Genomic DNA, 57671 nt, shown 5'->3' on the forward strand with positions numbered 1-57671 from the left:
AGCAAGTCCTAGAGTAAGGGCTGCAAGTACTCCAAAGATTGAAGAAGCTTCAGAACCTGTATTTGGCAATGTTTTCTTAGGTTCTTCAGGAGGAACGGTTCCTCCTGGCGGCGGAGTTTGTGGTTCTTCTGGTGTTGGTGGTGTCGGTGGAGTTTGTGGTTCTTCTGGTGTTGGTGGTGTCGGTGGTGTCGGTGGAGTTGTCGGTGGAGTTTGTGGTTCTTCTGGTGTTTGTGGTGTTGGCGGGAACACTACAACCTTGTTGGTAGGCTTTGGATTGTGGTTAAAGCTTACTTTAGCTGTATTAGGAACACCCTTAGCGAATTGTGCAAAATCTGTTCCTTCTTTGAAGTTAGTGTAAAGTACAAGACGTACGGTACTTCCCTTCAAGGCTTCAAGAACATCCTTGTCGCTGATTTCAAAAGTCACAAGATTGCTAGTTTCATCGTAAGTAACAGTAGCAACTGCTTCTAAATCTTTACCTACTAATTCACCGCGGTCATTTGAAACTTTAGACAATTTATCAATAGCTGCTTGAAGCTTGGTTTGAGCTTCTTTTAGTTTCTTGATTTCATTTTCAAGTTTCTCTTGTTGTTGTTTCTTATCAGCTGGTGCCAATTCTGCTTCTTTTTCAGCTGGCGCTTGAAGCTTAGCCAAGTTTTCTTCAGCTGCTTTCAACTCTGCTTCCAAGCTTGCAAGATCTTGACTTGGCTCACTAGTTGCAGGTTTCTTATCTTCTGTTTCAGAAGAATCAGATGTAGCTGGTGTTGTCGCTTCTGCTGGTTGAGCTGGTTGTGATGCTTTAGCCGCTTCCAACTTCGCTTTCAATTCAGCTACTTTAGCTTCCGCCGCCTTGAGTTCTTCCTTCTTACCAGTCTCTGTTGAAGTCTCTTCTGTTGACTTACCTGTCAAAGCTTTGAGTTCTTTCTCTGCCTGTTCAAGTTGGGCTTGAAGAGTTGCTTTGATCTTGTCAAACTGAGCGTTTTCAACTTTAAGAGCGATACGGTCTTTGTTGACTTTCAAGACTGAATTGATTTCATCCGTGATTGTGAAGCTAGTCAAGTCTGTCTTGATAAGACGACCGTATTGATCCTTCTTAGCATTTCCGTTTTCATCTACTGGATCTGTTGGAACCGGTGTAGTGATATCGAATCGGAAGGTATCAAAAGCGTTTGGCAAGCGGTATTCTCCACCAGGTTTAGATCCATCTTCTGGTCCAACAGACTTAGCTGGTTCACCTGGTGTTGGATCTGTTGGTTTTTCTGGGTCACGCGGTTTCACCGTTACTGGTTTCGTTTCCTTGTTACCAGATTGACTATTCGCATCCTTGAAGTTTACAGTTGCCTTGTTTGGTACCAATCGGTTCGTGTAAGCACTCAAATCACTATTAGCTTTGAGCTTAGCTGGGATATACAATTGGATTTCTTTGAAACCTTTCAATCGAGCGAAATCTTTCACTTTCACAGTGACTGTATTTCCTTCAACACTTGTTTCAAGGGCACCATTTGCATCACGTCCATCTACATAAGCTACTGGTGTATCAGCGATTGCCAAGACCGGTTCAAGTGTATCTGTGACTGTGAACTCTTTGTACTTATCAATATCTTTTGGCAAAGTGGTATTGACATTATACATGTATGGTGCGTCGTATTCCACATCCAAGTGGTCCAAGGTACGGTTAATCTTCTTAGAAATTTCTGGTTCTGGTTCTTTTGGAACAATTACCGGAACTTTATTCGAATCTTTGTGTAGCCCTGGTTTGTGTGGGAACTTCGCATCATAAGAAGCTGTATTTGGAACAGTGAATCCACGATCTGTTAGATATGGACTTAAATCAGCTCCCGCTTTAATCTTAGCGTCGAACGTTAATTCAACTGCTTGACCACCATTTGCTTTGACTTGGTCTTCTGTAAGCGTCAAGGTAATGGTTTGTCCCTCTACCTTGATTTGGCTAGCGTCAAGCGCTTGACCATTCAATTTAGCACTTGATGTTCCTGCGAACTCAAGAACGTCTACTAGGGTATCTGTGACTGAGAAGGCTGTCGCATCTTGCGCTACTGTTGTTTTCACGTTGTAAGTGAAGACTTGATCGCGTTTATCAAGAGTTTCAGCTTCTTTGCCGTTCACATCTTTCTTGATTTCTGGCTCTTCTGGAGTCGGTGGCGTTACTGGAACTTCATTTGAATCCTTAGTGAAGCCTGGTTTGTTTGGAAGATCTGCTCTGTAAGCTGCCTTGTTCGGAACTTTCACAGTCTTATCTTCTGATAGGTAAGCAGACAAGTTAGCGCCGGCTTTAATCTTAGCGTCGAACGTTAATTCAACTGCTTGACCACCATTTGCTTTCACTTGGTCTTCTGTAAGGGTCAAGGTAATCGTTTGGCCTTCTACCTTGATTTGACTTGCATCAAGAGCTTGACCATTCAAGGTCGCACTTGAAGTTCCTGCGAATTCAAGAACGTCTACGAGTGTATCTGTGACTGCGAAGGCTGTCGCATCTTGCGCTACACTTGTTTTCACGTTGTAAGTGAAGACTTGATCGCGTTTGTCAAGAGTTTCAGCTTCTTTGCCATTCACATCTTTCTTGATTTCTGGCTCTTCTGGAGTCGGTGGCGTTACTGGAACTTCATTTGAATCCTTAGTGAAGCCTGGTTTGTTTGGAAGATCTGCTCTGTAAGCTGCCTTGTTCGGAACTTTCACAGTCTTATCTTCTGATAGGTAAGCAGACAAGTTAGCGCCGGCTTTAATCTTAGCGTCGAATGTTAATTCAACTGCTTGACCACCATTTGCTTTGACTTGGTCTTCTGTAAGCGTCAAGGTAATGGTTTGTCCCTCTACCTTGATTTGGCTAGCGTCAAGCGCTTGACCATTCAATTTAGCACTTGAAGTTCCAGCGAACTCAAGAACGTCTACTAGGGTATCTGTGACTGAGAAGGCTGTCGCATCTTGCGCTACTGTTGTTTTCACGTTGTAAGTGAAGACTTCATCACGTTTCGCGAGCGTTTCTTCTGCCTTACCGTTAACATCTTTCTTGATCTCTGGCTCGTCTGGTGTTGGAGGCGTTACCGGGACTTCGTTAGAGTCCTTGTGCACTCCTGGTTTGTGTGGGAAGCTTGCGTCATAAGAAGCCTTATTCGGAATCTGTGTACGACCGTCTTCCTTCACATACGCAGACAAGTTAGCACCGGCTTTGATCTTCGCGTCGAATGTTAATTCAACTGCTTGACCGCCATTGGCTTTCACTTGGTCTTCTGTAAGGGTCAAGGTAATCGTTTGGCCTTCTACCTTGATTTGACTTGCATCAAGAGCTTGACCATTCAAGGTCGCACTTGAAGTTCCTGCGAATTCAAGAACGTCTACGAGTGTATCTGTGACTGCGAAGGCTGTCGCATCTTGCGCTACACTTGTTTTCACGTTGTAAGTGAAGACTTGATCGCGTTTGTCAAGAGTTTCAGCTTCTTTGCCATTCACATCTTTCTTGATTTCTGGCTCTTCTGGTGTTGGAGGCGTTACTGGAACTTCGTTCGAATCCTTGTGGTATTTTGGATTATGATCAATATCATAAGAAGCCTTATTCGGAATCTCTGTCTTACCATCTTTATTCACATAAGCGGATAAGTTGGCATTATCTCTAATCTTAGCCTTGAAATTCACTTCAATAGACTTACCAGCATCTGCTTTTACAGAAGCTTCTGTAAAGGCAACTTTGATCACTTGGCCAGAAAGTGTCACTGTCGCCTTCGATCCTGCATCCTCACCATCAAGTTTAACAGTAGCTGAAGCATTCTCACCAACAAATTCTAAAACTTCTTTCAACTCGTCTGTCATCTCAAACACAGTTGCGCTGGCAGGCATTGTTGTTTTCAAAGTATAAGTAAATTCTTCATTACGTTTTGCAAGATCGTAACGTTCTGCTCCGTTTACTTCCTTCTTAAGCTCTGGAGTAGTGGTTGGTGGTGGTGTAACTGTAACTGGTTTTGATTCTTTCTTAGAATCAGGATTATCATTAATGATGTAGCTAGCAGTATTTGGTACTACCGGCTTGTCTTTTGATTCATTTGGATAAGCCGCTAAGAGTGCATCAAAGGTAATGCCTTCCTTCACCTTAGCCTTAAATGAAACTTGTACAGCTTTACCAGCATATTGTTTCACTTGATCTTTTCCAAATGTGACCATCAAACGTTGACCTTCTGTTGTTACAGTGAGGTCTTGAACAGCTTGGCCATCAACAGTGACCGTTGCTTCTCCTTCAAATGCCAATTCTTTGACGATATCATCTGAAATGGTGAATGTATCTGCCACATGTGGAACCGTTGAGTCAATCGTATACGTGAAGACTTCTGATAACTTACCAAGATCTGCGTGTTCCTGACCATTCACTTTCTTAGTGATTGGTGGTGGAGTAACTGTAACCGGCTTGGTTTCTTTCTCACCTTGTTGGTCATTCTTGTTAGTGTATGTAATCTTAGCTTTGTTCTCAATAGATGGAACAGTTGAGCCTTTCTTCACTTTGGCATGAATCACGAGCTCTACTTCTTGGTTACCGTAGTCACCCGCATTCGCAAAATCCTTCATCGTTGCAGTCACGGTTTGACCTTGAACTGTTACATCGAAGAATTTCGCTGCAGCTCCCTTGATTTCAGCTTGACCTGGAGTCAAGTTCTCATCCAAGGTATCCGTTACAACGAAGGACTTGTACGTTGTAATATCATTTGGCAATTTCGCTTTGATATTATAAGTAAAGTCGGTTTCTGCACCGATTGTTGCCTCTGTCAATGTTTCGTTGATTTTCTTATCAACACCTGGTTCTGATGGAGGCGTTACGGTGACTGGTTTCGTTTCTTTTTCTCCGCTATGATCGTTCTTATCTGTGAAGCTGAACTTCGCAGTATTTGGAATGTTGATACGAGTCACTCCATCATTGATCTTAGCCGGAATAATCAATTCAACTTCTTGACCAGCAAGGTCTGTAGCGTTCGCAAAGTCCTTCATCGTTGCAGTCACGGTTTGACCCTCAACTGTTACATCGAAGAAGGCTGCAGCTGCTCCTTTGATAACTGGTTTGCTTGAAGTTTCATTGATAACTGACAAATCTCCTTCAAGTGTATCTGTAATCACAAATTTCTTGTAATCTGTAATATCGGTTGGAAGTTTTGTCTTGATGTTGTAGTTATACGCTTGACCTGTCGCGATATCTAAGTGATCAAGGGTTTCATTGATCTTCTTCGTTACAGGAGGTGGCGTTACAGTGACAGGTTTCGTTTCAACTTCTTTCTCTACATTATTCTCATTTGTAAAGGAAATAGAAGCCTTGTTTTCAATGGTTGTACCTGTCACACCATTTTTAACTTTTGCAGGAATGACTAGTTCAACAGTTGAGTATTTTGCAAGTTCACCAAACTGACCATCCTTCACCGTTGCCGTAATTTCTTGGCCATTGGTGTGGATATCAAAGAGGGCAGCTGCAGAACCTTTAATACTTACGTCACCTGCAAGTTCCAAATTAGCATCCAGTGTATCACGAATCACAAATTTCTTGTAATTAGCAACATCACTTGGCACAGCTGTTGTAATGTTGTAGTTGTATGGTTGTCCATCAAATGTTTGGAATGTATCCAAGTTTTCATTAATCTTCTTATCAATAGAAGGTTCTTTTGGTTTTGGTGGTGTAACCGTTACTTTATTCGATGTTTTCTTGATATCATTCAAGGCAACATCTGCCGTGTTAGGTACTTTAATTTGACCATCTTCCTTATATTTAGAAAGGTCAGCACCCGGACGAATCTTAGCCTTGAAGGTCAATTCAAGGTATTGAACATCTTTAGTTTTACGACGACTTACCTTACGTGAGATTTTTTTAAGTTGAGTTTTATCAAGAGTCAGTGAAACAGTTTGGCCTTCAACTTTTGTAGCAGTTTTCAACTCAGCATCATCATTTCCACCAAGTTTCACATTCAAGCTATCTGCCTGAACTTCCAACTCTGAAACAACTGTATCTGTAAGGCTAAATGTATCTGCAATACCTGGCCATGGAACACTTACCTTGTACTCGAAGAGTTCTCCTTCTGTCTTAAGATCTTCATGTTCCTTATCATTGACCTTCTTCGTAATTTCGGTATCAACTGGTGGTTTAACATAGACTGGGTTTGAGCGACGAATGGTACTTGGTTTGTCATCTGTTTTAGCATGTTTACTTGGATCAGGATTATTATCCTCACCATTCCACATGATATTACCCTGGTTCAGCAAACCGAATCCATCATTATCTTGAAGAAGGGCCATGAATTCTTTGCTTGCTTGGTTCTTACGGTATTCTTCTTTAAGACGAACGGTAATCGTCATTTTAGCTTTCTTAAGAACCAAGTAGTTGTACTTGCCATCTTTTGCCGGAACATCCGCTACAACGACGCTTTGTGAGTTGCCTCCAGCATCCTTTTGAGTTACCACACGAGTTGGCCAGCTTTGTCCATCTGGACCTTGAGCAGAATGGCTCACCACTTCCAAGCGGTAATCAAGTGGGTCTGTTAACATAACGTTCTTTTCAAATTCGTAAGGAACGTTATTGAAGTTGTAATCTACTGTATAAGTGAACTCTTCGTCTTTCTTGCTTAGTTGTGCAGAATAAGATGGTTTCTTAGTCAACTCTAACGGATCTGGAATGACACCAATATCGTTGCTAGCATCCGCATCTTTCACTGTCTTCGTTGCGCTTGGATAACAGTATTCCAATTTTTGGACTTCGACAGTCTCATTCTTACCACCGATTTTACGAGTAGTGAAATCTCCCGTTTTAAAGACCCCAGTCAATTCTGGAACTGTGATTGTTTCATTTTCTGGCTTGTAATCTGCCGGCGGATCCACTTCGTCATCTTCATTTGTCTCAGGAGCTCGAGCTTCCTTACTCAAGTCATAGTCAAATTTATTATCCCCAGGATTGAAGACACTATCTGGAACAGAGATGGTAACTTTGTCCCCTTCTTGAACAATCTTACCACGAATTTGTTTTGACGGATCTGTAACTTTTTCAACGACCGTTTTACCATTGATTCGAACAGCATCTACCTTATATCCTGGAGTAACTTCAAACTCACCTTTGATATCTTCCTTAATCAGAGCTGCTGCTACGGATTCCAAAATCTTTTGCGAGAATACATCAATATTATTTTGTTCATTAACATAGAAGGAAACATCCTTGCCATTAACTGTCTTGTTTGGCGAAGCCATTGATTGAAGGGCATCGTGGAAAATCCCTTGCACGGAACGATTGTCACCGATATTCAACGTTTTTCCAAATCCATTCAAATAAGCAGAACCATATTGGAAGTATGGGTCAGTGAACCCTTCTACACGCTCCCAGAAACCAATAACTACAGAACCTTCTGATCCAACAGCATTCTTAAGGGTATTTCCTGCCTCTTTTAATTCTTTTGCACGGCTGACAATATCTTGCGCTGCTTCAGGGAAATAGTTTTGACCAAGTCCCCATGCAGGTTGTAGCTTATATGTTCTGGCATAGCTTTTATCCATAACAACATTACCATCTGGAAGACGGTAACCATTGGCCACACCATCCGTTACGAGAAGGAATACTGTCTTACGACCATTTTTCATTTCTCCTTTTTTACTGTTATAAGCAGCAAGAGCATCCGTAATACCAGGAACCGTAGGAGTTCCTCCTCCAACAGTAATATTATCAATAAAGCTATGAATAGATTTTTGATCTGATGTCAAATCACTTGAACTAAACTGATAATGTTTACCCGTAATCCCCTCATTTGTATAGGTATCAATCGCTCCTGTGAAGTCTTCATTATCAAAATATCGAACCTGATCTAATCCTTGGTAAGCTGAAACGAAGACGCGGTCAGTCGTATCAGGATCCCCTGTACTCACTAAATGCGGGTCGGCTTCATTGTACTGTTCAGGTTTCACATAAGTGGTCAAACGCTTCAAAGCATTTTTAACACTTGGGATAGTTTTTTCAAACGACCCACTGGCATCCTGAAGGATGACCAAGTCGATTGGTTTACGCGGAACTGTCCACTGTGTGTTCTCTGTCTTCTTAATTTTACGATAACATCCATTTTGAATGATTTCTGTATCACCTACCCGAGTAACTCCACCTTCATCGGCAGATGCACCACGAACAAAGAATAGTCCAGCTAATCCTAAAGGCACAGACAGAAACAAAATCATAAACAGAATGGATACCTTTTTAATGAAATCTTTCATAGTTTTCTCTGAAATCCTATTTGATTCCTTATTCCTCCTTTTTTCTATTGCAGATATATTAATTCAGTAGCTCTTGTAACTCTTTCGAGAAATTTTCAGCAGTAGTGTGGTTTACCAATACATTCTTTACCTGTTGCTGTTTGGTTACAAGATACATACTAGGTATGGTTTGAACCTGTAAGAGATCGGCTGCCCCTTGATCCTCATCATAATAATACGGGAAAGTATATCCTTTTTCTTTGATATACTGATCAGCCTTCTCCTTTGTCTCTCTATTCGGATCGCTCATATTGAGTAGAACAAAATGAATTTGATCTCCATACTTTTCATACATCTGTTGAACAATAGGCAGTTGTTTCTGACAATGTGGACACCAACTAGCCCATTCGACAACTAACATAGGTTTATCATACAGTTCTGAACTAGCAACCAATTTACCGTCTCGAGTGGTCATTTTAAATTCTGGAAGTTGTTGACCTTTTAAACTCAAAGCCGTATTGTTCTCATCACTAGAAGTTGATTGCGAAACTGACGATGCGCCTATATCTCCATCCTTAGTGGGTCTGGTGTAATAAAGAAAACCCACCGTTAAACCTATGATGACCCCCACCGCTAAAAATGGTAGCCACCACTTGTCTTTTTGCATGTAATCTCCTTACTTATAATAGTAAAATACAACGAATAAGTCCTAATAAATAATATATTAATACAATTAGATAGAGGACGGGATTCATTCATTTCAAATGATATTTTACCATTTACTATTCATTTATACAAGCAATACGTTGTCAAATAGTAAACTTTTTAAAAAAGTAGAAAATCGCCATTAAATACGATCTTTATAAAGAAAATCTAAAGATAAACTTAATATCTCTTTCTGAGATTTGTCAGAATATTCCCATTCTGATGCATAATTGTAAGCTAGACAAAAAAACATAAATAGCCTATATTATCTATACTAAAAACTGTATCAAAATACATTTATAACTTAGCAAGCAAAAAAGATTGCCCATTCGGACAACCTCTTTTCTACTATTAATACAAATCTAGATAATTATCAACTTCCCATTGTGACACAAAGGTCGCATAGCTAGCCCACTCGATACGCTTGGCTTCAAGGAAGCTCGTATAGATGTGCTCACCTAGTGCAGCCTTGACCACTTCGTCTTCAGTCAAAGCTTTCAAAGCGTTGTGAAGAGTTGATGGAAGGTCTGTAATACCAGCTTCCTTACGCTCTTCTGCTGTCATGATGTAGATATTTTCTTCGATAGGAGCTGGTGCTTCGATTTTGTTTTCAATACCGTGCAAACCAACTTCCAACAGAACCGCCATAGCGATGTACGGGTTAGCCATTGGATCCACTGAACGCAACTCAAGACGAGTTCCCATACCACGTGAAGCTGGTACGCGCACAAGTGGCGAACGGTTACGACCAGCCCAAGCGATGTAAACCGGCGCTTCATAACCTGGAACCAAACGTTTGTAGGAGTTAACAGTTGGGTTCATGATGGCAGTATAGTTGTAAGCATGCTTGATCAAACCACCAAGGAAATGGTAAGCTATTTCTGACAACTGCATTCCTTTTGGATCATTTGGATCAAAGAAGGCATTGTTTCCTTCTGCATCAAACAAAGACATATTACAGTGCATACCTGAGCCAGCAATACCAAATTTTGGTTTCGCCATAAAGGTTGCGTAAAGACCATGTTTACGAGCAATAGTTTTAACAACGAGTTTAAAGATTTGAATCTTATCACAAGCGCGGAGCACTTCATCATACTTGAAGTCAATTTCATGTTGACCAACCGCAACCTCGTGGTGACTTGCTTCTACTTCAAATCCCATTTTGGTCAAGACATTCACAATCTCACGACGTGTATTGTCCGCAAGGTCAGTAGGCGCTAAGTCAAAGTAGCCACCTTTGTCATTTACTTCAAGTGTTGGATCACCATTTTCGTCTAGCTTAAATAGAAAGAATTCTGGCTCTGGTCCAAGGTTGAAGGATTTGAATCCTACTTCTTCCATATGGCGAAGAGCACGTTTCAAATTGCCACGAGGGTCACCTGCAAATGGTTTACCTTCTGTTGTATAGACATCACAGATCAAACCTGCAACACTTCCGTTTTCATCTCCCCAAGGGAAGACTGTCCATGTATCCAAGTCTGGGTACAAGTACATATCTGACTCATTGATACGTACAAAACCTTCAATAGAAGATCCATCAAACATTGCCTTGTTAGTCAAGACTTTGTCTAGTTGTTCATCTGTAGCAGGAATTTCGACGTTTTTCATCGTTCCCAAAATATCTGAGAACATGAGACGAATAAAGGTAACATTTTTTTCCTTGACTTCACGACGAATATCTGCAGCTGTGATTGGCATGGTTATTCTCCTTAATATATGACTACTTGCGGTTGCCTAACCGCGACCAAAAGGTGAATGTGCTGAAGCAAAGCGTCCCTGCTGGAGGAGTTCATTATGAAGTGCGCGACGCACCTCCGTCTGACTCACCACTTTCTTGGACTTCGCCTCACGTTCAGCATATTTTTTCTTAATGGCAGCGATATTGTAGCCTTCAGAGATATAATCTTTGATTTCAAGCAGACGATCCATATCATTCAACGAATACATGCGACGGTTCCCTTCGTTTCGATCAGGTTTAATCAACTCTTGATCTTCATAATAACGAATCTGACGCGCTGATAGATCGGTCAACTTCATCACACTACCGATAGGAAAAACAGCCATATTTCGGCGAAATTCTCTTTCCTTCATTTACAATTTCCTTCTTTCTGTCTATTATAGTCTAAAAAAATAAATACGTCAATCGATAATGTTATAAAATGTAACATTATTTTTCTTTTTTCTCTAAAAAGAGATGAATACGATCAATATCATAATTTACGAGAATTGCGACAAAAACTCCCATAAAAGTTTCCGATACACGCGCAAACACGTACAAAATTGTTTCACCGCTCGGTATTGAGAGGGTAATGATTAACATAGCTGCTACACCACCAATAACCCCCGATTTATTATTCATGGCCACATTTGTCATAATGGTTAACATAGTGCAGATTGGAACAACCACCAAGGTCACCCAAAAGGCTCCGTGAAATAAGGTATTTAAGAGAAAAAAGATAAGAGCATAGAAACCACCGATACTATTTCCTAGAATACGTGAAGTTCCAAAATGAACACTCTTATCAAAGCTTTCTCTCAAACTAAAGACTGCTGTCAAAGCCCCAATTTGAAGTCCCTTCCAACCAAAAAATCCAAAAATCAAGAGAACTAAAAAAACAGCAATTCCGGTTTTAAAGGTTCGTAGACCAAACTTGAACTGTGACTTGTCAAATTTATATTTTTTAAAATAACTCATAATCTCAACTTTCTACTTCCATTTTATCATAAATTAGTTGATTTTATGAGTAAAAATCAATAGGAAACGTTTTTAATTCAAATAACAAGAAAAAGAGAAAACTAAGTTCCTCTTTTAATCGAGTTTTCAGGCATTACTTGCTTTCGTCTTCTTTTCGTTTCAACTGACCAAGTCCTAAAACTCCCACTAAGGCAGCTAGTCCAAGATATGGCATGTAGCTTGAATCATTTGTTCCTGTTTTTGGAAGTGTAGTTATTTCTTTACCAACAGAAACAGGAATTGGTGTTGAAGGTTCTTCAACTTTTGGACTAGGAACTCTTGGTTCTTTTGGTGTCTCAGGTTTGTCAGGATCCTTTGGTTTTGGAGTTGGAATTGGTGTCGGTTTGTCTGGATCCTTTGGTTTTGGCGTTGGAATTGGTGTCGGTTTGTCTGGAGTTCTTGGTATTGGAGTTGTTGTACGTACTGTGTTAGATGCATAAGTAACCTTATTAACAGTATTTACATAAGTATTTTCAAATGTTCCAATAGCAATTCTGCGCATTTGAAGGTAGGTTTCAGCTTGGAATGGTGAATCCAAACTAATCTTTTGTAAGAATTCTTCCTTGAAACGAACAGTTACAATACCATTTGCAGCATCTGTTTCAGCAGTTGTTTGAGATGTTAGATCTGTACCTGCCTTAATCACTGAACCATCTTTCATTGTCAAGTTCAGAGAGCTGAATGTCTTGTAATTACCAGTATACTGATCACCAGCTTGGTCATAATCATCCACAAAGTTGTAATCTTCTAATTCCTCTGAATGATTTTGTGGAATGAGGCCACCAATCAGACGATAGTTAAATGTTTGATAAAATTGAATTGTTTTACCATCCAGATTTTCACTAGTTGGATCTAGACTTACTGTTACATCTTTTTTCGGTGTGATTTTCGGTACGTTGTTAACCACTACTTCTGTAGCATAGCCATTTCCGAAATCAATTTGATAGGCCTTATTTTCATACTTACCACCTGTCTTACCAAATTCAGACTTAACAGTCATCGGATCTGTAATGACTAATGATGTTCCAGTTGCTACATATTGCTTGTAAAATTCTTCTGGATTATCAGCAGAGAAGAGTTGGAAAGCACCCTTAACAGTAATGTTAGCTTTCTTCAACAAGTCTTGAACTTTCTTAGGAGCAGCTTCTAGACTGTCATATTTTTGAACGCTGACACCTGATACTTGATTTCCTTTTTCATCTGCAACCTTAATCAAATCAGGACGAACATCTAAAGCTTCTTCTGGATAATCATCTACATAGTAGAAGCCGTTTTGGATTGCTTCCTTAGAAGATTTATCACCCTTATATTGATCCAAATCCCATGTTAATTCGTAGTAGTTGGTTGAACCAGCTAAAACTTCTTTTCCATCGATATTAAGGCCTTCTTTATTCTTATTTACTTTCGTTGGCTTAATATAGTTGTTATTTGGATTATCAGGATCATTTGGTTTACCAGGAGTCGTTACACGAACAACATTTGACTTAATACCATAAGCATCATTGACTGTCAAAGTGAAGTTATTCGTATAAGTTGCCCCATCGTTCAATACTCGACCAACAACCGTTGGATGAAGAGTCTCAACAGGTTTAGTTAAGTCAGCATTGTATGTTGCCAATGTCTCATCAGTCGCCTTAAAAGTTACAGTATGACTGGCTTCATCATAAGTTGTATCAAAGCCTGTACTTGCAGCCTTAGTTGCATCCAAGTCAAACTTATAGCCAGTTGGAAGCGGATCTACCAATACAAATGAAGTAGTTTTTGGACGTCCAGCTGTCAAGGCTTCAGTTTTCAATTCAAACTTAACAATTGACTGTTTAGCAACCAATGTCCGGTCAATATCTACCCCATCCTCGTTTTTAATTTCTTTATTAATCTGAGGTTGTGCAAATAGACGATTGTAATGGTAGTGAACTGTTGGCACCGCTGGTGATGTTGGCAACTGCTTAGGAGTTGGTGCTACCGGTGGAGTTGGCATTGGATCATATGTTGGCTCTTCTGGTTTTGATGGCTCTGGTTGATCTGGAGTTTTTACCGGTGGAGTTGGCTCATTTTCGTAGCTTGGTGCTACTGGTGCTGGCTCCAATGGCTTCTCTGTCTCATATGTTGGCTCTTCTGGTTTTGATGGCTCTGGTTGATCTGGAGTTTTTACCGGTGGAGTTGGCTCATTTTCATATGTTGGTACTACTGGAGCTGGTTCCAATGGTTTCTCTGTCTCATATGTTGGCTCTTCTGGTTTTGATGGCTCTGGTTGATCCGGAGTCTTAACTGGTGGAGTTGGCTCATTTTCATATGTCGGTGCTACCGGTGCTGGCTCCAATGGTTTCTCTGTCTCATACATTGGTTGAGTTGGAGCTGTTGGTGCAACAGGTTTCGTCGGAACCCCAATTGCATTAATATTTGAATTGAAAGCAAACCAAATATTTCCACTTTTAGAAGAAGCCATATTAAAGCTAATCTCCGATTGAGTTATTTCACCGACAATAGCTCCGTACCAATTATTTGGACTAGAGGTTGTATCCCATTCCGATGTATTCCAACGAGCGCCTAGCGATTTTTCTGCATTTGATGAATCTGCATAAGCAGAGTTATTTTCATGAATCTTGATAGATGAACCAGAAATTGGAATATATCGACCGTTAAAGTTTCTAACACTTTCAATTGCATCTTTATCAATTGCTCCACTACCGTTACCTCTATTTAGAGATGAAAAATTAACTAATCCTCCTGTGAGATTCATAAGTTGACCTTCTTCATCATAAAACTTGACTTTTACATTAATGTTTGTAGAAGTAAAATAATCATTATACCATGCTGTCACAGTTGGATCACTCGAGGCAAACATAGTCATTTTGGTTCCATCGTTAAAACCTGTTTCTTTTAATGTGTAAGTGTAAACTACTTTTGAAATTTTCTTACCATTAAAACTTGAATTTTTTAGACCAGTATAGGTAACATCGACTGGTTTATCCTTTTCTAATACAAGCTTTGCATAAGTGTTATTCGAATTGATTGCATTGAAATATGAATATGCTGTAGATTTTTTCCTATCAGGATTTGTTGGCGAAATCCCCCATGATTTTACCAGAGCATCCAATTCCTGCTGCCCATATTGATGTACAGATGAATCAATTGTTCGTATTGCATTTGGTTCTGATTTAAAGTTCAACGATTGTGATCTTGGTTCTGAAAGATAACCATCTTGTTTCTTTTTACTCTCCGCTTCTGCGAGTGCTGCAGTATAAGCTGCGAAATCTTTCTTATACTTGGCAAGATCTGCTTCATATTTTGCAACCTTAGCTTCATAATCTGTTTTAGCCACGGCATTACGTTGCTTGATTTCTTCATTCTCAGCTTTAATCGCTGCATTTTTTGCCTTATTGTCTTCAACAGCCTTTTCATAGGCTGCTTTTGCATCGGCATTTGCTTTTTGAACGCGAGCTAGTTCTGTCTGATAAGCTGCTAGCTTAGTTTGGTAGTCTGTTTCGTTAGCTGCATTCGCTTGTTTAACTTCTGCCAAATCTGCTTCGTATTTCTTCATCGCAGCTTCATAAGTCGATTTTGCAGCAGCGTTACGTTGCTTAATCGCTTCATTTTCAGCTTGGATAGCATTGTTCTTAGCAGTGTTTTCTTCAACAGCCTTTTCATAGGCTGCTTTTGCATCAGCATTTGCTTTCTGAACGCGAGCTAGTTCTGTCTGATAAGCTGCTAATTTAGCTTGATAATCAGCATCATTATCTGCCTTGGCTTTCTTAATAGCTGCAAGATCTGCTTCATACTGCTTCATTGCCGCTTCATAAGTCGCTTTTGCAGTTTCATTACGTTGTTTAATCGCTTCATTTTCAGCTTGAAGCGCTGCATTCTTTGCAGTGTTTTCTTTTACTGCTTTATCATATGCCTCTTTAGCTTCCGCATTAGCTTTTTGTACTCGAGCTAATTCTGTCTGGTATGCTGAAAGTTTATTTTGATAGTCTTGTTGACTATCCTCATTTGCTTTTTTGACAGTTGCTAAATCTTTTTGGTATTGCGCTAGCTTAGCCTCATATTCTGCTTTAGCTGTTGCATTAGCAGTGTTGATTTTTTCAACTTCTTCTTGATGACTTTTTAGATCTTTTTGATACTTGTCATCCGCTGCTTTGTTTTCAGCATTGATTTTATCTGTTTCTGCCTGATGAGCTGCGACTTCTTTTTTATATGCTTCAGTTGTTGTCTTTATTTCTTTAGCCTGTTTAGCATAGTCGCTTTTAATCTCATCTTGTTTTTGAGCATTTTCTGTAGCAGTTGTGGCTGTTCCTTTGTCTTTTGTTTCATCTTGAACTACCTTAACTCCTGCAGATTTTGCATCGGCAACTGCTTTATCTAGATCAGCTGATGATACTTCTACTGGCAAAGCTGAGTCTTTAGAACCAGCCTTAGCTTGGCTTTCTTTGGCAACTTGGCTCATTTCACCCTGAGCTTCAGGTAAATTTGTGGCCGGATTTCCTGTAGTAGCCACCTCAACTGTACTTGTACTAGTTGTCTCTGTAACTTCATCAGCAAAAACTGCCTGATCTGCAAAAGCAATCAAAGCAGTTCCTAAAACAGCACCACACAATGTTTTCGCAACTTTGCTTTTACGAAATCCATAGACTTCTTTTTTATTTTTCATTATAAGCCATTTCCTTATCTAAATTTAGTCGTTACTTCTTATATTAACACTTCACAAGGCAAGATGCAAATATTTAATCCTTTTCTTTTCATATATGCAATAATATACATTTAAAAAGGTACAAAAAAGAAGATGGCGAAACCATCTTCTTAATTATACTCTTATTTTTCTGTGAGTGCAGCCAATCCTGGCAATACTTTACCTTCAAGGAGTTCCATTGATGCTCCACCACCAGTAGAGATCCATGAGAACTTGTCTGCACGACCAAGGTTGATAGCTGCGGCAGCTGAGTCACCACCACCGATGATTGATTTCACGCCTGGTTGTTTCACGATAGCGTCCATAACACCGATTGTACCAGCTTGGAAGTCTGGGTTTTCAAATACACCCATTGGTCCGTTCCATACAACTGTCTTCGCACCAGTCAATTCTTGATCGAATTTAGCGATAGATTTTGGACCGATGTCAAGACCAAGGAAACCTGGGTCAACTGCTTCACCTTCAGTGTCTTTCACTTCAGTGTAGTCAGCAAATGCGTTTGCTTCTTTTGAGTCAACTGGCAAGATCAATTTGCCGTTTGCTTTTTCAAGAAGAGCTTTCGCAACATCCAATTTGTCTTCTTCAACAAGTGAGTTACCGATTTCGATACCTTGTGCTTTATAGAATGTGTAAGTCATCCCACCACCGATAAGGACTTTATCAGCTTTTTCAAGCAAGTTTTCGATAACACCGATCTTGTCAGATACTTTTGAACCACCAAGGATAGCCACGAATGGACGTTCTGGAGCTTCAACTGCTTCTTGGATGTAGGCAATTTCGTTTTCAAGAAGGAATCCAGCAACTGCTTTTTCAACGTTTGCTGAGATACCAACGTTAGATGCGTGTGCACGGTGAGCAGTACCGAATGCATCGTTTACAAAGATACCATCTCCAAGTGAAGCCCAGTATTTACCAAGTTCAGGATCGTTTTTAGATTCTTTCTTGCCGTCAACATCTTCGAAACGAGTGTTTTCAACCAAGAGAACTTGTCCATCTTCAAGAGCGTTAACAGCGGCTTCCAATTCAGCACCACGTGTAACACCTGGGATAAATTTAACTTCTTGTCCCAATTTAGCAGCCAAGTCAGCAGCTACAGGAGCAAGTGATTTACCTTCTTTGTCTGCTTCTTCTTTGACACGTCCAAGGTGAGAGAAGAGGATTGCACGTCCACCTTGTTCAAGGATGTACTTGATAGTTGGAAGAGCTGCAGTGATACGGTTGTCATTGGTAATCACGCCATCTTTAACAGGTACGTTGAAGTCAACACGAACGAGAACTTTTTTCCCTTTCAAGTCAACGTCTTTAACAGTCAATTTTGCCATTAGATATGACTCCTTCTTTTTTTATACGTGTTAATTATATCACAAAATCCGCAAAAGAGATAGAAAAACCCTAAACTTTTCTTGTTCATTCTTCTATTTATTAACCTAAAAACCTAGGATTGCAGTTCGGGAAATAGCAATTTTCACATAATTCGGTTGGAATAATTTAGGCAAATTTCTTGATTGATCTGCCTAATTACTTCTATACTATCCTTTTTCTAAGATTTTAATCCTTAATATTCTAAACTCTACAGTCCTTCTTTTTGAATTGCTAGGTTTCTTATTATACAATATAACTAAAATAGTTTCTTCAGTTTGTGCTATTTGAAATTAAAAGAAGGGGAATTGCTACCATGAAATTAGAAAGACTAATCTATATTTTACTGTCTCTTTTAAATAAGAAGAGAATAACAGCTAAAGAGATTGCAGAGAGGTTTGAAATATCTACTCGAACTGTATATAGGGACATGGATACACTCAGTTTAGCGGGGATCCCAATCTATTCGGAACGTGGAGATAAGGGAGGTTTCTATATACCAAGCGACTATAAGATAGACAGGAACTTTTTTACTGAGGAAGAGAGACAGTTTATCATTAATATAAGCCAAAATGTTAGTAAAATCGTTGGTCATTCAAATCTTGACAGTATCGAACACAAGCTGTCTTCTCAAGAAATTACAAGAGCAAACAGTCCTTTTTACTTTGATCTCAGTTCCTGGACTCTTAATACAAATTATTTACTAGACATTGAGGAAGCGATACAAACTGAACAGATGATTTCTTTTTCTTACTATTCGAAAAAACAGGAGAAAAGTCAGCGAACAATTATCCCATACAGATTGATCTATAAACTGAATGCTTGGTATGTTATCGGTTACTGCTTAGAAAAATTAGATTTTCGTATTTTTAAATTAACTCGAATTCGTGAACTAGAACTAGTGGAGATAAAAGATAAACCATTCGATTATCCACGTTTATCTCAAGAAAAGTTAGAGCTTTTTTTAAATCCCCCAAAACATAAAGTGGAGGGGCAAAGAGAAGAAATCGAACTAGTTTTTACAAGATTTGCACTTCCAAAAATCTACGATCACTTCACGGAAGAAGAAATCAGAGTCGAGGACGAAATAATAAAAGTTCAGGCATTTAGAGCTTTAACTCCTGCATTTTTTGATTTACTCTTAAGCTTTGGTTATCAAGTAAAGGTCGTATCTCCAAGTCACTTACAAAATCTACTGGTCAGTACTCTCAAAAAAAATCTTCAGCAATATGACAACCTGTAGTCATATTTCCTTTTGTATACTCTTAAGTGGGCAAAATATTTCGTGATATTCATCATAGCCCAATTATTTTACAGGAGGTTCCAAATGGATACAAAAAAACTTGCAGAAAGCTATTTTACGGCAGTAAATGAGGGAGGCTGGGAAGATTTCGTAGCTGAAAACTTTGACTATGGCATGTGCGATAGTATAGAAATTCGACAAGGACGTGATGTTTATTTGCAAGGCGCAGGCCAATTCTATGCTTTGAGCCAGCATCTTGAAGTGAAGCAATTACTTGTTGATGGTCGAACAGTCTCAGCTTTAAATCGATACCTTCTACATTCTCCTCAAGGAAAAGAACTAGAGCTGGATGTCGCAGAATTTCTGAAATTCGATGAATTTGATAAATTAGTTGCATCCAATATTTATTTCGACACCTATCGTTTCCAAAAATTTATCCAAGGAATTGAATAACAAAAATCTAGCTTCAAATTTACTCTTCAATTTCAAAACTAAAAACAAGGCCTGACTAATCTACAGTCAAACCTTGTTTTTTATTTTTATAAGAAAATCCAAGATTCGTAAATTCGATTAATCTTCTCTCTTCTTTCCAGCAAGCAAGCCGTAGCCACTCATTACTCCGAGGAGTCCCAGCGCTACTAGACTAGCATCTCTTGTCGCTCCCGTATTTGGCAGCTCTTTACTTACTTCTTCAACTTTTGCTGGCGTTGCTAAAAGCGCTTGATCCCTTGTTTGTGAGACTTGCTCTTCTTTCGTTCCTACTTCAACAATTTCTGGAAGAGCTTCCTTGAGAACCTCAGTAGAATGAAGGGTGCGTTTGCCCTGAGCATCAACTTCTACAAAGCGACGAACTTGGCCCTCAACTCCTGCTTGAACTAGCTGGCGTTTGCCTTTGAGAAGGGCTGCATTTGGTCGTTCCTGATGTTCGAAGGAAACTGTTCCCTCTTCAACTTCCAGTTTCGGAGTTTCTAGAACTAAATCTTTCACACCTTCAGCTGGTTGGTTGCTTGATAGAACTTTTGTACCTACTTCTGTGATTTCTGGGATTGCTTCCTTGAGAACTTTAGTTGAACGAAGGGTGCGATTGCCTTTGGCATCTACTTCTACTAGACGACGAACTTGGCCTTCAACTCCTACTTGCACAACACGGCGTTGTCCTTTGAGAAATTCGGAGTTTGGTCGCTCCTGACGTTCATAGGCTGTTGTTTCAGTTTCAATAACTAGTTCAGGGAGATCCTCAACTGTTGGGGCCACTTCATTTGGATCCATACTTCCAACATGGTGACTTTCTTCTGCAGGAGCTAGTTTCTTATTCAGCTTTTCTTTCATGTCCGCAAAAGCTTGTGGAGTTGGCATCTCTGAAGCCAACAAAGTTTCTGCTTGTTCAATCAACTCAGCTTTAGGATTTTTTTCACGAAGGGATTCGAGCAAGCCTTCCAATTCTTCTCTAGCAGTCTGATAACGTTGATTTCCATCCAAGTCCGCTCCAGCTTGTTTCAATTCATTCAAGGCTTTGTTGACTTCTTCTTGACTGGCATCATGGTTTTCTGCAACAGCTTTCGCTGCATTAAGTTTCTCTACTAGTACAGCTTGTTTGTCCTCACTTGAGAAGGTATAGGCAAGGGTTGACTGACGACCTTGGGCAGCAGTAATTTCTTGTTTGAGGTACTCGTCGTTGACAGCTGCTTTTGGAGAAACCAAGACGTCAAACTCAGCTGTGTGTCCCTTGTAATGAAGGGTCAAGGTCTGACGACCAGTCTTTTGAGCATCGTAGCCCGTAATTTCAACACCTTGATCCGTGAAGGCATGGCTTTCTTCTGTCTCATCATCATAGAGAACGCCGAAGCGCCCTTCTGCAAGATCCAGTTGCTCTCCTACTAGATAGTCCGTTTTCGGTTTCTGAGTAATGTACAGACCTGCTACTTCCTTTGGTTTTCCTTCATCTTGACCTGTCACTTGTACCTTCAAGTCTCCAGTAACTGGAAGTCCAAGGTAGCTGACTGTGAGCTTTTGTTCCCCTTTTTGATGAGCGTTGTAGCCAGATACTGTCACACCTGAGTGAGTAAGGTTAATCAGCTCATCGGCTTGTCCCCCTTCGTACTGAACACGGAGGGTTCCACCTCTGAGGTCGAGATTTTCACCTTCTTTATAAACCGTCTTCTTAGGTCCTTTTTCAAGGCTAACTGCAGCAATTTTTCTCTCATCCTGCGGAATCGCTACTGCCAAGGTGTTACTGATTTCTTTACCAGGTAGTTGGGTACGATAGTAGAGGAGAGTTGGTTGCTTGTCAAAGGCCAATGGTGCTGTTGCCAAGTCGCCTCCAGTTTCAGACTTCAAAGTTGCAATCGGTGTTTGTGAATCTGCCTTGTCGTAAACGGTGATGGTTGCGCCTGCTGGAACATCAGAGAAGCCTAGTTGAACTTGGTGGTTTCCAAGTGAACGAGCAGCTACCTTAGCCATTGGAATATTTTGACTTTCTGTGTCCAAGGTTTCGTACATCTTCCAGTTATAGATACGAATTGCTTTCCAAGGTGTTCCGTTATCTGAAGTGATAACTTTTAGACGCCAGTCTTGCGCGGTGATTGGTTTGTCAAGAGTGATATCTGTCACGTGTGCTTTGTTGCCACGGACTTCCTTAGCTAGTTTCCACTCACCATCTGCATCTTTATAATAAAGGTCAAAGTCTTTGGTGTTCATCAAACCGTCGTTGACAGACTCACCACCAGCTCCCGCATGATCCATGACCCATCTAACAACGGTACGTGGCTTGGTCAAACGAATATCCACACTACCGCTCAACTGAGCTGAAGACCACTTGTCTGACAGGCTAGTAATGGTACCGTTCAACATACCTTCAATGCCTTCTCCACCTTCAGTATTTGGGAAAGTGCTACCAATAACCGTTGCCCCTGGAACAATATTTTCAGCCAAAGGTCTTGGGAGAGTTGTATCCTGAACTGTCATCCCCCAGTTAAAGGATGCCGTCGCCGCTTCAGAACGGAGGCCATTTTTACCAACTGCAACGACTTTCAGTTCCTGAGTCCTACCAGTCACATTAGCAGGACGGCTAACTTTTGGCAAGTAGATAGTGGAAGCAGATGATCCTGTCAACAAACGCCAGTTATCCCCATCTTTTTCGTAGACTTCATAGAAATCTGCATCTTGGTTACCCGCAAACTGGACCACTGCTTCAGCTTCTTGGGCATTTTTAAGAGATTGTTTCACCACTGAGAGTCCTGTTGGAGCTTGCGGGGCTTGGTGATTGTCTGAAATGGTTAATTGACCTAGGTTGAACTGATAATCTTTTACAGCCCCTTCATGTTCGAAGAAGAGTTTGATTGCATAGATGGTTTTACCTGCTAGTGAGCTGAGGTCAAATTCTTCATTCTTCCAGTCATCAGAGAGAGTCAGTTCTTTCCATGCAGCTGCATCCTCAAATTTGTAGTCTGGAGTCGTAGAGAAGGCCATATAAACTTTAGAGCCTTTTCCTCCCTTGTGGGCAACACGAAGTTTGGTTTTCTCCGTTACTTCTAGTTTGGTAGAATACAAATTCACATCCTGGTCCGTCTTACCAGCTACATCACCTGAGAATTTAAGGGAGTTCCCACCATTATAGGCATCTGTAAAGTCATATTCTGCACGAAGTTTTTCACCTGTCGAAGTCTGCCACCAGCGCCATGTTGGCAAAACACCTGAAACAGAACGGTAGTTCCACTCAGAATCCTTAGAAACTTTACCGTCAACAAACCATTTTCTACCATGACCTGTATTAAAAGAGGTGGTGAAGGTACGTCCTACTGCTGGTGTACGGTCAGCAACTAAATTGGCAATTCCATACCACTCTTTATCTGCTGGTTTTTGAGCCGTTGGATCTCCTTGGTAACCTGTAAAGAAGATGTCTTCGTTCTTGTGGTAGTCTTCGCCTGTTTTTCCTAGACTGGTAATCGTATCTGGTGCAAAAAGTCCAAGTGACAAACGCAACTTACCCTTTTCATCCAAGAGAGCATCCCATTTGACTTTGGTCTTATAAGAACCACCTTGTTGCAATTCCAAGCCTGCAAAGACATCATATTGGCTACGTTCTAGCCATTTGGCCATCTCTACGGAGTGGTCATTCTTTTCCTTGTTCCAGTTGAAATTGGCAAAGAATTGGTCCGCAGGAACTTTGTCTCCTTCTTTTTGCATGAACTGGTAGTTGTAATCACCTAGACCATCTTCGTGGTAACGACCGTATTTGTAGGTCATGGCATCGTACCAAGCATACTTGATTGGGTGGTTGACTTTGGCTGCATATTCTTTTGTATAGAGCATGAATTGGCGCATTTTTTCACCAAGAGGTGCTACCAATTCCCCCGTTGTTTCCTGATTAATGAAATAGCCATCAAATCCGTAATACTTAGCAAGATCAACGAGCTTGCGTGCAATTGGGAAGGTGCCATCCTCATCTTGTTTCAAGGCAGCGGCAAATTTCTCTTGGTCAGCAATACTGTTTGACCAGTTGAAAAAGAGGGTTCCATAAACGGGAACTCCGTTGCGGTGACCGGCATCAATGACATCTGGAGTTGGAACTAGACCTTCCCAGAAGACCATTGAATCCAAGTATTGCCAGTAATCGAAGGCGTAGGCCTTGAATTCTTCTCCACCTACAGAAGCGTGGTCTTTGGCCTTTGAGTTGGTATTTGCTAGCGCCTGAACCTTGGCTCTTCTGCTTGCTTTTTCATTGACCAACTGCCCTCTATGGCGCTTGGCGAGTTCAACTGAGGAACGGTTAATAGGATCATCCTCACGCGCACCCGGTTCCCATTTCAACAAATCATCCCAAGTATCAAACTTGATTTCTTTTGGCCGGAGACTCTTCTCTTCATTTTTAGGAACGTCTGCTAGACTTGGTTTGTCGGCTTTTTTATCAGCTACTTGAGGCGCCTCCTCTGGCTTGGCTCCTTCTTTGTCAGTTGCTGGAGCTGGCTTCTCAACTTTATCTGTCGGAGCCGGCTTTGCCTCTTCTTTTTCATTGAGCAAATCAGCTATTGCTGGAGAGTTTTCTGAAATTGGTTGCTCAGCTACTTTGTTTTCAGTTTCTTCTAATTGTTTTTCGATGGTTGCAGTGTCTGGACTCGCTGTTTCACTAGCGCTTGTAGCTTGAGCGCTCGTATTAGTAGCTGTTTCAGGGGCAGTGACTTGTTCAGCAAGGGCTGGACTCGCAAATAGAGCTGAACCAATCATCAAGGAACAAGCTCCGATTGACAGCTTGCGAATACTGTAACGGCACCGTTTTTCAAAAAATAGATCTTTCATCTTATCCTCCTAATAAAATAAAAAGTAAGCGCTTTACTTTTTAGATAAACAGTAACTGTTCTCAGTGCACAACACCAGAACAGGATCATCTTCATTTTATCTTATATGAAAGCGTTGTCAATATACTTGACACAAAAACTATAGCTAGGATAATAATCAGTAAAATTTGGACATGATTGAATAAAACCACTCTTGGAAAGTAAATTTACTCCCTATTTTTAAAGCAAGTTGCCTTTTCTTAGGAAAATTTCATCTAAACACTTGTTAGATTTACTTTTATCCTTTAAAATAGAATGGGAGAAATTCCGCGATTATTTTTCGGAGGAAAAAGAAATGTCCATTAATTGGCAGGAAATTTTATTTCACTTTTTAGGTGGTCTGGGGCTATTCTTATATAGTATCAAGACCATGGGAGACGGTTTGCAACAAGCTGCTGGAGATCGCCTTCGTTTTTACATTGACAAATATACCAGCAATCCCTTCTTCGGTGTGCTGGTTGGTATCGGTATGACGGCGCTGATTCAATCAAGTTCTGGTGTTACTGTCATTACAGTGGGACTAGTCAGTGCGGGACTTTTGACCTTGCGTCAGGCTATCGGTATTGTCATGGGTGCCAATATTGGAACCACCGTTACATCCTTTATCATCGGTTTTAAGCTAGGAGATTATGCCTTACCTATGCTCTTTATCGGAGCTGTTTGTCTTTTCTTCACCAAGAATCGCTCCATCAATAACATCGGACGGATTATCTTTGGTGTGGGTGGTATCTTCTTCGCCCTCAATCTTATGAGCGGTGCAATGGAGCCCCTAAAAGACCTGCAAGTCTTTAGAGACTACATGGTTGAACTAAGTAAGAGTCCTATTCTAGGTGTCTTTGTCGGAACTGGACTGACCCTACTCATTCAAGCTTCATCCGCAACTATCGGTATCTTACAGAACCTGTACGCAAGTGGTTTGATTGACCTACAAGGTGCCCTACCGGTCTTGTTTGGTGATAATATCGGAACGACCATTACAGCCATCATTGCTTCTCTTGGAGCCAATATCGCTGCCAAACGTGTTGCCGGTGCCCATGTCGTCTTTAACGTGATTGGTACGGTCATCTGTATTGTCTTTCTTGTACCTTTCACTGGCTTGATTCAATGGTTTGAATCTACTCTCAATCTAGCTCCAGAAATGACCATTGCCTTTGCCCACGGAACCTTTAATATTACAAATACCATTATCCAGTTCCCATTCATTGGTGCCTTGGCTTACATTGTGACCAAGCTCATTCCTGGTGAAGATGAGGTTGTCAAATACGAAGCTCTCTACTTGGATGAACAACTCATCAAGCAGGCTCCTTCTATCGCTCTAGGAAATGCCAAAAAAGAACTGCTTCACTTGGGGAACTATGCTGCAAAAGCTTTTGACCTTTCCTACGACTACATCATAAATCTAGATGAAAAACTAGCGGAAAAAGGCCACAAGACTGAAGAAGCCATTAACACAATTGACGAGAAACTGACTCGCTACCTGATTAGTCTTTCTAGCGAATCATTGAGCCAAAAGGAAAGTGAAATCTTAACCAATATCCTCGATTCATCTCGTGATTTGGAACGGATTGGGGACCATGCAGAAGGCTTGCTCAACCTAACCGACTACCTCCAACGTAAGAATGTTCAATTTTCTGATGCTGCTTTAGAGGAATTAGCTGAGATTTATCAAGCAACAACTGCATTCATCAAGGATGCCCTTGATAGTGTGGAAAACAATGATATTGAAAAAGCTCAGAGTCTGATTGAACGCCATAAAGAAATCAACAATATGGAACGCGTTCTCAGAAAGACCCACATCAAACGCCTTAACAAGGGTGAGTGTTCTACACAAGCCGGGGTCAACTTTATCGACATCATTTCTCACTACACTCGTGTGTCTGACCATGCTATGAACCTAGCTGAAAAGGTCATCGCTGAACAAATCTAAGTACCTAAAAGCTATCCTGAATGGGATGGCTTTTTTCGTCTCCTCATTAAGAATTTCTTTTGGAGCATATAAAAAATGCTTTGATTCACAATGGAATCAAAGCATTTTAAAGAGTTCACCAAACATAATAGCAGAAACTGCAGTGCCCCTGTACTTGGCTTCTTCTCTTTTGATAAAACGCGCCAAGTTGATCAACTCAGGTGCTGGGTGTTTGGGATTGATGAGCAATTCACGGGTGACCAGTCCTGAGAGTCGGACTGCTAGTAATTGCTCATTTGTAGTGGGTAGTTTTTTAGCAGTCTCTAGGAGAGCAGCAACTAAATCTTCACTCAAGCCCTGACGAGCATGGTTGTAGAGATCTCTTATAAGGCTTTCTAGGTTTGGTTCTGCCATCCTGACCGCCTCCCTTATGCTTAATAATTTTTAATCAAATCAACCGTTGAACGATCCAATTTTTTCACCAAGGCTTGCAAGAAAGCTTGGGCTTCTAAGAAGTCATCCATCGCGTAGAGAGTTTGGTGAGAATGGATATAACGAGCGCAAACACCGATAGTTGTTGATGGAACCCCACCATTTTTCAAATGAGCTGCGCCAGCGTCTGTTCCACCTTTTCCACAGTAGTATTGATACTTGATGCCAGCTTCTTCAGCCGTTGTCAAAAGGAAATCCTTCATACCTGGGAGAAGCAAGTGACCTGGATCGTAGAAGCGAATCAAGGTTCCATCCCCAATCTTACCTTGGCCGCCGTAGACATCACCTGCTGGCGAACAGTCAACTGCCAGAAAAACTTCTGGGTCAAACTTAGTTGTGGAAGTATGAGCGCCACGGAGACCAACTTCTTCTTGGACATTGGCACCAAGATAGAGTTCATTTCCGAGTTTTTGACCTGACAAGGCTTCTGCTAACTCGCTTACCATGAGGACACCATAGCGGTTATCCCAAGCTTTTGAGATGATATTTTTTTCATTGGCTGTCAAGATAGCTGAGCTATCAGGGACAATGGTGTCACCTGGACGGATACCAAAGCTTTCTGCTTCAGCCTTGTCTGCAAACCCACCATCAAAAATGATATCTGAAATAGCTGGCATAGTTGGTCCACCTGTTCCACGTGTCAAATGTGGAGGGACAGAACCTGAGATCACTGGAATTTCACGACCGTCACGAGTAAAGAGTTTGAAGCGTTGACTGCTGACCACCATAGGGTTCCAGCCACCGATTTCAACCACACGGAAGGTTCCATCTTGCTTAATTTCGCTGACCATAAAACCAACTTCGTCCATATGAGAAGCGACCAAGACGCGTGGGGCATCCGCAACTTCTGAATGCTTGATACCGAAAATACCACCTAAGCCATCTGTCACTACTTCATCCACGTGCGGTGTCAACTTTTCACGAAGATAAGTCCGGACAGGCGCTTCGTGGCCTGAGATCGCAGCAAGCTCTGTTACTTCTTTGATTTTTGAAAATAATGTTGTCATATCAGTTCCTTCTTTCTGTCCTCCATTTTACCACTTTTTATAGGAGAAGGATAGTGGGAAGGTAGATTGGTTTTTACTCAGTTTTCCAATAAAAGAGAGGGGCAGATGTTATTTCAGGAATTTTTCTTTCTTTTTACATTAAATTGTCAGAAAATTCATTGACAGATTAAAGAAATCGTGTTACATTTATATCCGCAGGTATCTTTCGATACCAAATCTACAAGAAAGGACGGGGCATGAAACTCTCTCATATTTTAACAGGCTTACTTCTACTCCTGGTCTTTCTCTCCATTACCATTGGAACCAGTGATTTTTCTTGGGAAAAATTCTTTGCTTTTGACCAACAGACCTGGCTTCTCTTTCAAGAGTCGCGTCTTCCAAGAACCATCAGTATTCTCCTTGCAGCCTCTAGTATGAGCATGGCAGGACTCCTCATGCAGACCATTACTCAAAATCAGTTTGCTGCTCCGAGTACAGTCGGAACGACAGAAGCCGCCAAACTGGGAATGGTGTTGAGCCTCTTTGTCTTTCCGTCTGCGAGTCTGACCCAAAAGATGCTCTTTGCTTTTGGCTCATCCATTTTATTTACTCTCTTCTTCCTGGCCTTTATGACTATTTTTTCTGTAAAGGAAAGGTGGATGTTGCCCTTGATCGGGATCATCTATAGTGGGATTATCGGTTCTATCACAGAAGTTATCGCCTATCGTTTCAATCTGGTTCAGAGTATGACGGCCTGGACCCAGGGCTCCTTCTCCATGATTCAGACCCATCAGTATGAGTGGCTCTTCTTAGGCCTCATCATCCTGATAGCCGTTTGGAAATTATCCCAAACCTTCACCATCATGAATCTAGGCAAGGAAACCAGCGAGAGTTTGGGGATTTCTTACTCCCTACTTGAAAAGCTGGCCCTCTTTCTAGTGGCGCTAACGACAAGTGTCACCATGATTACCGTGGGTGCCTTGCCTTTTCTCGGGGTCATCGTTCCCAATCTTATCCGCAAGCGCTATGGAGATAATCTGAGTCAAACCAAACTCATGGTCGCACTGGTCGGAGCCAATCTGGTTCTGGCCTGCGACATCCTCTCTCGAGTCTTGATTCGGCCCTATGAGCTGTCTGTCAGTCTCTTACTAGGAATCATCGGCAGCCTCGTCTTTATCCTACTTCTATGGAGAGGGGGACAAAAGGATGCAGTTTAAAAGCAAACATACCAAACTCTTCTGCCTTCTCATTGTTCTGGCCGTCGGAGCTTGTCTCCTCTACTTTTGGCCCATCACTAACCTGTCTGCCTTTGCCTGGAAGCTGCGTTCCCAAAAAATCATCGTTTATCTCTTGGTAGCCATCGCGACTGGAATTTCGACCATTAGTTTTCAAACCTTGACGGAAAATCGCTTTCTGACGCCAAGTATTTTGGGAATCGAAGCCTTCTATGTCTTGCTACAAACCCTGCTACTGATATTTGAAAGCAAATTTCTACAGCTTGGAAAGTCTCCTATCTTAGAATTTCTAGTCTTGCTTCTGCTTCAATCCCTCTTTTTTCTCGCCTTACAAAACTACTTGAAAACGCTGATGAAGCAAGACCTGGTCTTCATTCTGCTAATCTGTCTAGCACTCGGAAGTCTCTTTCGAAATATCAGTACCTTCCTCCAAGTCCTGATGGATCCAAATGAATACGATAAACTGCAAAACAGTCTCTTTGCTTCCTTTCAGCATCTCAACACTCCCATCCTAGCCATCGGTTCTCTAATCATCCTCGCTTTGACAATCTTTTTCTTTCGAAAAGCAGTTATTCTGGATGTCTTACACCTGCAAAGAGAAACGGCTCAGATACTGGGACTCGATGTTGAAAAAGAACAGAGAGAACTCCTCTGGGCCATCGTGCTTTTGACCTCAACAGCCACTGCCTTGGTAGGGCCTATGGCCTTCTTTGGCTTTATGCTGGCCAATCTCACTTACCTGATTGTCAAAGATTATCGACACAAGTTGCTCTTTATCGTAGCCATTCTAATTGGATTTATTAGCTTAACCTTGGGGCAAGCCCTCATCGAACGAGTCTTTGCGCTGGAAATTCGCATCAGCATGATTATTGAGAGTGTGGGTGGCTTCTTATTCTTTATCTTACTTTACAGGAGGGCACGTCGGTGAAACTGGAAAACATTGACAAATCCATTCAAAAACAAGATATTTTGCAAGACATTTCGCTTGAAGTCAGTCCTCATAAACTGACAGCCTTCATTGGTCCAAATGGTGCTGGAAAATCAACTCTTCTCTCCATCATGAGCAGACTGACCAAGAAAGATCAGGGAATTCTTAGTATCAAAGGGCGTGAAATCGAGAGTTGGAATTCGCAAGAACTAGCCAAAGAACTGACTATCCTAAAGCAGAAGATCAATTACCAAGCCAAATTGACTGTAGAAGAACTGGTCAGCTTTGGACGTTTTCCCTACAGCCATGGTCGACTGAAGGCAGAAGACTGGGGAAAAATCCGAGAAACTCTGGACTATCTGGAACTGACCAACTTAAAAGACCGCTACATTGATAGCCTGTCTGGTGGACAGTTGCAACGTGTCTTTATCGCTATGGTACTAGCCCAGGATACAGACTTTATCTTGCTGGACGAACCGCTTAATAATCTCGATATCAAGCAAAGCGTCAGCATGATGCAGATACTTCGGCAACTGGTGGAGGAACTAGGGAAGACCATTATCATCGTCCTCCACGATATCAACATGGCTAGCCAGTATGCGGATGAAATTGTTGCCTTTAAAGACGGTCAAGTCTTTTGCAAGGGAACGACTGCTCAAATCATGCAGGCTGACCTGCTCAGTCAACTCTATGAGATTCCCATCACGCTGGCTGATATCAATGGCAAAAAGATCTGTATCTATAGCTAGCTATTCTGAACTCATGTCAGAGAACCCTCTGTCTCTTAGCTAACAAGCCTATCTAAGAGCCCCCTAAATCGTTATCATATTTTAAAAAGGAGAAATTATGAAAACATCCCTTAAACTTTATCTCACTGCCCTAGCGGCTAGCTTCTTGCTCTTACTTGGTGCATGTAGTACAACTAAAACTACGAAGCAAACAGAGACAAGTAGTTCTGCTCAAACAGAAGTAACCATTAAAAGTTCACTAGATGAGGTCAAACTTTCAAAGGTTCCTGAAAAGATTGTGACCTTTGATCTCGGTGCTGCGGATACTATTCGCGCTTTAGGATTTGAAAAGAATATCGTCGGAATGCCTACAAAAACTGTGCCGACTTACCTAAAAGATCTTGCAGGAAATGTCAACAATGTGGGTTCCATGGTTGAGCCAGACCTAGAAGCCATTGCTGCTCTTGAACCGGATTTGATTATCGCTTCTCCACGTACCCAAAAATTCGTAGACAAGTTCAAAGAAATCGCTCCAACAGTCCTCTTCCAAGCAAGCAAGGACGACTACTGGACTTCAACCAAGGCTAACATCGAATCTCTAGCAAGCGCCTTTGGCGAAACTGGTACACAGAAAGCTAAAGAAGAATTAGCTAACCTAGATAAGAGCATCCAAGAAGTCGCTACTAAAAACGAAAGTTCTGACAAAAAAGCCCTTGTTATCCTCCTCAATGAAGGAAAAATGGCTGCCTTTGGTGCTCAATCTCGTTTCTCTTTCTTGTATCAAACCTTGAAATTCAAGCCAACTGACACCAAATTTGAAGATTCTCGCCATGGCCAGGAAGTCAGCTTTGAAAGTGTCAAAGAAATCAATCCTGACATCCTCTTTGTCATCAACCGTACCCTTGCCATCGGTGGGGACAACTCTAGCAACGATGGCGTCCTAGAAAATGCCCTCATCGCTGAAACTCCTGCCACTAAAAATGGTAAAATTATCCAACTAACACCAGACCTCTGGTATCTAAGCGGTGGCGGGCTTGAATCAACTAAACTCATGATTGAAGACGCACAAAAAGCTTTGAAATAAGCAAGAAAACCCAACATCACCTGATGTTGGGTTATTTTTTTTCTTGATTACGTTTGAGGGAAAAGTGGTCTGGGACAGGATCTTTTCCTATTGGCGACCAGGGGTGGCAACGTAAAATCCGAGCCAGGCCCATCAGAACACCCTTGAAGCCATGTTTTTCAATAGCCTGAATCATGTAGTTGGAACAAGTCGGCTCAAAGCGACAAGAGGGTGGAAAGGCCGGTGAGATAAAACGTTGGTAAAAGCGTACTGGCGCTATTAAGATTCGTTTCATTATTTCTTGGTTACAGCCATAGTGTGTAGTTGGCTGATTTCTTTTTTATTAAGACGACGGGATTCTCCTGGACGAAGACCTGTCAAGTCTAAGTGTCCAAAACGTGTCCGAGACAACTTATCCACTTGAAGACCGACGGCTTCAAACATCTTTTTAACCTGATGATTACGCCCCTCATGGATAGTCAACTGCACTACTGAGCGATTTTTGACTGGATCCACTTTGAGAATTTCGTAAACAGCTGGCTTGGTTTTCTTGCCATCAATCTCAAGACCACGAGTCAAGGGGCGGAGATTATCCTTATTGGCCACACCTTTAACACGCGCGACATAGACCTTGTCAATCTCATTACGGGGGTGAATCATTTCATCCGTAAAGTCCCCATCATTGGTCAAAATCAAGACACCTGATGTATCCCAGTCCAAACGTCCCACAGGATAAATGCGTTCTTTGACATTTGGCAAGAGGTCGACAACAGTCTTGCGGCCCTTGTCGTCTGTCACACTGGAAATCACTCCACGTGGTTTATTAAGCAGATAGTAGACCTTTTCTTCGTTGTAGATGGGTTGACCTTCAACTTCGACCTTATCGCCAGTCTTGATGGTTGTTGCTAGTTCACGCACCACTTGGCCGTTGACGGTCACCAAGCCTTGCTTGATTAGCTCTTCTGCTTTTCTCCTACTGGCCACACCTGCGTGGGCAATATACTTATTGATTCTCATCTTCTTCTATCCTTTCACCAAATAATTGGCTTTCTTGGGCTTGAATCTCAAGCTCATCAATCACTGGCAGTTCTTCCAAATGGTTAATTCCCATGTAATCTAGGAAATAATCCGTAGTCACATAGAGATTAGGGCGGCCCAACACTTCTTTTTTCCCGTCTTCTCGTATCAAGTCAAAGGCCTGCAACTTTGCTAAGGCCCCACTCGAGTTGACCCCACGGATAGCATCAATTTCTATCCGAGTAATGGGCTGCTTGTAGGCAATGATGGACAAGGTCTCAAGGGCAGCCCGAGATAAACTCTGGTTGATGGGAGCTTTGGAATATTCCTTCAAAATCGCTGCAAATTGAGGTTTGGTCACCAATCTGTATGCACCACCTGTCTCGATCAGGGACAAGCTCGAATCTTGGTCTTTTTCATATTTCTGGGCTAATTTTTCTAAACTCTGCTGGATACCTGTCGGGGGAAGCGATAGGAGTTCAGCCAACTGACGGACTCGAATCCCATCTTCACCTGCTACAAACAAGAGCGCTTCTATTTCTGCTAAAGTACTCATCTTTCCTCTCTATCAAGTCTAGCTTTGTGCCTCTTGACTTTCTTCCTTCTTTTCCATGAGATAGATATCTCCGAAACTCTCCTCTTGCACGAGGATCAGTTCCTGGGTTTTGATTAACTCTAAGGTCGCCAAAAAGAGGGTAATAACCTCTTGGACATTCTGGGCTTCCTTGAACAAATCCTGCAAACGCAACTGGTCTCGTCCTATCAAGGATTCTTTTACGATAACCATCATGTCCTCAATCTTATACTCATCCCGCAAAATGGTCGTGTGATTCTGTGCGAACTCCTCTTTTTTCTTGGCTAGGATATTTGAAAAAGCCAAAAAGAGGTCAATGGTCGTCCTGTCATGCACAAGCTCCGCATCCTCGTAAATCAACTCTGTTGGCGCTTTGGAATAGTACTGGGCCCGATCTTGGTGCTTAGCCTCCAAGTGCTCACCCAAGAGCTTGAACTTGCGGTATTCTTCGATTTGAGAGAGAAGATCCTGCTCCAGGTCATCCTCCAAGTCTGTCACTTCAGCTACCTTTGGCAAGAGCTTGCGACTCTTGATCAGCATCAGCTGACTGGCCATAACCATATACTCGCCCGTTACTTCCAGACGCATGGCCTGCAGAGTTGAGACATAGGCTAGATACTGTTCGATAACTTCCGTAATGGGCACATCGTAAATATCCATCTGGTACTTAGAAACCAAGTGCAAGAGCAGGTCCAGGGGCCCTTCAAAATCTTTTAATTTAATATCCATTATCTATATTTTTCTAAGGTCAGGACTGTTTTTAATCCTAATTTTTTTGCAATTTCGTACAAATCGACCTTCTCTTCTATCTGTCTTAGAATGAACTGTTCCCGTAGGGCTTGGGCTGATAGTTCTGGGAAACCTTTCTCCTTGACAAAGGACTCCAGATGACGAAAGGCCCACTGACGAGAATAGGTTTTCCCACTCCTTTCAAAGAGATAGGTCTGCCCCATCAAGGGTTCTAGCTCTGGAATCAAGGTCGTGGGTATGGTGACAATCCTCTGTTGGGAAGCCTTGTTAATTCGCAGCACCTGAAAATCCAGATTGATATCCGTAACCTTGAGAGTTAAAATCTCACTTGGTAAGAGCCCTATTTCCAAGATAAGAAGCGCCAGCAAGCGTCCTTCTGGATAATTACTTTCCTGCCAAAAAGAGTCTAGATCTAGAATTTCTGGTTTTTCAATCTTCTTTTCAGCTTGTTTGGCTAATTCCAGACGGTAAAAACTGTCCACTTCTCCTTTTTGGTAGAGAAAGTAGAGAAATTGGTTGCAGGCCGAAAGTTTTCGCTTCTGGGCGCTGATTTTTAGGTTGGCTAGCTGAGCTTGGTAAATCTTGAGACTGGTCTCAGAGATCCGCTCACCTACAATGTCTAAAAATTGCTCCAGATCATACTTATAGGACTGCTTGGAATTGGCAGACAAACCCTGTTTTTCCTCTAAAAAGGCTAAAATCCTATCTCTCATTTGCATCGAATCTCATATTCCTTACTAAAGTCATGTAAGAGAGCATTGACAGCCTTGAGGATAGACTTGCGCGTGATGATTCCTTGAAAAATCCCTTCATCATCTACCACTGGCAAGAAGGGTTCATCCACCAGTTTATGGAGGACCTCTGTGATGTTATAGTCTGGAGCGACGACTGCCACATCTGTCTTGGTCATATTGACGATGTCTGTCTTTGCCATCTGTTCATCCGTCAAACCTTGCTCCATTTGATAAGCCAAAATGTCTCTCAGACCAATGGTTCCGACAAAGCGTTTGTCAAAGGTCACAACAGGGATACGGGTATAGGTGATTTGACTCAGCACCAAAATTGCATGGTCAGCGTTATGGGTATCGATCAAGGCTGCTAGATTCTCAGCAGGGGTCAGAAATGTCTCTTCCTGCTCCAATAAAAATGCTTCAAATTCTTTGGCAATCATCGAGCAAACTCCTTGGACAAGCCTGGATAAACCTCATGATCACGTGTCAAAAAGTCTACTTTAAAATAGCTGTCATCAATCTCCACTCGAGCATAGAGACATTCTCTGATAGTCCCTCGTGGTTGGCTGATGGAGCCTGGATTTAAAAAGAGTGTTTTGCCTTCCATCCAAGAATTTGGCACATGCAAGTGACCATAGAGACAGATATCGGCATCTTCTTCCTGAGCCCAGTAGTCCAACTTTTGAAAGTTGAAATTGATGTCAAACAAGTGTCCATGCGTCTGGATGATCTTGGTTGGACCAAGTTGAGTTACCAAACGTTCTGGGTAGCCAGCATAAAAGTCCATATTTCCTTTGACGACATGGATGCCTTCCCAGAGCGGAGAGTCTGGACGGAGTTCAGAGTCACCATCGTGAAAAATGGCATCGACTTTCCCCAGATAGCGATCACGAATTTCTTCCACAATCAAGCTATCTCCGTGGGAGTCACTCATTACAATGATGGTTTGCTTTGCCATGATGGAAATACCTCCAAAAGTTTCTTAACGGCTAAGGCACGGTGGGATTGGCTATTTTTTTCTTCAAGGGTTAATTCAGCTGAGGATTTGCCTGTCTCTCCCACAAGGAAGAGGGGATCATAGCCAAAGCCATTTTCGCCCTTGGGTTCAAAGTTGATATAACCTGGCCAGTCAGCTTCAACAACCAAGCTTTCCTTATTTGGACTGGCTACAACTAGGGTTGTGTGGAATTGAGCTGAGCGGTCCTTGAGTTCAAAGACCATGGCCAATTCGTGCAAGAGTTTAGCATTGTTTTCACGGTCGGTTGCTCCCACACCTGCAAAACGAGCTGACCAGACACCTGGCAAGCCACCAAGGACATCGACTTTGAGACCTGAGTCATCTGCTAGCACCATCTTTCCTGTTAATTGAGAAATGGTTTCTGCCTTGAGGCGGGCATTTTCTTCAAAAGTCATGCCTGTTTCAGCTACTTCAGGCAGATCTGGATAGTCATTGAGATTTTCCACATCGTAGCCTAACTTGTCAAAGATGGCTCGGAATTCCTTGGTCTTGCCCTCGTTACGAGTCGCAATGAGCAGAGTTTCTCTAACCTTGCTAGTTTCAAAGAAGGCTTCTACATCGACTCCTTCTTTAGGCAATTCGACATGCAAAAGCTTCCCATTTTCAACCAAGAGCAGAACTCCCTGACGTTGGATGACTTCTAGATTGCGGCCTGCTTCGGCATTTAAAATCTCAACGATAAAGGAGAGCAGACGGAAGTTAGAAGACCAGCGCATCACTGTTATCGTAATCGGGAAGCCATTTTCTTCGTCACGAAAAATCCGCGCTAAATCCATAAAATCAAGCTCAAGAGGATCTTTGATAAGGCTATAGATGCCTCCATAGACATCCCAGACACCGACATACCAGTCCTGGTCGTCCTTGTATTCATAAATTTTGTTTGTCATAAAGTTACATGCTCCACATGAATCTCTTTTTCCAGCCATTCTGCTCCAATCTGGGCAAAACTTTGGCTATTGGCTGTTGTGTAAAAACGATGTTGAAGAGGTCCCGCATCTCGGCTACGATTGATTTCAAAATAGTTCAGCAAAACCGAGATATCCCGCACACACTCTGCCCCACTATCGATGAGCTGGACCTTTGGTCCCATGACATTTTGGATGATAGGGCGAAGGAGTGGGTAATGGGTACAGCCCAAAATCAGGCTATCCACTTTGCCGACCAAGGGACGCAGGGTTTCATAAACCACTTTCTTGGTAACACTGGTTGACAGGGCACCAGACTCCACCAAGGGGGCAAACTTGGGACAGGCCAAACTTTCCACCTGTAAGTCTGGATCCAAATCATGGATTTTTTGACGATAGATGTCTGATTGGACCGTCATAGGGGTTCCAATGACCCCGATTTTCCCACCTTGACTGGACTTGATAGCTGCCGAAGCTCCTGGCAAAATCACACCTAGGACAGGAATATCTAGTTGGGCCTTGATTTCTTCCCAGACGACCGCAGTCGCAGTGTTACAAGCAATGACAATCATCTTGACATCCTTGGTCAAGAGAAAGTTGACCAACTGCCAAGTATATTCACGGATTTGCTCAGCAGGACGGGGGCCATAGGGCGCCCGTGCCGAATCTCCAATATAGACGATTTCTTCATGGGGAAGCTGGCGCATGAGCTCGCGAACAACGGTCAAGCCCCCGACACCCGAATCCAAAAAACCAATTGGTCGATTATCCATACAGTCTTCTTTCTAGCTTTTTTCTGATTGATAGTTCATCATGATTACTCGTCCTAAATGAACGGATAGACAGCTTGATAGAATGGCAACTGCCTCTCTTTTAATCATAATCAAATATCAATAGAATGCAAGGAAAAAGTCTTATCCTTGAGAACTATTGAACATAGTGAGAAGTCTGGAACTTTCATCCCAGACTTTTCCTATTTATTTCTTTTTATTGTTAGCAAGGGCTGCTTTTTGTTGGCGGATGATTTGGTGGTAAACTTGTTGTACCTTGGCTTCGCTTGGCTTTTGACCATTTGCGCTCAAGAGAGCACGAACTGCCTCAGCGTTCAAACGTGGGTTGTCCGCAAATTCTTTTTCGATTTGCTTACGAACCAAGTACATCCCTCCAAGAGCTCCTCCTAGAAAAGCTAACACAATCAAGATAATTGCTAAAAGTAAATCCATTCTTTTTCTCCTGTTTCTTTTTGAGTCTTCTATATTATACCATAAAGTGACTTTCCTGACTAGTTTGTTTTACGCTTTCAAAAAGGGCAATAGACGACAAAAAAGGAGCCCTGCATTTCAATGAAAGAGAGATCCTTGCTGCGTTTAATTTACATAAATAGCCAGTGTTTGATACGGTTTGAGCAGAATTTTTTCTGATACTTCTACATCTTCATAGTTTGAAATCAGAATCTGTCCATTTTGGTAGACCACTGGCAAGTCGATTTCCACTTCTGTGGCATAAAAGTTATTGAGGACCAGTAACTTTTCATCCTCATACTGACGTTCAAAGGCATAGACTTGCTTACTATCTTCAAAGACTGGTTTGTAGCTTCCTTCTGAAATGATCGGCATTTCCTTACGAAGTCGAATCAAGTCTTGGTAGAAGATGAAAATTGGGCCTTGGATTTCATTTTCTACGTTGATATCTTTATAGGATTTACCAGCTTTCAACCATGGAGTGCCTGTTGAAAATCCTGCATTTTCTGAAGCATCCCACTGCATAGGAATGCGTGAATTATCTCGTGACTTGGCCTGAATAATCTGGAAGGCTTCTTGCTGACTTTTCCCTTCTTTTAAGAGCATCTGATAAGCATTGATGGACTCGACATCCACATAATCAGCCATGGAATCATAGTCTGGGTCAACCATTCCAATTTCCTCGCCCATATAGATATAAGGTGTCCCACGTGACAGGTGAATGCTTGCCGCTAGCATAGTCGCCCCTTCATTGCGGAAATGTTGAATATCGACAAAACGATTCAAGGCTCGTGGTTGGTCGTGATTGTTCCAAAAGAGGGCGCTCCAGCCATTTTTATCACTCATCTCCTTGCCCCAGCTATGGTAGAGATTTTTCAATTCTTCAAAATCAAAGGGAGCTCGGGTCCACTTTTGCCCGTCCTTGTAATCTACCTTGAGATGATGGAAATTGAAGGTCATGGATAATTCCTGACGGTCAGGTGACGAATAGAGGACACAATTTTCCATGGTTGTAGAGGACATTTCCCCAACTGTCATAAAGCTATCGTCTGTTCCAAAAGTGGCTTGGTTCATCATGCGCAAATAGTCATGAACAATAGGCTTGTCTGTGTAAGCTGGCTTTCCTTCATTGTCAGGGCAATCCACTAAGACCTCATCCTTGCCAATCAAATTGATCACATCAAATCGGAAACCTTTGACACCCTTATCCCGCCAGAAGTTGACCACTTTGAACAACTCTTTGCGGACATTGGGATTGCGCCAGTTAAGATCTGCCTGAGTCTCATCAAAGAGGTGGAGATAATATTTCCCTGTCTCCCCGAAAGGTGCCCAAGCAGAGCCACCAAACTTAGAAATCCAGTCTGTCGGTTGATCTTGGATGAAGAAAAAGTCTTGGTAATACTTGTCACCAGCCAGGGCTTTCTGAAACCATTCATGCTCGGTCGAACAATGATTGAGCACCATATCTAACATAAAGTCAATCTTGTACTCTTTACCAACACGCACCATCTCTTCAAAATCAGCCATATCACCAAAAAGGGGATCCACAGCCATATAATCTGAAATATCATAACCATTATCCCGTTGAGGACTTGGGTAGAATGGATTGAGCCAGACCATATCCACACCTAGCTTGGCTAGATAGGGGATTTTTTCGATAATCCCACGGAAATCTCCAATGCCATTTCCAGTAGTGTCTTTGTATGATTTTGGATAGATTTGATAGACTACTTTTCGTTTATCAAGTGTCATCTATTTCTCCTTTTCCGATAAAAGGGAGGAACCTGTGTTCCTTCCCTATTTGTGCTATTTTAATTAGATCCGTGTTGCAAGCATGAGCGGTTGACCAGCTTGAATTATCGTCGGATAAGTTCCAGTAATAGTCGCTGTATAAGCATCTTGGTTGGTGATGATAACAGGAGTTTCTGTTACGAGACCCGCAGCCTTGATAGCATCTATATCAAAGCTAATTAGTCTCTGACCAACTGTGACGTGGGCTCCTTGGGCTACATGACTTTCAAATCCTTTGCCATCAAGACCTACTGTATCCATACCGATGTGGATGAGTAATTCCACTCCCTCATCAGAGACAATACCGATGGCATGCTTGGTAGGGAAAAGAACCGTCACTGTCCCATTGACTGGAGAAGTCAACTCACCTTGGCTTGGTTCAATGACTAGACCTTGTCCCATGACACCTGAAGCAAAGACTGGATCAGTTGCTTGACTTAGTTCTTTTACTTGACCAGTCAGTGGGCTAACAATTTCTACTGGAGTAAGTTCTACTGGTTCATGACTGACAAATTCTGCTTCTTCTTGGGCAACGAATTCTGCTTGCAAGGCTGTATCGTCCTCTGTTTTTGTAAAGAAACCTGCCTTACGGAAGAAGAAAGTCATGAGCATTGGTACAACAATAGCGACTAACATAGTTCCTGCAAATGGAAGCATGTATTGTGGTTGAATAGAAAGAATACCTGGCAATCCACCGATACCGATAGAAGCAGCAGTCACGTTAAATGTCACAGAAAGCATACCTGCAAGAGCAGAACCAATCATCCCAGCTACAAATGGATAGATGTATTTGACATTGACCCCAAAGAGGGCTGGTTCTGTAACACCGAGATAGGCTGAAATGGTTGCAGGAAGTGAAATTTGAGCCTCACGCTCATCATGACGGTGCATGAAATAATAGGCAAATACGGCAGAACCTTGGGCAATATTGGAAAGAGCAATCATTGGCCAGAGGGCAGTTCCGCCGGCATCCGCAATCAATTGTGTGTCGATGGCATTGGTCATATGGTGCAAACCAGTGATGACAAATGGAGCGTAGAGGGCACCAAATATCGCGCCAAAGAGCCATTTAACAGGACCAGTTAATCCTGCCAAGACAACCGATGAAAGTCCTTGACCAATTGTCCAACCGATTGGCCCCAAGACAGTATGAGCCAAAATCAAAGCTGGAATTAAAGACAAGAAAGGTACAAAAATCATGGAAATCACTTCTGGGATATGCTTGCGCCAGAAGATTTCTAGATAAGATAGACTCAAACCTGCAAGCAAGGCTGGGATAACTTGGGCTTGGTAACCGATACGATTAACAGTGAAGTATCCAAAATTCCAAACCCAGTTTGCTGCAATCTCTTCTGTTGAAGTAGAAGCAACCGCATAGGCGTTGAGCAACTGAGGCGATACCAAACAGATCCCGAGCACAATTCCCAAGATTTGGCTGGTTCCCATCTTACGAGAAACAGACCAAGTAATCCCTACAGGTAGGAACTGGAAGATAGCTTCACCAGGCAACCAAAGGAAGTGATTGACACCTGACCAAAACTGAGAAGATTCTGTGATGGTCTTGCCATCCAACATCGACCAATGCACCCCTTCCAAGACATTACGAAAACCGAGGATCAGTCCTCCGACAATCAAGGCTGGAATAATCGGCGTAAAGATTTCTGCTAGAGTGGTCATGACACGTTGGACCAGGTTTTGATTGCTCTTAGCTGCGGACTTGGCTGCTTCTTTGGAGACACCCTCAATTCCAGAAACAGCTGTAAAATCATTATAAAAAATCGGCACGTCATTCCCAATAATCACCTGAAATTGACCTGCATTTGTAAAGGTTCCTTTAACAGCTGGAATTGACTCGATAGCTTTAACATTAGCCTTCTTATCATCTCCTAGAACAAACCGCAACCGTGTCGCACAGTGGGTTACGGCAGTGACATTCTCCTTACCTCCGATTGCTTGAAGCAGATCTTTGGCTTCTTGTTCAAATTTTCCCATTTGATTCTCCTTATACTTGTCAAAGCATGCTTGACTTGATAGTTCTATTGTAAACGATACCAAACTTGTATGCAACTTGTTTGGTATAAATAGAGGATTTTTTTGTAAAATTTCGTACACTTGTATGGTAAAATAGATACAAGTATGTATAGAATAAGACTCAAAACCCATTTAATACTCAATGAAAACCAAAGAACAAACTAGGAAGCTAGCCGCAAGCTGTACTTGAGTACGGTAAGGCGACGCTGACGTGGTTTGAATTTGATTTTCGAAGAGTATAAGGAAGCAAGATGAAGAAATACCAACAATTATTTAAGCAAATACAAGAAAACATTCAAAATGAGACTTACGCTATCGGAGAGTTCCTTCCTAGTGAGCACGACCTCATGAACCAATATCAAGTGAGTCGTGATACTGTCCGAAGGGCTCTTTCCTTACTCCAAGAGGAAGGATTGATCAAAAAGATAAAAGGGCAAGGTTCTCAAGTCGTCAAAGAAGAAACGGTCAATTTCCCTGTCTCCAACCTAACCAGCTACCAAGAACTGGTCCAGGAACTTGGACTTCGCTCTAAGACTAATGTCGTCAGTCTGGACAAGATCATTATCGATAAAAAGTCCTCACTGATAACCGGCTTTCCAGAGTTTAGGATGGTGTGGAAGGTGGTCCGCCAGCGTGTGGTGGATGACCTAGTATCGGTTCTGGATACGGACTATCTGGATATGGAACTAATCCCAAATGTCACTCGCCAAATTGCTGAGCATTCTATCTATTCTTATATAGAGGATGACCTCAAACTTCTTATTGATTATGCTCAAAAGGAAATCACTATCGATCATAGTAACGATAGGGACAAGATTCTCATGGACATAGGTAAAGACCCTTATGTCGTTTCAATCAAGTCAAAAGTCTATCTCCAAGACGGGCGCCAGTTTCAGTTCACCGAAAGTCGCCATAAATTAGAAAAATTTCACTTTGTTGACTTTGCCAAAAGGCATCCGAAATAAACACTTACAGTTGGGGATACTCTCAACCGTTTTTTGGTAATAAATGATCTTCTAGTTGATCATTGGAAAAGAGTGACTCTATCCTGCTTATTCTACTATTTTAAGAAAAAGCAATCTCAAATATGTTTTTCACTAGAAACCTCTTGACAAATAATAGGTAATCAGTAGAATGGGATTTAAATAGAAAAAATATAGGGCTTTGTTTTACAAAATATAAACGGTTCCAAAACAAATAGAAATTTCTAGGGAGAAAATATTTTGGGAGAAATCCTGTCGCTATAGCATCCGCAAACTAACGGTTGGGACTGCTTCTGTTTTGCTGGGGGCTGTTTTTCTATCTAGTCATACAGTCTCAGCTGATGGTATTGAAGTACAACAAAATGCACCAAGTATTGTCGAGACTACTATTAAACCTGATAGTGGATCAGAGCAGATTGAACCGACTGAGACCACTAAACCAGCTCTAGTTGAGAAGTCAGATGTCGAAAGCAATCCTGCTGAAAGTAAACCTGCTGAGACTCCACAAGCTACAAATAGCCAAACTAGTGCTGAGGCTATTGTTGAATCAAACGAAAACAAGGAGAATGAAAATACCGAGCTACCCGTGACAAAGCAAGAAAACTATCAACTCAACTACGATCAGCCAACAGCTCCCTCCTATGATGGGTGGGAAAAACAAGCCCTTCCAGTCGGAAATGGCGAGATGGGAGCTAAGGTCTTTGGTCTGATCGGTGAAGAGAGAATCCAGTATAACGAAAAGACCCTCTGGTCAGGAGGTCCCCGGCCCGATAGCACCGACTATAATGGTGGAAACTACAAGGATCGCTACAAGGTCCTAGCAGAAATTCGTAAGGCTCTCGAAGATGGTGACCGCCAAAAAGCCAAACAACTGGCTGAACAAAATTTAGTTGGGCCAAATAATGCCCAGTATGGACGTTACCTAGCCTTTGGTGATATCTTCATGGTCTTTAACAATCAGAAGAAAGGCCTGGATACCGTAACAGATTATCACCGTGGTTTGGATATCACAGAGGCCACTACGACTACTTCTTACACCCAAGATGGGACGACCTTCAAACGCGAAACCTTCTCCAGCTATCCTGATGATGTCACCGTGACCCACTTGACTAAAAAAGGAAACAAGACGCTTGACTTTACTCTTTGGAACAGCTTGACTGAGGACTTGCTTGCTAATGGTAATTACTCTTGGGAATATTCCAACTATAAGGACGGACATGTTACTACAGATGAACATGGAATTCTTCTAAAAGGAACTGTTAAAGATAACGACCTCAAATTTGCATCCTATTTAGGAATTAAAACGGATGGAACAGTCACTGTTCAGAATGAGACCCTAACCGTTACAGGCGCAAGCTATGCGACCCTCTATCTCAGCGCCAAGACAAACTTTGCTCAAAATCCTAAAACCAACTATCGAAAAGACATTGACCTCGAAAAAACGGTTAAGGGTATTGTAGAAGCCGCTAAGGCCAAAGACTACGAGACACTTAAAAAAGACCATATCAAGGATTATCAAAGTCTCTTTAATCGTGTTAAACTAAATCTAGGTGGAAGCAAGACTGCTCAAACGACAAAAGAGGCCCTTCAAGGCTATAACCCAGAAAAAGGGCAAAAATTGGAAGAACTCTTCTTCCAATACGGACGTTATTTATTGATTAGTTCGTCTCGTGATCGGACAGATGCCCTTCCTGCCAACCTACAAGGAGTCTGGAATGCTGTAGACAATCCACCTTGGAACGCTGACTACCACCTCAATGTCAATTTGCAAATGAACTATTGGCCAGCTTACATGAGCAACCTTGCTGAAACTGCCAAGCCAATGATCAACTACATTGACGACATGCGCCACTATGGTCGTCTCGCTGCCAAGGAATACGCTGGCATCGAATCCAAAGACGGACAAGAAAATGGTTGGCTGGTCCACACTCAAGCAACACCATTTGGCTGGACTACTCCAGGCTGGAATTACTATTGGGGTTGGTCTCCAGCTGCTAATGCTTGGATGATGCAGAACGTCTATGATTACTACAAATTCACCAGGGACGAAACTTATCTAAAAGAAAAGATTTACCCAATGCTCAAGGAAACAGCTAAGTTCTGGAACTCCTTCTTGCACTATGACAAGGCCAGTGATCGTTGGGTGTCTTCTCCATCCTACTCACCAGAACACGGGACCATCACCATCGGAAACACCTTTGACCAATCGCTAGTCTGGCAGCTATTCCACGACTACATGGAAGTCGCCAACCATCTGAATGTCGGCCAAGACTTAGTCACAGAGGTCAAGGCTAAATTTGACAAACTCAAACCCCTTCACATCAACAATGAAGGCCGTATCAAGGAATGGTACGAAGAAGACAGCCCACAATTCACCAATGAAGGCATTGAAAATAACCACCGCCATGTTTCCCATCTGGTTGGTCTCTTCCCAGGTACACTCTTTAGCAAGGATCAGGCTGAATACCTAGAGGCTGCGCGTGCAACCCTCAATCACCGCGGAGATGGTGGGACTGGTTGGTCTAAGGCCAATAAAATCAACCTCTGGGCTCGTCTCTTAGACGGCAATCGTGCCCATCGCTTGCTCGCCGAACAGCTCAAGTATTCAACTCTAGAAAATCTTTGGGATACCCACGCTCCTTTCCAAATCGACGGAAACTTTGGAGCAACTAGTGGTATGGCAGAAATGCTCCTGCAATCTCATACCGGCTATATTGCGCCATTGCCAGCCCTTCCAGATGCTTGGAAAGACGGTCAGGTTTCTGGCTTGATTGCCCGTGGCAACTTTGAAGTCAGCATGAAGTGGAAAGATAAAAACCTTCAAAGCTTGTCCTTCCTGTCAAATGTCGGTGGAGACCTGGTTGTAGACTATCCAAATATCGAAGCCAGTCAGGTTAAGGTCAATGGCAAAGCAGTCAAGGCAACTGTCCTCAAAGATGGCCGCATCCAACTGGCAACACAAAAAGGTGATGTCATTACCTTTGAACATTTCCCTGGTCGCATAACCAGTCTGACAGCAGTTCGACAAAATGGAGTCACTGCCGAACTCACCTTCAATCAAGTAGAAGGCGCTACCCACTATGTCATCCAAAGACAAGTAAAAGACGAATCTGGCCAAACCTCTGCAACTAGAGAATTTGTAACCAATCAAACGAACTTTATCGACCGATCACTAAATCCTCAACTCGCCTATACTTATACCGTCAAGGCTATGCTGGGCGAAGTTTCCACACAAGTATCTGAACAGGCAACTGTAGAAACTCCTAGTGAATTGATGGATGACCGAGACAGTCGTATCCAGTACGGAGCTGCCTTTGGAAACTGGGCAGACTCAGAATTATTTGGAGGAACGGAGAAGTATGCGGATCTTTCAAAAGGAAACTACACAGACCAAGACGTGACTGCTACTATTCCTTTCAATGGTGTTGGCATCAAAATCTATGGACTAAAATCGTCCGAACTAGGTCTTGCAACTGCTAAAATTGATGGCAAAGAGGTCGGCGAGCTTGACTTCCATACTGCTGGGGCAACTGAAAAAGGTAGTCTCATCGGTCGCTTCACTGGATTGTCTGACGGACCTCACACATTGACTCTTAGTGTTAAACGTGAACACAAAGGACGTGGTAGTGAGTGCTCGAAAATTTCATTAGACTACTTCAAGGTCCTAGCAGGAACAGGCAACACGATTGAAAAAATGGATGATCGTGATTCGCGCATCCAGTATGGTCCCCAGTTTAAGGACTGGTCTGACCCTGAACTCTACGGAGGTACGGAAAAATACGCTGACATCAACAACAGCGACTCTAGCGTAGCTTCAGAAGCTCAGGCAACCATTACCTTCACAGGAACAGGCATTCGTATCTATGGTTTGAAGAGCCTTGCCCTTGGACGAGCACGTGTTACACTAGACGGCAAAGAAATGCCAAGTCTAGACTTCTACACTTCAGGTGCAACTGAAAAGAGAGCTTTTATTGGCGAATTTACAAACCTTACTGACGGTCCGCACACCTTGACATTACAAGTTGACCCAGATTCGCCAGAAGGTCGCAAGAAAATCTCTCTAGACTCCTTTGATATCATCAAAGCACCTGCTGTTGGTCTAGATAGCCCAAGTATCGCTCCTCTCAAGGAAAATGACAAAGAAATTTCCTTAACCCTACCATCTGGAGACTGGGAAGCCATCGCTGTAACCTTCCCTGGTCTCAAAGATCCTCTGGTATTACGCAAAGTGGACCAAACGCATCTGGTTACAAGTGGGGATCAGACCGTGCTATCAATCCAAGACAATCAAGTTCAAATCCCAATCCCTGAAGCTACTGATCGACAAACTGGAAAAGCGATTGAAGCTTATGCCATTCAAGAAACTACCACAAGTAGCCCTGTCGTAGCTTTCTTTACTAAAAAAGATGAGAAGAAGGTTGACGAGAGCCAGCCAACTACAAGTAAGGGAGACGAACCAGCTCCTACTCTTGAAATTCCGGAATACACCGAGCCTATCGGGACTGCAGGACAAGAAGAGCCACCTACTGTTGAAATTCCGGAATACACCAACCCTATCGAAACTGTCGGAGAACAAGAAGCTCCTACTGTTGACATTCCGGAATACACCGAACCTATCGGAACTGTGGGAGAACAAGAAGCTCCTACTGTTGAAAAACCTGAATACACCATCCCTATCGGAACGGCTGGTCAAGAGGAAGCTCCTACTGTTGAAAAACCTGAATACAATAAACCTATCGGAACTAGCGGAGATCAGGCTACTCCAACCCTTAGCCTTCCTGACTATCCAGTTCAAGTCTTGAAAGATAAGGAAACTGGAGTAGAAATCATTGGTGGAGCCAGCAACTTAGAGGGAATTTCTCACGTTTCTAGCCGACATGTCCTAGCTCAGGAACTCTTTGGCAAGACCTATGATGCTTACGACCTACAGCTTAAAAATCCAACCGATCATAGCTTGCAGCCAAAAGGCTCTGTCTTAGTTCGCTTGCCTATTTCAGCTAACGTAGAAAAGGTCTACTATATTACTCCGACCAAGGAGTTGCAAGCCCTTGATTTCGACGTTCGAAACGGAAAGGTAGAATTCATCACTAATCATTTCAGTACCTATGCAGTCGTCTATCAAGCTACTGGAACAAGCTCTAACACAGAGGAAAGACCAAGTGCTTCAGATACAGAAACCTTGGCACACGAGGCTGAACAACTTTCAGCTAGTCCTAGCCTTGCTAAAGCTAGAAATCATTCTACTAAAGAACAACTTCCAGCAACAGGGGAAGCATCCAACCCACTCCTCTTCTTAGCAGGCCTCAGCCTAGCCCTTACAGCTACTTTTATGCTCAAAGGAAGAAAGGATGAATCCAGCTAACTTTTAACATCACAAAAACAGGATGAAGAACAACTTCATCCTGTTTTATTTTTTAATCAAAGGTTATTTTTACAGCAGGTATAAAAAGGCTAAGGTCAAGAGACTTGCTAGAAGCCCAACTCCCCAAAAGAAAAAGTCAACCTTCCACTCGCTCCAAGGATTGCCCTTGCCTGAGAATCCTCCAAGTTCAAAATGGTGATGGACAGGTGTCATACGGAAAATACGTTTCCCACCACTAAGTTTAAAGTAGGTGACCTGCATCATAACAGAGCTTGTCTCAAAGACATAGATAATCCCAATCAACAAAAGAGTCCATTCTTGATGGAGCGCCATAGAGATAGCTGCCAGCATCCCACCAAGAGCCAAACTTCCCACATCACCCATGAAGACCTTGGCAGGCTTGTGGTTAAAGACGAAGAAACCTAGCAAACCACCAATCATGGCAAGAATCACAAGAAGAATATCCAGTTGATTTTGCATATAAGCAATCACACCGTAAGCTGATAAGCTGATCACCACGGAAATACTTGCTAAGCCGTCAATCCCGTCAGTCAGATTCACCGCATTGGAAAAGCCAACTAGCCAGAAAAGGGCAAAGAAAATATAGAAAATTCCCAAATGAACTTGGTAGCCAAAAACTGAAAGCATATCGCCACCGCGCTCATAAAAGAGGTAGAAAATCACTCCTCCAAGAAGCTGGAGAGCAAGCTTTTGCTTAGGATTCAAGCCTTCGTTAATCTTACGGAAAATTTTGAGGAAATCATCCAAAAAACCTACCAAACCATACAAAACCAAGATAAACAAAATCATGCCTACGTTGTTGGTCAATTGTTGGGTAAAGAGAGCAAGCAGAAAGCTCACAACTACTGCAACGATAAGGAAGACAAGACCTCCCATAGTTGGAGTCCCAGCTTTAGCTTGGTGTTGTTTGACATCCTCGTGCATCTGCTGACCCGTAATCTGTGCTTTTCGATAAAATCGGATAAAGGCTGGAATGCCAATCAAGGTCAATAGAAAGGCTAGAATTCCAGCACTAATGGAACTAATCATCTTAATCTCCTAAAGTTACTTTCAATTTTTTGATATCTTTGAGGGCAGTGTTGGCACGGACACTTTGTTTCTTGACTATCTTACCACTACCTTCCCACTCGACTTCTATATTGAGCCATTTGGCCAATGTTTGCACATTTTCATCTGTCCAGCCATACATATCAGGCATTTCTTCAACCTTATCAGACAGGATCAAGATCTGCTGATTGGCCTCCAAATTATCTCCTTCAGAAACCGAGAGCTCCTTGATCTTGGTTCCTGTTCCGATAACGATTGGTTGGACAAGGTTACGACGCAATTCCTCTGCTAGGTCACCCGGAGTAAAATCCTTGGTGGCAGGCATGGCATAACTTGTCGTCTTGCTGACCTGATCTAAGCTCTTCGCAGTTGACTGAAGATTGAGGGATTCTTTCATGGCAGAAGCTCGCTCAAGGATTGGGTTGGCAAACTCTCCAAGCTGAACACCCGAATAATGCTCTGGCTGTTGCACCGTCACATAGAGGATAAAGTCAGGATTTTCTGCAGGATGCATTGACACAACAGAGAAGATATAGTTGGTTTCACCTGTCAGGTAACCTCCATTCTTCTCATCAGCAATCTGAGCAGTCCCTGATTTCAGGGCGACATTCTGACCTGGAACATTGACATTCGGCTTTCCTATGCTGTGGTTGTACATGGTACCGTAGACAGGATCTGTTCCGACCATGACCATGTGCTCCCGAGTAGAGGACGCTGCCGCTTTTGATACAGGATTTCCAACGATTTCCTTTTGAGACTTACGGACAGACTGGTCATTTGGATCATAGAGAGCGCTGATAAATTTCGGCTCCAACATAACCCCATCATTGGCGATGGCTGTAAAGGCACGAAGCATCTGGGTCTGGGTGACAGAGATCCCTTGTCCAAATGAGCTCATGGCAATATTGACAATATTATCAGCAGGTAATTGACCTGTGTATTCGTCTGTCAAACCAAAACGGGTCGGTACCCCAAACTTGAAACGGTTGAGGTAGTCCAGCCAGGTTGCATCTCCCATCTTTTGCTCAAGCAAGGTCATTCCAATATTACTTGAGTGGGCAAATCCTTGAGAGAAGGTCATGGTGCCACCACTAGTCAATCCTTCATTGACGTCCCAGTCTCGAATGGTCGCATCTGCTATTTTCAATTCACTACTGTTAAAGTACTCGCCACCAGGGAAGGTATTGTTATCAATGGCTGAAGCCAACATCATCACCTTCATGGTTGATCCTGGCTCGTAGTTACTTTGATAAAGAATATCTCGCCAGACAAAGTCTTTTGTGATGCCATCCTTGGTATCTGCATTAAAGGTCGGCCGTTGGGTCGTAGCCAGGATTTCCCCTGTTTTAGCGCTAACCAAGGTAGCCGTCATATACTTGCCTTTTACTTTTTCATGGAAGGCATCCATCTGGGTTTCCATAAAGGATTGCAAGGGACTAGAAAGGGTTGTGTAGACATCTTTTCCATCTACCGTTTGTTGAGAAGCTTGATCTGTACCCGGAACAATATTTCCCAGACGATCTTTCTCATAGGTGATGATCCCATCTGTACCCGCCAGAATGCTATTTAAAGAACTCTCCAATCCAGATGTCCCAATCAACCTTTTGGTGCCATCCTCATTTTCATGGAGTTGCGCTAAACCGATAAAGGATGAAGCAAACTGTCCATTGGGATAACTGCGGTTAGGGCTAGTTGTAAAGTCAACTCCCTCAACGCCAGCTGTTTTAAGGTCATTTTTAATAGCCATCATATTGGCATAGGTGATCCCATTTCCCTTGGTACCAAAAGACACCTGTTTTAGATCTGGCTGAGAAAGTTGTTCCTTGACATAAGACTCTTCCATATCTAGGTATTTATGGAAAATTTCAGCTACCTTATTAAATTGAGAATCTTCTACATAGAGAATTTTGCCTGTTGCCGACTTGTAGGTCTTGTCAATAACAGCATAGATATTATAAGAAGTTGCATCCTCAGCAATAGGCGTTCCATTACGATCGTAGATGGTTCCCCGTTTTGCAGGAATCGTCTTGGTTGTTTGATGGACCTTGTTGGCTTCTTGAACCAAGTCCTTACCAAATTTTTTACCCGTTCCGATAATGACCGCAAAGTTGACCAAAAAGACAGCGAAGAGTATGACAGCCAATAAACTCAGGCTTTTCCCTACTCTTCGGCGATTTTCTTCTGGAGATTTACGGTTACGGACGGCATAACGGATGATTTTTTCTTTCCACTGTTTCATTTCTTACTCCGCTGCTCGGATATTTTCGTTATTCAGCTGCAAATCCTTGGAGTTTGCAATCTCTTTCAAACGTTCTGAACGAATCAATTCATTGACCTCTTGCTTGGCATCGTCGAGCTCTGTTTTCTTTTCTTCGATTTGAGCATTGACCTTGGTCAACTCATTCTGAACTTGTAATAGCTTGGTCTGCATAAACACAACGCTAATTGCCAGGATAATCATTGTTGCAGCAATCGAAACATAGAAGGCCTTTTCCACACGTGAAAAACCTTTAAACTTCGTTTGCAATAACTGGCTTGTTTTTTCGATTCTTTCTGCCATGTTTTTCCTCTTACTTGTGAATTTTTCTAGCCACGCGCAACTTGGCTGAATGCGAACGATTGTTGGCTTCTAGCTCTTCAGCACTTGGCAAGATTGGCTTGCGGGATACCAATTCCATCTTGGGCTTAAGGTCATCTGGAATGAAGGGCAAGCCTTTGGGAACTTCCACTGTTGAAGCTTCCTTGAATAATTGCTTGGTCAAGCGGTCTTCCAGCGAATGGAAGGTAATGACCGAGATTCTCCCATCTAGAGCCAGCATGTCCATAGCCTGCTGGATGGATTCATCTGCAGCGCCCAGCTCATCATTGACTTCGATTCGGATAGCCTGAAAAATCTGCTTGGCAGGGTGCCCCTTTTTCTTGAGCTCCTTGGCAGGCTTGGCCGACTTGATAATCTCTGCCAACTCCGTCGTTGTCTCAATTGGTTTCACCTCACGCGCTTGCTCAATCTTACGAGCAATCTGTTTAGAAAACTTATCCTCACCATACTTGAAAAAGATCCGAACCAAGTCATGATAGTCATAATGATTGACCACCTCATAGGCCGTCAGACTAGCTTCCTGATTCATCCGCATATCCAGTGGCGCATCCTTTTTATAAGAAAAGCCACGCTCACGCTGATCCAGCTGAGGACTGGACACCCCTAAGTCATAACAAATTCCATCAATTTCCTGGACACCAGCCTCCTGCAAACGTGCCTGCAAATGACGGAAGTTATCCTTGATAAAGGTTACCATCCCCTTTTCGATATAGGGTGCCAACCTTTTTTGCGCATTGTCAATGGCATTCTGGTCCTGGTCAAAGGCATAGAGATGCCCTTTTTCGCTCAATTTACTTAATAAATATTCGCTATGGCCTGCTCCACCCAAAGTCGCATCAACGTAGATACCGTCAGGTTTCACGTCAAGCATATCTATCGTTTCATGAAGCAATACCGTTACATGATGAAATTCTTTTGTCATACCCTATCTATTTTACCACAAATCTGACCAGCTTGCACTTGTCAGATAAATCTAGAAACCTTCGAAAAAATTTTTCAAAAAAATGTCATATATACTTGACGCACTCCTCTCGAAAAATATACTATAGTCAAATATATACGACATATTAGAAGGGGATCATATGAACCGTGTCAAAGAATTCCGCAAGGAACTGGGCATTTCCCAGCTCGAACTCGCCAAAGATATCGGTGTCTCGAGACACACCATCAACATGATTGAAAATGACAAGTACAATCCAACTCTGGAACTCTGTCTCAATCTCGCCCGCAGCCTCCAAACTGACCTCAACAGCCTCTTTTGGGAAGACGATTTTTAAAAAAGGAGCAAACAAATGAAAAAAGAAACTCTCACTGAAAAACTTATCAAACGCACATACGGCATTTCTGGTCCCCTTGACGAACACAAACGGCGCGAAGCCGACCGTATTGGCAATCAAGTCTTTATCTTCCTCTTTTATCTGATGACATTTGGGAATCTCATCCCCTTCGTCCTCGCTTATAGACATCCCCAAGTAGTCGCAGTCGGATATCCAATCATTATCTTTCTGATTTCCATGATTTCTGCTCTCTATGTGCTCTCCCAAACCAAGAAAACAGGCATCACAGCCATTGATCCCGAAATGCTGAGCCAAAAAGAAAGTAAGTAGCTACGTTTTCCTGGCCTAAAAACGGGGTTGATTTACGGAATGGGCATGTTATTTGGAATACCACTGCTGAATGTCCTAACGGATGATGGCAGGGATTGTCTTAGTTCTCTTTTAAATACAGGACATTTTATGTCAACGATCCTAGCTGCCTTCTTCTTCGGATTGACCATACAAATTATCGTCTCACTTCGCATCCAAAAAGCTAAGAAAGATCAAGAAGACGACTAGGAGCTGCCTTATGAAATCACTAGCAAGACTACTGACAGTCATATTTTTATCAGTATTTTCCTCACTATCGTCCTTGTTTCAGGAGCTATATCTCATACCGTTTTAATACTCTTACTCCTCTTTCTTCCTGCGCTAAATAAAGGACCTGGACTTGAGAAAATCCAATCAAAATGGATACCTAGCCTCAACGCCGCCCTCTTCTTTCTCCTCATATCCTTGCCACAGCTTTTAACCAACCCTTTCCAATGGAAATTGCCAATATTCCTAGTCGTAACCATCATTTCGAGTTGGGTCTACTTCTATAACTTTTATCAAGTAGTTAAAGAAGTACATCAAAAGCTATTGTAAACTACATCAATTACTGCAACAACAAACAAATAAAGATCAAACTAATATGACCTAATCCTATGCAATACAGAGCTAAAGCCTTTACTTAAATTATTTGTCTAACTTTTCGGAGTCAGTATGCCCCCATCCTTGGCATTTTCCTTGTTTAAGACGAAGTAGTTCTTCTGATTCATTGCCATGGTTCGTAGGATATCATCGATCAAAAAAGTCAAGGGAACATTCATGGCAGAGCATTTTTGGAAATCCTCTTCAAAACGGATATAATTATCTGAAAAATAATCCATCTGCAGTTTGTTTTCATACAGCTCTTTTCTAGTCATAAACTCCCTCCTCCCACAGTCGAATTTCGAGGACATCTACAATCTCTACCAGCCTATATCCCTCATTTGTCCTAATAGATAGAGTTTGAGGTGATAATTCGCTCACCTCACCGATGATCGTGGTTTTATGCTTCTTTTCCTTGACCACAAAGCATCCCTTCAGTTGCCCAACATAAAGCTGAGAAAGCAAGAGTAGCTTCTCAATTGAATTCAAATCCGTCGAAAAATCAACCCAATTTTTTTCTTCACCAAGCGAACTAGTATGCTCTGAGAGGAAAAAGCCCATCCACTTCTGCATACCTGGATCTTGATAGTCTCGCGCAGATTGAAAAGGTAAATAAGAACGATCAATCATTGTAATCCATCTAATCCTCCAGCAGAATGCCCCCCAATCAACTTGCTTCTGGCAAGACTCCTAGAGGCTTCTTCCAGTGCATTGGCCTTTAAGAGAGAAGTGAAACCAAATTGTTCCCGAATGGAGTCAATAGCCGTCTGGGGCCTTTCTTCTTTTTCTAGCTTGTCAACATCATCAAAGAGAGAGATCAAACCAAAGGACTCGTCCACAAACCCTGAATAGTTGACTCCGACACTTCTGACCGCTCCAGAAGTGTATTTGTTATGAAATAGCTTCAAAACATAATCCGTTAAGATAGCTGTATTATTGGTAGGTTCGACCTTCATTTGTGCGTGAATAGACGGCCTAACCTCCTGTTTAGAGAAACCAACATAAATAGAGACAAGGGTTGTTTTCTTGCCCGCCCTTCTCAGTCTAATAGCCACCTGCTCCGCCATTTCTCGGAGAATAATTTCAATATCCCGTAGCTTCACGTAGTCTCTCGGCAAGATTTGAGAATTTCCCAACCCTTGGGACTTGGCTTTATAGGGCTTATGAACATTGCTCTCATCAATCCCGTTAGCATGAAACCACAAACGCAGTCCAGCCTGACCCAGAGCTTTCTTTAGCTGGTCTGGATTGCTGGTTGCCAATTCCTTGATGGAATAAATCCCCAGAGTATGCAAGCGTTTCTCCATCCGCCTGCCAATCCCCCAAAAATCCGTCATCTTGGGAATGGCCCAGACCTTCTCTTCCACGTCTTGATAAGACCAGTTGGCTCTCATGGTTGGGGTGTGCTTGGCCTCATTATCCAGAGCCAACTTGGCTAGCAGGGGATTGGCATTGGACATACCCACCGTAGAGTAGATCCCTGTCTGTCTCCAAATATCCCTCTGAATACGAGCAGAAAGCATATCCAGCTTGTCTTTGCGAGAAATCCGCCTGTCTGGGATGAAATAATTGAGCGAACTAGTCAGGTCAATAAAGCCCTCATCGATAGAGTAAGGATAAATATCATCTGGACTGCCATAATTTTGAAAGATTCGTTGAATTTCCATATTGACCGCGATATACTCGTCCATCCGAGGTGGCACAATCAAGGTGACTTGGGCCCAATCTTCGATATAACGCACATAGTCTGAATCTGTAGGCAATCCTTGCTTTCTGGCATTATAATAGGAAAATTTGCGGGTCTTGATATCAAAGGGCAGATCATAGGCCCGACCAACATTTGACTTGCCAAAAATCTTCTTAAACATGGGAGAGGAGGCTAGGATCAGGCCAGTCGAATTATCCGCGCGACTCATGACACAAAGCGAGGTCTTCAGTGGATGCAAGCCCCTTTTCACACACTCGACACTGGCATAAAAGGATTTCATATCGATAAAGGCAATATCACTCTTGGGCTCTCTGGAATAATCAAAGTAGCCCATAGACTAACCCTCCATCGGCACAAAATTCCCAACGATAATCCCTACAATCCGAGGATCATCCTCATAGGAGATGAAAATGTCCTTGTATTTTGGATTGATCGATACCAGACGCAAGCCATCTTCCTCCCGATAAACCCGTTTGATATAGGTCTGGTTGTTGCAGACCACTGCATAAACCGCCCCATCATAATCAAATCCGGTCTCTCGAATCAAAGCCACGGATCCATTTTGATATTTAGGTTCCATGGAGTCCCCAGACACCCAGGAAGCAAAATCGTGGGCTAGTTCCTCATTAAAGTAAACCGTATCAAAATTTCTGTCACCGTAGACCGATGCCCCGATCCCTGCTGACATGCATTCATAGACATGATACTCGTAGAGACGCTCTGGCATGGTCGTCACTTTCTGAGTTTGTTCTTCTTTAGCCAGGTTGCGAGCATAGAGCACAACCTTGTCCTTCCCTTGCTTGGAGAGGCTATTGTAAAGACGAACAATCTCAATCTGAGTAAAATAGCCTTTTGCCACTTTTAAAATCTTCTCCAGCTGAGCAACCTTCTCCTTGGATGGTTCCTTAATCCCGCGTTCCCAAGCGGAGTAAGCCTGAAAACTAATCCCCAACTCCTCTGCAATTTCCTTCTGTGTTAATTTTAACTCTTTTCTCCGAGCCTTGAGTTTTTCTGGTTGGTACATGATTCACCTCCTAGTGTGATGCTTTATTGAGAATATCTTCCTTAGAAAGATCAATTGATGATTGAGCTTACATTTTCGAAATTCAACCAATTCGGTTTAGTTTTATTATATAAAAAAAGTGGACGATTGTCCACTGGGAAAATCAAGTTTAAACAGCAACACTTATCTATTTTGAACAAAAAAAGACATCCAAGAGTAAATTCTTGAATGTCTGAAAAGATTGATGCCTCCATTAACCTTGTTAATAGACCGGAATTGATGATATTATGGTCTCCTTATCTCAAATACTGCTGTATGAACCCACTCATTATAAATTTGTGAGTCATTTTCTATAACCCTACTAAAGGTGAAGCCATTTTTTAAAAGCACCCTCTGAGAGGCTAGATTACCTGTTGCCGTTCCTGCAATGATTCTATTGAAACCATAAGTCGTGAAGGCTTTTTCTAAAACGAGTTTAACCGCTTCGCTGGCATAACCTAAATTGTTAACATTTTCCCCAATCCTATACCCAAGTTCTACTGTATTTCGATCACTCTCTAAGACACTTAAATTGATTCTCCCAACCATAACACCTTGCGAATTTCTAATAAGATGCATGTAAACAGCACGATTCCTTTGTTCCGTTAACAATTCCCTTGTAATTTCTTTAAAACCTTCTAAATCAAAATAGTTAGCTGGTCTAGGAGGTAAATTTCGTTCAAAATACTCTCGATTTTCTTTTTCAAAAGAATAGACGTCTAGACTATTTTCTTCAGACAACAGCTCTAAACTGATCATTACAAATCCTCTCCCATCATTATCTACATTCAACATTTTCTCATGTTTACACAAAGTGAAATTTACAGAATTTAAAGAGATTCTTTTATTTTCTGTATAGTTTCTACATTATAACACAAAATACTATGGATAAGCATAATGTTCAAGCGCCACACTAGCCAAACAGGCTAGAACATCTATCAAAGCTATTTCTGAAGCTCTGACACATAGCGACACAGGTACAACACAGATTTATGTCAATACTTCTAATGTAGTACCTA

Annotated in this window: 40 protein-coding genes and 4 pseudogenes (2 of these 44 running past the window's edge); 13 read left to right on the plus strand and 31 right to left on the minus strand. The window is 42.2% G+C overall.

From position 1 onward, the window contains the following. The 7 genes from STO1_RS08010 to STO1_RS08040 all read right to left on the minus strand — a co-directional run. Positions 1–8226: the 5' portion of an isopeptide-forming domain-containing fimbrial protein gene (locus tag STO1_RS08010; protein ID WP_096422756.1), read on the minus strand. It extends 36 nt beyond the left edge of the window; the window shows 8226 of its 8262 coding nt (coding positions 1–8226); it begins with the start codon at positions 8224–8226; its stop codon lies beyond the left edge, outside the window. 58 nt (positions 8227–8284) lie between these two features. Beyond that, complete coding sequence (locus STO1_RS08015) at positions 8285–8872, minus strand: TlpA family protein disulfide reductase (protein WP_007522282.1); 588 nt, start codon at positions 8870–8872, stop codon at positions 8285–8287. A 389-nt stretch (positions 8873–9261) separates the two neighbouring features. Next, entirely contained in the window at positions 9262–10608 is a 1347-nt protein-coding gene (glnA, locus tag STO1_RS08020; RefSeq protein ID WP_061588777.1) for a type I glutamate--ammonia ligase, read from the minus strand. Between the two features lie 36 nt (positions 10609–10644). Continuing rightward, a complete protein-coding gene (gene glnR, locus STO1_RS08025; RefSeq protein WP_007522286.1) occupies positions 10645–11001 on the minus strand; it encodes a transcriptional repressor GlnR in 357 nt (118 codons plus the stop codon). Positions 11002–11077: 76 nt separating this feature from the next. Next, positions 11078–11605, minus strand: coding sequence for an FUSC family protein (locus tag STO1_RS08030; RefSeq protein ID WP_061588778.1), 528 nt, complete (start codon positions 11603–11605; stop codon positions 11078–11080). A 133-nt stretch (positions 11606–11738) separates the two neighbouring features. Beyond that, a complete protein-coding gene (locus STO1_RS08035; RefSeq protein ID WP_096422758.1) occupies positions 11739–16292 on the minus strand; it encodes a cell wall-anchored adhesin SspB in 4554 nt (1517 codons plus the stop codon). Between the two features lie 161 nt (positions 16293–16453). Beyond that, positions 16454–17653: a phosphoglycerate kinase gene (locus STO1_RS08040; RefSeq protein ID WP_001096771.1), complete on the minus strand. Its 1200-nt coding sequence runs from the start codon at positions 17651–17653 to the stop codon at positions 16454–16456. 353 nt (positions 17654–18006) lie between these two features. Between STO1_RS08040 and STO1_RS08045 the strand changes: the two genes are divergently transcribed. Both STO1_RS08045 and STO1_RS08050 read left to right on the plus strand, forming a co-directional pair. Beyond that, on the plus strand, positions 18007–18933 hold the full coding sequence (locus STO1_RS08045; protein WP_096422760.1) for a helix-turn-helix transcriptional regulator: 927 nt from the start codon (positions 18007–18009) through the stop codon (positions 18931–18933). A gap of 84 nt (positions 18934–19017) precedes the next feature. After that, positions 19018–19386, plus strand: a complete 369-nt coding sequence (locus tag STO1_RS08050) for a hypothetical protein (RefSeq protein ID WP_084921604.1) — start codon at positions 19018–19020, stop codon at positions 19384–19386. Positions 19387–19503: 117 nt separating this feature from the next. Here the strand turns inward: STO1_RS08050 and STO1_RS08055 are convergent, their stop codons facing one another. After that, on the minus strand, positions 19504–24228 hold the full coding sequence (locus STO1_RS08055) for an endo-beta-N-acetylglucosaminidase (RefSeq protein WP_096422762.1): 4725 nt from the start codon (positions 24226–24228) through the stop codon (positions 19504–19506). A 333-nt stretch (positions 24229–24561) separates the two neighbouring features. Between STO1_RS08055 and STO1_RS08060 the strand changes: the two genes are divergently transcribed. Next, entirely contained in the window at positions 24562–26193 is a 1632-nt protein-coding gene (locus STO1_RS08060) for a Na/Pi cotransporter family protein (RefSeq protein WP_033583389.1), read from the plus strand. A gap of 96 nt (positions 26194–26289) precedes the next feature. On the opposite strand, the gene STO1_RS08065 is transcribed toward STO1_RS08060, so the two are convergent. Both STO1_RS08065 and pepA read right to left on the minus strand, forming a co-directional pair. After that, positions 26290–26586 (minus strand): bacteriocin immunity family protein, encoded by a 297-nt coding sequence (locus tag STO1_RS08065; RefSeq protein ID WP_000840146.1) that lies wholly within the window; start codon positions 26584–26586, stop codon positions 26290–26292. 20 nt (positions 26587–26606) lie between these two features. Beyond that, on the minus strand, positions 26607–27671 hold the full coding sequence (pepA, locus tag STO1_RS08070) for a glutamyl aminopeptidase (protein ID WP_096422764.1): 1065 nt from the start codon (positions 27669–27671) through the stop codon (positions 26607–26609). A gap of 236 nt (positions 27672–27907) precedes the next feature. Between pepA and STO1_RS08075 the strand changes: the two genes are divergently transcribed. The 4 genes from STO1_RS08075 to STO1_RS08090 all read left to right on the plus strand — a co-directional run bounded on the left by STO1_RS08075 (position 27908) and on the right by STO1_RS08090 (position 31625). Continuing rightward, a complete protein-coding gene (locus STO1_RS08075; RefSeq protein ID WP_096422766.1) occupies positions 27908–28867 on the plus strand; it encodes an ABC transporter permease in 960 nt (319 codons plus the stop codon). Beyond that, on the plus strand, positions 28857–29813 hold the full coding sequence (locus tag STO1_RS08080) for an iron chelate uptake ABC transporter family permease subunit (RefSeq protein WP_096422768.1): 957 nt from the start codon (positions 28857–28859) through the stop codon (positions 29811–29813). Before STO1_RS08075 ends, STO1_RS08080 begins: the two co-directional genes overlap by 11 nt. Continuing rightward, the gene (locus STO1_RS08085; RefSeq protein WP_033583384.1) at positions 29810–30562 is read left to right on the plus strand and encodes an iron ABC transporter ATP-binding protein; all 753 of its coding nucleotides are present in this window, start codon (positions 29810–29812) and stop codon (positions 30560–30562) included. The genes STO1_RS08080 and STO1_RS08085 overlap by 4 nt, the downstream gene beginning before the upstream one ends. 97 nt (positions 30563–30659) lie before the next feature. Beyond that, entirely contained in the window at positions 30660–31625 is a 966-nt protein-coding gene (locus STO1_RS08090; RefSeq protein ID WP_096422770.1) for a siderophore ABC transporter substrate-binding protein, read from the plus strand. A gap of 31 nt (positions 31626–31656) precedes the next feature. On the opposite strand, the gene yidD is transcribed toward STO1_RS08090, so the two are convergent. From yidD to treP, 12 genes are all read right to left on the minus strand, one after another. Then, a complete protein-coding gene (gene yidD / locus STO1_RS08095) occupies positions 31657–31899 on the minus strand; it encodes a membrane protein insertion efficiency factor YidD (RefSeq protein ID WP_033606311.1) in 243 nt (80 codons plus the stop codon). Further along, positions 31899–32621, minus strand: a complete 723-nt coding sequence (locus tag STO1_RS08100) for a pseudouridine synthase (RefSeq protein WP_001222234.1) — start codon at positions 32619–32621, stop codon at positions 31899–31901. The genes yidD and STO1_RS08100 overlap by 1 nt, the downstream gene beginning before the upstream one ends. Beyond that, complete coding sequence (scpB, locus tag STO1_RS08105; RefSeq protein WP_000105284.1) at positions 32608–33177, minus strand: SMC-Scp complex subunit ScpB; 570 nt, start codon at positions 33175–33177, stop codon at positions 32608–32610. The genes STO1_RS08100 and scpB overlap by 14 nt, the downstream gene beginning before the upstream one ends. Before the next feature lie 18 nt (positions 33178–33195). Then, positions 33196–33924, minus strand: coding sequence for a segregation/condensation protein A (locus STO1_RS08110; protein WP_007519225.1), 729 nt, complete (start codon positions 33922–33924; stop codon positions 33196–33198). Next, on the minus strand, positions 33924–34658 hold the full coding sequence (gene xerD / locus STO1_RS08115) for a site-specific tyrosine recombinase XerD (protein WP_331712420.1): 735 nt from the start codon (positions 34656–34658) through the stop codon (positions 33924–33926). Before xerD ends, STO1_RS08110 begins: the two co-directional genes overlap by 1 nt. Next, entirely contained in the window at positions 34655–35116 is a 462-nt protein-coding gene (cbpB, locus tag STO1_RS08120) for a cyclic-di-AMP-binding protein CbpB (protein WP_000560694.1), read from the minus strand. The genes xerD and cbpB overlap by 4 nt, the downstream gene beginning before the upstream one ends. Continuing rightward, positions 35113–35634, minus strand: coding sequence for a metallophosphoesterase (locus tag STO1_RS08125; protein ID WP_049489957.1), 522 nt, complete (start codon positions 35632–35634; stop codon positions 35113–35115). Before STO1_RS08125 ends, cbpB begins: the two co-directional genes overlap by 4 nt. Beyond that, positions 35610–36620: a nucleoside-triphosphate diphosphatase gene (locus tag STO1_RS08130; protein WP_419865665.1), complete on the minus strand. Its 1011-nt coding sequence runs from the start codon at positions 36618–36620 to the stop codon at positions 35610–35612. The genes STO1_RS08125 and STO1_RS08130 overlap by 25 nt, the downstream gene beginning before the upstream one ends. Next, positions 36578–37372, minus strand: a complete 795-nt coding sequence (racE, locus tag STO1_RS08135; RefSeq protein ID WP_000370379.1) for a glutamate racemase — start codon at positions 37370–37372, stop codon at positions 36578–36580. The genes STO1_RS08130 and racE overlap by 43 nt, the downstream gene beginning before the upstream one ends. A gap of 204 nt (positions 37373–37576) precedes the next feature. Continuing rightward, positions 37577–37822 (minus strand): YneF family protein, encoded by a 246-nt coding sequence (locus STO1_RS08140; protein ID WP_000364980.1) that lies wholly within the window; start codon positions 37820–37822, stop codon positions 37577–37579. A gap of 144 nt (positions 37823–37966) precedes the next feature. Then, positions 37967–39592: an alpha,alpha-phosphotrehalase gene (gene treC, locus STO1_RS08145; protein ID WP_096422776.1), complete on the minus strand. Its 1626-nt coding sequence runs from the start codon at positions 39590–39592 to the stop codon at positions 37967–37969. A 63-nt stretch (positions 39593–39655) separates the two neighbouring features. Then, positions 39656–41623 (minus strand): PTS system trehalose-specific EIIBC component, encoded by a 1968-nt coding sequence (treP, locus tag STO1_RS08150; protein ID WP_000514302.1) that lies wholly within the window; start codon positions 41621–41623, stop codon positions 39656–39658. A gap of 290 nt (positions 41624–41913) precedes the next feature. Between treP and treR the strand changes: the two genes are divergently transcribed. Next, positions 41914–42627, plus strand: coding sequence for a trehalose operon repressor (gene treR / locus STO1_RS08155; RefSeq protein WP_096422778.1), 714 nt, complete (start codon positions 41914–41916; stop codon positions 42625–42627). Between the two features lie 238 nt (positions 42628–42865). Next, the gene (locus STO1_RS08160; RefSeq protein ID WP_096422780.1) at positions 42866–48007 is read left to right on the plus strand and encodes an SIALI-17 repeat-containing surface protein; all 5142 of its coding nucleotides are present in this window, start codon (positions 42866–42868) and stop codon (positions 48005–48007) included. 69 nt (positions 48008–48076) lie between these two features. On the opposite strand, the gene mraY is transcribed toward STO1_RS08160, so the two are convergent. From mraY to rsmH, 4 genes are read right to left on the minus strand one after another with little or no spacing between them, the layout of a single operon-like run. Then, positions 48077–49057, minus strand: a complete 981-nt coding sequence (gene mraY, locus STO1_RS08165; protein ID WP_007522331.1) for a phospho-N-acetylmuramoyl-pentapeptide-transferase — start codon at positions 49055–49057, stop codon at positions 48077–48079. 1 nt (position 49058) lies between these two features. After that, positions 49059–51314, minus strand: a complete 2256-nt coding sequence (pbp2X, locus tag STO1_RS08170; RefSeq protein WP_096422782.1) for a penicillin-binding protein PBP2X — start codon at positions 51312–51314, stop codon at positions 49059–49061. 3 nt (positions 51315–51317) lie between these two features. Beyond that, complete coding sequence (gene ftsL, locus STO1_RS08175; protein ID WP_000840795.1) at positions 51318–51635, minus strand: cell division protein FtsL; 318 nt, start codon at positions 51633–51635, stop codon at positions 51318–51320. Positions 51636–51645: 10 nt separating this feature from the next. Further along, the gene (rsmH, locus tag STO1_RS08180) at positions 51646–52596 is read right to left on the minus strand and encodes a 16S rRNA (cytosine(1402)-N(4))-methyltransferase RsmH (protein ID WP_000159388.1); all 951 of its coding nucleotides are present in this window, start codon (positions 52594–52596) and stop codon (positions 51646–51648) included. A 160-nt stretch (positions 52597–52756) separates the two neighbouring features. Here rsmH and STO1_RS08185 point away from each other — a divergent pair, with 160 nt between their 5' ends. The 3 genes and pseudogenes from STO1_RS08185 to STO1_RS08195 all read left to right on the plus strand — a co-directional run bounded on the left by STO1_RS08185 (position 52757) and on the right by STO1_RS08195 (position 53857). Beyond that, positions 52757–52951, plus strand: a complete 195-nt coding sequence (locus STO1_RS08185; protein ID WP_007522335.1) for a helix-turn-helix transcriptional regulator — start codon at positions 52757–52759, stop codon at positions 52949–52951. A gap of 15 nt (positions 52952–52966) precedes the next feature. Continuing rightward, positions 52967–53509 (plus strand): annotated as a pseudogene (locus STO1_RS08190) (DUF3278 domain-containing protein). 10 nt (positions 53510–53519) lie between these two features. Further along, a pseudogene (locus tag STO1_RS08195) lies at positions 53520–53857 on the plus strand (hypothetical protein). A 122-nt stretch (positions 53858–53979) separates the two neighbouring features. Here the strand turns inward: STO1_RS08195 and STO1_RS08200 are convergent. The 5 genes and pseudogenes from STO1_RS08200 to STO1_RS08220 form a co-directional block, all read right to left on the minus strand. Next, a pseudogene (locus STO1_RS08200) lies at positions 53980–54177 on the minus strand (DUF5960 family protein); the annotation flags it as partial. Then, entirely contained in the window at positions 54170–54532 is a 363-nt protein-coding gene (locus tag STO1_RS08205) for a hypothetical protein (protein WP_096422784.1), read from the minus strand. The gene STO1_RS08205 and the pseudogene STO1_RS08200, both read right to left, overlap by 8 nt. Continuing rightward, positions 54529–55944, minus strand: a complete 1416-nt coding sequence (locus STO1_RS08210) for a Y-family DNA polymerase (protein ID WP_096422786.1) — start codon at positions 55942–55944, stop codon at positions 54529–54531. Before STO1_RS08210 ends, STO1_RS08205 begins: the two co-directional genes overlap by 4 nt. 3 nt (positions 55945–55947) lie before the next feature. Continuing rightward, complete coding sequence (locus STO1_RS08215; protein WP_007522349.1) at positions 55948–56634, minus strand: LexA family transcriptional regulator; 687 nt, start codon at positions 56632–56634, stop codon at positions 55948–55950. Positions 56635–56898: 264 nt separating this feature from the next. Continuing rightward, the gene (locus STO1_RS08220) at positions 56899–57411 is read right to left on the minus strand and encodes a GNAT family N-acetyltransferase (protein WP_096423010.1); all 513 of its coding nucleotides are present in this window, start codon (positions 57409–57411) and stop codon (positions 56899–56901) included. A gap of 142 nt (positions 57412–57553) precedes the next feature. On the opposite strand from STO1_RS08220, the pseudogene STO1_RS09720 reads away from it, so the two are divergent. Continuing rightward, positions 57554–57671 (plus strand): annotated as a pseudogene (locus tag STO1_RS09720) (site-specific integrase); its annotated part runs 41 nt beyond the window's last position; the annotation flags it as partial.

This window comes from Streptococcus oralis subsp. tigurinus (assembly GCF_002356415.1).
GTDB lineage: Bacteria > Bacillota > Bacilli > Lactobacillales > Streptococcaceae > Streptococcus > Streptococcus oralis_F.

Bases quoted from the DNA above. Each gene is read 5' to 3' on its own strand.
- STO1_RS08015 (WP_007522282.1), bottom strand. From the start codon at position 8,872: ATGCAAAAAGACAAGTGGTGGCTACCATTTTTAGCGGTGGGGGTCATC.
- glnA (WP_061588777.1), bottom strand. From the start codon at position 10,608: ATGCCAATCACAGCTGCAGATATTCGTCGTGAAGTCAAGGAAAAAAAT.
- glnR (WP_007522286.1), bottom strand. From the start codon at position 11,001: ATGAAGGAAAGAGAATTTCGCCGAAATATGGCTGTTTTTCCTATCGGT.
- STO1_RS08030 (WP_061588778.1), bottom strand. From the start codon at position 11,605: ATGAGTTATTTTAAAAAATATAAATTTGACAAGTCACAGTTCAAGTTT.
- STO1_RS08035 (WP_096422758.1), bottom strand. From the start codon at position 16,292: ATGAAAAATAAAAAAGAAGTCTATGGATTTCGTAAAAGCAAAGTTGCG.
- STO1_RS08040 (WP_001096771.1), bottom strand. From the start codon at position 17,653: ATGGCAAAATTGACTGTTAAAGACGTTGACTTGAAAGGGAAAAAAGTT.
- STO1_RS08045 (WP_096422760.1), top strand. From the start codon at position 18,007: ATGAAATTAGAAAGACTAATCTATATTTTACTGTCTCTTTTAAATAAG.
- STO1_RS08050 (WP_084921604.1), top strand. From the start codon at position 19,018: ATGGATACAAAAAAACTTGCAGAAAGCTATTTTACGGCAGTAAATGAG.
- STO1_RS08055 (WP_096422762.1), bottom strand. From the start codon at position 24,228: ATGAAAGATCTATTTTTTGAAAAACGGTGCCGTTACAGTATTCGCAAG.
- STO1_RS08060 (WP_033583389.1), top strand. From the start codon at position 24,562: ATGTCCATTAATTGGCAGGAAATTTTATTTCACTTTTTAGGTGGTCTG.
- STO1_RS08065 (WP_000840146.1), bottom strand. From the start codon at position 26,586: ATGGCAGAACCAAACCTAGAAAGCCTTATAAGAGATCTCTACAACCAT.
- pepA (WP_096422764.1), bottom strand. From the start codon at position 27,671: ATGACAACATTATTTTCAAAAATCAAAGAAGTAACAGAGCTTGCTGCG.
- STO1_RS08075 (WP_096422766.1), top strand. From the start codon at position 27,908: ATGAAACTCTCTCATATTTTAACAGGCTTACTTCTACTCCTGGTCTTT.
- STO1_RS08080 (WP_096422768.1), top strand. From the start codon at position 28,857: ATGCAGTTTAAAAGCAAACATACCAAACTCTTCTGCCTTCTCATTGTT.
- STO1_RS08090 (WP_096422770.1), top strand. From the start codon at position 30,660: ATGAAAACATCCCTTAAACTTTATCTCACTGCCCTAGCGGCTAGCTTC.
- yidD (WP_033606311.1), bottom strand. From the start codon at position 31,899: ATGAAACGAATCTTAATAGCGCCAGTACGCTTTTACCAACGTTTTATC.
- STO1_RS08100 (WP_001222234.1), bottom strand. From the start codon at position 32,621: ATGAGAATCAATAAGTATATTGCCCACGCAGGTGTGGCCAGTAGGAGA.
- scpB (WP_000105284.1), bottom strand. From the start codon at position 33,177: ATGAGTACTTTAGCAGAAATAGAAGCGCTCTTGTTTGTAGCAGGTGAA.
- STO1_RS08110 (WP_007519225.1), bottom strand. From the start codon at position 33,924: ATGGATATTAAATTAAAAGATTTTGAAGGGCCCCTGGACCTGCTCTTG.
- xerD (WP_331712420.1), bottom strand. From the start codon at position 34,658: ATGAGAGATAGGATTTTAGCCTTTTTAGAGGAAAAACAGGGTTTGTCT.
- cbpB (WP_000560694.1), bottom strand. From the start codon at position 35,116: ATGATTGCCAAAGAATTTGAAGCATTTTTATTGGAGCAGGAAGAGACA.
- STO1_RS08125 (WP_049489957.1), bottom strand. From the start codon at position 35,634: ATGGCAAAGCAAACCATCATTGTAATGAGTGACTCCCACGGAGATAGC.
- STO1_RS08130 (WP_419865665.1), bottom strand. From the start codon at position 36,620: ATGGCTGGAAAAAGAGATTCATGTGGAGCATGTAACTTTATGACAAAC.
- racE (WP_000370379.1), bottom strand. From the start codon at position 37,372: ATGGATAATCGACCAATTGGTTTTTTGGATTCGGGTGTCGGGGGCTTG.
- STO1_RS08140 (WP_000364980.1), bottom strand. From the start codon at position 37,822: ATGGATTTACTTTTAGCAATTATCTTGATTGTGTTAGCTTTTCTAGGA.
- treC (WP_096422776.1), bottom strand. From the start codon at position 39,592: ATGACACTTGATAAACGAAAAGTAGTCTATCAAATCTATCCAAAATCA.
- treP (WP_000514302.1), bottom strand. From the start codon at position 41,623: ATGGGAAAATTTGAACAAGAAGCCAAAGATCTGCTTCAAGCAATCGGA.
- treR (WP_096422778.1), top strand. From the start codon at position 41,914: ATGAAGAAATACCAACAATTATTTAAGCAAATACAAGAAAACATTCAA.
- mraY (WP_007522331.1), bottom strand. From the start codon at position 49,057: ATGATTAGTTCCATTAGTGCTGGAATTCTAGCCTTTCTATTGACCTTG.
- pbp2X (WP_096422782.1), bottom strand. From the start codon at position 51,314: ATGAAACAGTGGAAAGAAAAAATCATCCGTTATGCCGTCCGTAACCGT.
- ftsL (WP_000840795.1), bottom strand. From the start codon at position 51,635: ATGGCAGAAAGAATCGAAAAAACAAGCCAGTTATTGCAAACGAAGTTT.
- rsmH (WP_000159388.1), bottom strand. From the start codon at position 52,596: ATGACAAAAGAATTTCATCATGTAACGGTATTGCTTCATGAAACGATA.
- STO1_RS08185 (WP_007522335.1), top strand. From the start codon at position 52,757: ATGAACCGTGTCAAAGAATTCCGCAAGGAACTGGGCATTTCCCAGCTC.
- STO1_RS08205 (WP_096422784.1), bottom strand. From the start codon at position 54,532: ATGATTGATCGTTCTTATTTACCTTTTCAATCTGCGCGAGACTATCAA.
- STO1_RS08210 (WP_096422786.1), bottom strand. From the start codon at position 55,944: ATGGGCTACTTTGATTATTCCAGAGAGCCCAAGAGTGATATTGCCTTT.
- STO1_RS08215 (WP_007522349.1), bottom strand. From the start codon at position 56,634: ATGTACCAACCAGAAAAACTCAAGGCTCGGAGAAAAGAGTTAAAATTA.
- STO1_RS08220 (WP_096423010.1), bottom strand. From the start codon at position 57,411: ATGATCAGTTTAGAGCTGTTGTCTGAAGAAAATAGTCTAGACGTCTAT.